Here is a 57671-nt window from a genome sequence, read left to right on the forward strand (position 1 = left end):
GTCATCTTCCTCCGATAACATAAGGCAGTAAGGTTCATCAGGCGATGACTTACGAAACGGCTTACGCCTTTGCAGCTCTGCACTCCAGGTTGCGTCATGCTGCCACCACCTTGCGGCATAATCAGGTGGCCATACAACGTTTTTATGTAACGGCATGTCGGGCTGAGGCAACAAATTCTGAAACAGCGAAAAGTGTTCAAACAACACAAGGCTGCTTAATATCTTTGATGGCAGTAATGACGGCTGAGTTATTCGTGGCAACGCATTGATAGCCAGAAATGATTCTTCAGGCAAAATCTCTTTAAGATCATGGCTATCGAGCCGTAAATCGTCTCGCTCAAAGCCAGGCTGGCAGTATGCAGGTTTCAGCTTGCCAAAACGATCTGTAGATGCTTTTAGTGCCCTGAAATTTTGCGACAAGATCAGTAGGTTGTCGCTGTTTGCTGGTTGCTGGCGGTGCCGTTGAATACGCCCGGCCAACTGGATCAGTGAGCGCATAGAACTGGGCTCGGCAATTGCCCAGTCATAATCATGATCCCTGCCGACCTCAGCGACAGAGGTCGCTAATACTACAAACAGATGATTGCCTTGTGGATATTGCGCGAGTGCGCGGCTGATTTCGGCTTGCTGCCAAAGCGCTGACGAATTGTAGCGCGTCAGTGCTGCATCCAACTTTTGCTCGATAGCAGAGCGCACAGCTAATGGGTACTGGCTGTGGTAAACACAATAATGAATATGGCAATCGACAGGTACTGCCATTTGTAGCAACTGCTTAGCTACAGCTACCATAGGATTAATATTGGCCATACGTACTAGGCCGATTGATACTTTTTGACCTGTAGGTGCCACTTGATGATGCTGACGATGTAACTGACAAATACTCTGCTGGATCAGGCTAGCCAGTTGGCTGATAATCAGATCTGGATTTTTACTGCTGACGGTTACCCCCAGTAAACTGGCTTTACGCAACACAGGCTGAGTTGCCAGCGCCTTAACCCGCTTTTCAACAAATAACGTGTGTTGCTGCATTAACTGCTTTTTATCTGCACACTCTGCTTTTACTGCGGTAAATTCATCAAACCAAGCGCAGATAACCGGCAACTGTGACCGACCATCAGCATTCACTGCATTGAAGTGCTCTCTGCCTGAGCGGTAGGCCTCAAACAAGGCGCACACCAGTACTGGTGGTAAAGTGGCAGATGAAAACAGCACTCTGGCGCCTAGCATTCCGGCCCAGTTCACTAACCTGCACAGCGCGGGTAAATCGGCAGTGTCGAAATCATCGGGTTCATCTAGCACCAAATCAGCCGTTAGCAACCGCAGCATAGGCGCGATTTGCTTACCGCCACGCACACCTTCGGTTGCTGGCATCAAATGATCAATAGTGCTTACCAGTACCGGTGCACTCACCAGTTGATTTAGCTTCGGGCTATTGTTTAACCAGTTTTTTAAGCGGCCATCATACAAGCTGCCTTCATAACTTACGTAAAGGTGCTCTGCGATAGGATCGGCCAGCGACTCACTGCCGGTGGCGCTATTGCTGACGTCCAGCTCAGCTTGTAAAGTTTGCTTACTGATGTCATGCAGTTGTTGCACTGCTGCTGAGCCAATTAATACCGCCAAGTCATCATCAGTCAGATGCAAACGCTCTTTTAGCGCATCACCTGTTTGTAACGTTAGCGTTCTTAGCCCCAGTGCCACACTAAAACGGCATCCCAGCTTTTCGTCGGCTAAACCATACATAATACGGGCATTGGCAAAGGTTTTACCTTTGCCTGTACTGGCCATATTGATACCAAAGAAGCCTTGAGCAACACTTTTTTCCCGCACTGAACAAGCCAAATCATAGGCTTTATCCTGCCAGCGAAACTTATCCAGCTTGGCCCGCTGCTTAAAACCTTTATGCCGGGTAATGGCTGGCAAAGTATTTCTTAACGTCGGTAAACTTCTGGCCAATAAATAGGCATTATGGCTAACACCAATATTGTGCTCATCCAGCTTTTGCTTAAGCGCTTTGGTTTTACGGTCAGAATTAGCAAAAGCCTTGTAGCTTGCATCTTGCCATTTTATCTTAGGCTCTTGTGCCGAATAATAGTGGTCAGCCAGCATCAGTGCCATGCGTGCGGTATGGCTGGTAAAGCGCTGTTCAAACCAATCGCGTTCAAACAACCTGCCGCAATTTAGCGCTCTAGCTGCAATTTCACCGGCTTTTTGCCGCCAGGTTGCGCTGAGCAAAGGTGTGCCATATTCAAAAAACCAGTTTTGCTCACGCCGTTGTTGCTCACAACTTTCAGCACTGTTTACAGAATTCCATAACACATCAAAATCATCTGACAGCCAATCTGCAGCGCTGTTTAAGGACGGCGATGTATTTGAGTTTTTCGGAGAAAACACCGGTAACCGATGATGCGATACGATTAACCAGGCCACTAATCTGGCAACTGGTGCTAAACCGGAAAACGGTTCTAACAGACGTTGTTCCGGCATGTCTTTATGTAGTTTTACCAGAACATGTTGTTCAAACTCAGCCGTAATATTGGCTAATTCAGTAAGCCATTGTTTATCTGTTTTACCGGTAGAAAATGCCTGAAAGAGCCGTAGCGATACCCATTCATGGCGATAAGGCTCATAACCCGGCGCTTTTACTTTGGGATTTATTTTTTGCTGAAACAGAAAATTAGCTTTACCAAAATCATGAAACAAACCGGCAATACCAGCCAATAAAGCGATAACCTCGGCGTTGTGCCAGCTGTTTTCATCCTCACTGCGCAGAATATTGCGCATTGTCATATTGGTGGGGGTGGCTCCATCAACGTTGAATTTACGCTGATTACCCACTACCCAAAGCAGCTCGGTATGATTTTTACTGCGGATCCAATGACAGGCCACAGCGGTATTGCGCCGTGCCGACTTTTTTAACAGCTTGCGCAGTACATCAAGCCCCTGCAAAGTGATTGGCGTTTGCCAGGTTCTGTCACCACGCCGTTCAGCGAACTGATCGATGATCCGACGTGTTTCAATAAGGGCATTTTTCGAGCACTGCGACACCAGCATAATGTTCATAGTTCGCCACCATGCAGTGCAGCGATACCTTTTAGGCTGTCGATGATGAAATCCAGCGCTTCGGCTTGTTGAAAGTTAGTGATACAGCTTTGCCGGAACTCCTGATCGTCATCACCGTTCATCGCACTGATAAAAGCTTGTGGCAGCACCAACGCATCTTTAATCAGATCTGCGGCATCAAATACCAAACCGCCACGGCGGGTTTTACCATGTAGTACCGAAAAGCCATGCGGTAAACCTAAAACCCAGGTAGCAGTTGCTCCCAAGCCATAGGCTAAATAGTTACCGTGATCTAAAAAGCGATTAGCAGGATCAATACCACTGCCCCCTTTGGCACGGGTAAAGCTTTCGTCATGCGCTAAGGTATTACAGGCAATTTTATACAGTAACTTGGTCAATCGAGCTTCGGCCAACATAAGTGGCTGGGTGCCGACAGCTGCATCAACATCTTGTTTAAAGCGTGATAGTGCTGAATCTAATCGGCTTTCATTGATCACAAAGCCATTATCGATAAACGACCTATTTCTAAGCCAGTGCTTCAACGTGAAATCAATTCTGAACTGCTGAATGGCTTTAGCTGCCTGCAACCTTTTGTTGTCGTCAGGCCAAAAATTCAACCATTGTTGCAAATATTCGCAGGGCCGGTACTCACTTTGCGGATTAAACCAAGCCACTTCAACTTCAACATCATTTACGCTGAATAATGGCGTGCCACCACCTCCGCAGAATCCAACTAAAACACCTGCCCGAGCCAATTCCCGCATTGCAGCCTGAGTTACAGAAGTACCTGTTCCCAGTAATAAACATGTCGTATTGGCAATAGGAATATTCCAATACAGCGACTGCTTACCTTCATCCGTTACATATTCAACCCGGCCTCCTTTAACCAGCACACGACAGTGCTGCAGGTAATACATATTCGCCCGTTTGGAATGCAAAATGCTTTTTAAATCTGATGGCGAGAAATCATCCATAATAAAACTCCATTTAATTCATTCCACTTTACGCAAATTTCCCTAATTAGCAACATTTGCTGAATGAAGCATCCTTGCCAGCTTGTCCTTATTACATCCTGTTGGCCACTTCCTGCAACCTTGTCCATTTACTATGTCACTAACCGCGACATGTCATCCCTTGCAACACATCTTAGGGAGTTTCTAAAATCACGCCATACTGTGCAGATGCTCAGTGTATGTTTTTCAGGCAGGTTATTTTTTAAATAACAAAACAGGATGTAAATAAGTACTGAAATAACATAAATTGCACTACAGGTACTTATTAGCATATGAACGATTTAATGACAGGTAATAACAATTTGGCAAACACAACAATTGGCTGGCCCATTCGCTGGGAGCTATTAATGCGTTACCGGCTAATCGAAATTGTCGCGCTTTGGGAAGGCCGGCTGACTACTAACCATTTATGCAACAGCTTTGGTATTGCCCGCCAGCAGGCATCGAAAGATATTAATGGCTATTTACGTGAAATAGCACCGGGCAACCTGGAGTATGACGGTAAATTAAAAGGCTATAAACCCTCTGCTACTTTTACCCCCAAAGTGACTAGCGGCCTGGCCGATGAATACCTGCACGCGCTTGCCAGTACCAAAGACTTTGCTCACACCTTTAGCCAACTCGATTTGGGTTTTGCCCATACCGAAATGCTGACATCGCCACTACGCCAGGTAAACCCGGACATTCTGCGCACACTGGTACAAGCGGCGCGCGATGGCAAAAAAATCGATATGGGCTATGTATCGCTGACATCACCCGATGAAGAAAGCCGCATTATTGCCCCGCACACCCTGGTTTGCACGCCACTGCGCTGGCATGTGCGTGCTTACTGCGAAAAGAACCGCGATTTTCGGGATTTTGTACTGAGCCGTTTTCGCGGCATAAATGGCCTTGAAGGCGATGCCGATATGACCAAAGTGCAAGATACGCGCTGGCACAGCAAAGTGGATATCGTGCTGGTACCTGATTCGCGCTTGTCTGGCTACCAACAGGCCATTATTGCCGAAGATTACAATATGACAGAGGGCAAGCGGGTTATTTCAGTGCGCTCTGCACTGGTGCCCTATGCGGTGCAGGCATTAAACCTGGACCTGGCCAAAATAGAAGCGCGCCCGGAGGCGCAGCAGATTATGGTGGCGAACCTGGAGGAAGTGAAACGGCATGCGTTTTGAGTTTAACCTGTAACTTAAACCTGTAACGTAAGCGTACAGGTTGATTTGCGACCAACGCATTAATGCTTTTCATCGCGTGGCCGACAACTTAAGCTCAGGGTGTGGAATCAGGAGCCTAAATCATGAGTCAGAATAATCAGCATGTCGTTACCGAGCAACAAACCAATGAACTGCGTTATTTACACAAAGTGATGCAGGCCATCGACATTTTAGGCGAGCAGCCAACCCTGCATGTGGTTGCTTATGGCAGAGTGTGGCGTTATGCCGATTTACTTAAAACAGCAGTAAGCTATGCGCATTTAGCCGAAATGCACGGCTATGACACAACGCCGTTTAAGCAATGGTTCAACCGCGATGTAGCGCTGTTTCAACTCCACGGCGTAGAACTGAGAGTAAGTTAACAGCCTGCCTGATTTGTCGGCGTCATTGAAATAGTCGGGCACACTGACGCGTGCCCGCCGTCAGTAATTTGACTATAGTCTGATTGATTTGGTGGGCGACTGGCGCACACCATTTGTTAATAAATCTAAGCAATTATTTTTGCACTGCCGCTAGTACTATAGATAGCACCGCAGCAATAAATTATCACCGTTAAGGCCTGATACACCTGAACTGCTGGGGCAGCCATCTTAGCTTGCCGCTTAGCCAAAAGGTGCGGTTGCCAACACAAACTGCGGGATCAACTGGCTGGCACTGGCCAGTACTGTTTTACTTTTTAAGTCCATTATCCGTACATTTACCTGCGCACCACGGTGGCTATGTTGCACTGTGCCGCTAAGGACATAATCAATTTGCTGATGTGCTGCGACCCGGCCGGCACGGTTACTAAATACCGTATCGCCATCAGCCGTTAGTGTGATGCCGCCGGTCAGTTTATGATCAACCATGGTAACGCCATAACGAGGCATTTGCTGTAAAAAGCGCTCAGCCAGCGCGTTGCCAAGTGGCTGCAAGGTATCACGCGCTGGTGTTAAATCAGCAAAGCCTGCCACCGCTATCCGGTAGTCAGTGAGCGACGTGGTGCTATTCTGATAAAGCTGCATCGCCAGCTGAGCCACATAGTCATCCAGCTGCTTATGACTGGCGTAGAGCCGGTTGCTTGCAGGATAGGTTGCCAGAGCAGAGTCGGGTTCGGCTTGCTGGTTATTGGCGACGGGTTCAGCAATGATATAGGAGGTTGCCAGAGGCGAGTGTTGACTGTGCTGAGGGTTATTTTGGGTAAAAGGTAACATGCTGCAGCCGCTTAGACTTAAAACAGCGGCGCAAATGGCGATTAGGAAGCATTTTTTTAACATGGTAAGCCCGATATACTGAACATCTGTATCAGTATATCGGCGCCAGCGCTAAGTTCTTTAGAACAAACCTGGTTAAATCAGCATTAGTTATTCAGCTACTTAATCCGCATAACCTGCTCGCCCTGACGAGAGATCACGGCCTGGACAATATGCCTTGGGATAAAGGTACGCGCAGCAGAAACCACCCTTTTATTGTCAATTTGAACCAGGCGGGCATTAACCAGCACCCCTTGCTGATGGGTGGTTAAAGTGCCGGTAACCACGTAGCGAATGGCCACTTCGTCTGATAACTCTTCAAAATTGCGGCTAAGGACAAAATCACCGCTTTCTGTCACCCGGATGTAGTCTGTTACTTTGTAATCCAGTACCGGCACACCAAATTTATGTAAATCGTAAATCATCGCTTCGCTTAAATGATTACTGAACACCGTGCCCTGATCCAGCGCAGAATCGACATAACTGAAATCGGTAACCCCCAGCTGGCTGTCACTGTCCAGCTTGTGCTGCAGCGCCATAAGCTCGTGAACTAAATTGCGCACGTAATCATTTACTGTCAGCAGAGGTTGCTGCGCAGCACTATGATAATCATTGCTGGCGGGTGCCGCTGAGCTTTGCATCTGAGCTATCCGCTGCGCTCTGTCAACAGATTGATCATCTGTCTGGCCTTCAACGCGAATGGTCCGCTCAGGTGCTATACAGCCGCTAAGCAGTGCTACTATTGCTGCTACTATCGCTAAAGTGGTTAAGCGCTTCATTTATTATCTCCTGCCGGACTTTGCCGATAAAACATGGCACCGCGCTTATTCACTTGCTGGGTGCTCCACAATACATTTGCCGGAATATAATCAGTAACGGCAGCCAAGACTTGTTTAGATGGAATATGAATAAGACGTGCATTTACAATAATGGCATCTTGTTGCCGCGTATAAGTTCCGGTAAGCAAGGTGTTGGCATTGCCTTTACGGTTTATATCGCTCAGCTGGCGGCTGAGCGCCTGTTCGTAATCGCCAGCCATTACCACTTCGTTGCTTAACCGGTATTCGTATACCGCATAGCCAAACTGGCGACTATGTGCCAGCATGCTTTCGCTTAGTTGGTTAGCAAAGTCTCGTTGCTCACTATTGGCATCCTGCAGGCTAAGTGCCGTTGCCGGCAAAAAGCTGCTGACGGCAATTTGCGGCCGGTTGAGCCACAGCGGACTATCATCTAACTGGGCAAATAATTGCCTGGCTAAGCGCTCTGTATAAAAACCAAATGGTTGCTGGCTCAGCTCGGTTTCCGTTGTTTTAGTTGTAGCCGGAACCACCGGACTAACGCATCCGCTTAGCAGCACAGCCGCTAGCAGGGTCGCCACCACTAACAATAGCCACTTCATATCCACCTCATGTTTACAGCCTGAATGCATTTAACAGTTAAAAGCAAGATCCAGGCCATAAAGTTAATGATGAATATGCCATTAAATCGCCACTGGCGCCTTAATATGCGGATGCGCCTGATAGTTCTCTAACGTAAAATCATCAATAGTAAACCCAAAAATATCGGTAACCTCAGGGTTAAGCCGCATGGTTGGCATGGGATAGGGATCACGACCAAGCTGAGTATTGACCTGCTCTAAATGGTTTGAATATAAATGAGCATCACCAAAGGTATGGATAAAATCGCCAGGCTTAAGACCACAAACCTGCGCCACCATTAATGTTAGCAGGGCATAACTGGCAATATTAAACGGCACGCCCAGGAAAATATCCGCGCTACGTTGATATAACTGGCAGGATAAACGGCCATCATTAACGTAAAACTGAAATAAGGTATGGCACGGTGGTAATGCCTGCTTGCCCATGGCTGCATTTTGTTTTGGGGAGTATTGGGTGTCGGGCAACACTGCCGGGTTCCAGGCACTGACAATTAACCTGCGCGAGTCGGGCGTGCGTTTAATATCACTGATAACCTGACTTATCTGATCAATGACCTGACCTTCATGGCTGGTCCAGCTTCGCCACTGCGCGCCATACACCGGGCCAAGTTCACCGCTTTCAGTAGCCCACTCGTTCCAGATGGATACCCCATTGTCCTGCAGATAACCAATATTGGTCTCACCTTTTAAAAACCACAGTAACTCATGAATAATTGAGCGCAAATGACATTTTTTGGTGGTAATTAACGGAAAGCCCTGCTGTAAATCAAAGCGCATCTGGTAGCCAAACACACTGATGGTACCCGTTCCGGTGCGGTCCGTTTTTTTATGGCCGTGCTCCAGCACATGACGCATTAAATCAAGGTATTGTTTCATTTGCTTCCCCGCGCTGTGGTTGCTGGCCGGCAATTCACGTAAATGATCAGGCCAAGGCCTGCTGCTATCATTGGCAGACACAACCATTGGCCCATGGTTAAACCTGCGTCTGCCAGGTGACGAAGATGAGCATCAGGCTCACGGAAAAACTCCACGAAAAACCGGAATACCCCATAACCAAGCAAGAACACGCCACCAAGGGTGCCAGTTGCCGGTTTTAAGCGCCGCACCAGCATGATAATAATAAATAGCAGAATACCTTCTAATGCCACGTGATACAGCTGAGAGGGATGACGTGGCATGGCGCCGGCGTTTGGGAAGACCATCGCCCAGGGCACATCAGTGGTTCGGCCCCACAACTCAGCGTTAATAAAATTCCCCAACCGGCCAGCCGCCAGACCAAGAGGGATTAGTGGCGCCACAAAATCCCCCAGTTCCAGATAAGATTTGTGATAGCGTCTGGCAAACCAGGCCATTGCCAGCAGCACTCCCAGCAGGCCACCGTGAAATGACATGCCCCCTTCCCAGGTTTTAAACAGATATAAAGGTTCTGCCAGCAGTTGTTCAAAATTATAAAAAAATACATAGCCAAAGCGGCCACCGACAATAACACCGAGGAAGCCATAGAAAAGGAGATCGCTGACTTGTTCTTTGGTCCAGCCTGAACCCGGTTTCGCTGCGGCACGGCTGGCTAACCAGTAGGCCAGACCAAACGCGACGGCATACATTACGCCGTACCAGTGAATATTTAATGGCCCATAGCCAAATAGCGGGCCAATTGACACCAGCACCGGGTCTATATCAGGAAAATTAAGGTAGGAGCTTGTCATTATTATCCTTTAAAAACATCATTATAAACCTGTTCACCACCAGATATGGCAGGCTAGCTAAATACCATTCTGGCCGCGACTATCATCAAAAAAACGCCGAACACCCGCTTAATGGTTAATACGGGTAAACGCTGTGTCATGGCAGCACCGAGCGTCGCCGTAAAAATGGAGGTTGAGACAATGCCAATTAGTGCCGGCAGGTAAATATAGCCAATAAAGCCATCAGTTAACCGGTAGTGCTGCCAGCCGGCGATAACATACCCCAGGGTGCCCATTACAGCAATAGCAATACCGCTTGCTGCGGCGCAACCAATAGCCCGGCGCATATCGACGGAAAAATAATTCAATACCGGTACCACTAACGCCCCGCCACCGATCCCAAGTAAACCTGATATGGCACCAAGCACGGCGGCAATCGCCCCCAGCACAGGCTTTGCCGGCAGCGCAGCACGGCCGATGACACTGCGGGATCCCAGCATTCGTAGTGCCAGCAGAAAAACGGCAACGCCAAATATTATTCTCAAGGTTGCACCATCGATATGGTGTGCGACCAGGCCAATCATACCTGCGCCAATGCCCGCGCCCAACATCACGGCACCCGCCAGCGCCCAGCTGACATTACTGCGTTTATGATGAGCGCGAATGGAGGAACCCGAAGTGATAATAATAGAGGCTAAGGAAGTGGCGACAGCCACTACCATTACATTGTCGATACCAACAACACCCAGCACCGGCAGCAATACTACCAGCACCGGCACAATAACCAGTCCGCCACCGATTCCTAATAATCCGGCCAGAAACCCGGCCAGACAACCTATAAGTGCAGAGATCAGAATAACTGTTAACAAAGGACGTCTCGATATTACTGCTGCTATGCCAGCCAGCGACTGGCATAGTAAATTAACTCAATTAAGTTAGGCACGTAACTGGCTAAGCAACTGCTTGTGTTCCAGAAACCGCTGCACCTGTTGCTTAACTTGCTTTGGTGACTGGCACGCCAGTACTTCAGGTAAAAACGCTTCCAACTCTGCCATATTAACCCGGCGTAACAACCATTTAATTTTTGCAAGGTTGCTGTTATTCATACTAAACCGGCTATAGCCCATTGCGGCTAACACCAGCACCCCGGCGGGTTCACCACCGAGCTCACCACAAATGCTGATTGGAAACTGCAGTTGCCGGGCCTGAGTTGCTAACAGATTGAGCGCGCGTAACACGGAAGGATGCAACGCGTCATACAAGTTAGCTACCCGGGCATTATTTCTGTCTACAGCCAGCAGGTATTGGGTAAGATCGTTAGTTCCGACTGAGCAAAAATCTACCCGTGCCGCCAATTCCGGCAGCTGATACATAATAGATGGCACTTCAATCATTACCCCTATTTTCGGTTTTGGCAGGGCAATATTCAGCTCATCGCTGACTTCAAAACTCGCTTGTCTGATCAGGCGGATAGCTTCGTCAACCTCAGCCAGATCAGATATCATCGGCAATAAAATATGTAAATTATCCAGTTCAATATTGGCTTTTAACATTGCCCTGATTTGCACCAGAAAAATTTCAGGATGATCCAAAGTCAGTCGGATGCCACGCCACCCCAGAAATGGGTTCTCCTCAACGATGCTAAAGTACGGTAGTGCTTTGTCGCCACCAACGTCAAGCGTACGCATCACTACCGATTTTCCGGCGTAACCATTGAGAACTTTACGGTATAGGTCTACCTGTTCCAGCTCGGTTGGGAAGCGATTTCGCATGATGAATGGAAACTCAGTACGGTACAGGCCTACCCCGTCGGTATATTCGGCGTTGCTGGTTTCCAGCTCAATAGCCAGGCCGCAATTGACCATTAATTTAAACGGCTTGCCACAGGCTGACTGGGAAGGCAGAGCGACTTCCTGCTGATAGCGGGCACTGAGCTCAGCATCTTCGTTGATAAGGCGCCGGTATTCGATGCAAATGGCTTCGACCGGCGACAACAGAATATGCCCTTCGTAACCATCCACGATCACTTGTTGGTTTTGCCAGTGCAATAAAGGGAGTTCATTAACGCCCATTACAGCCGGTATGCCGAGGGCTCTGGCCATAATGGCCGCATGTGAGTTAACTGAACCTCGCAGACTGACAATAGCCACCAGTTGTTCCCGTGGCACTTCTGCCAGCATGGTTGCCGTTACATTGTCGGCCACCAACACAACGCGTTGGGGTAATTTTACTTTGCGCTGCTCAGAATCCAGTAAGTTATTCAGTACCCGTTGCCCTAAATCGCGGATATCCGTGCCGCGCTCTCGTAAATAGGGGTCGTCCATATCATCAAACTGGCGGGCGAACTTTTCAACAACCCGTTTTAGCGCACTCTTGGCACACCAGCCCTCGGCAATTTGCTGTTCAATTTCCTTGCCCAGACTGGCGGCATCAAGCAACTGATGATAAACATCAAAAATTGCCAGCGCATCAGCGGGAATATGGCCTGCCATTCGCTCCGCCAAGCGATTAAATTCCGCTTTGGTTATTTTTACTGCCCGATAAAATAACGCCAGTTCTTTTTCAGGTTCATCAGATTTTTTCAGAGATATCGCGTCAAAATCACTGGAAGGCTGTAATACATAAGCTTCACCAATAGCCATGCCAGGTGCGCCAGGCAACCCTGCTAGCTGACCTGACTGCGCCATACTGGATGGCCGTTGACTGGCCGCATCACGCATCTCTGCATTGGCCAGCACCGATGCCAGCTGAGCGCCCAGCGTAACCAGGAAAGACTCTTCGTCTTCACTGAACACCCGCTCAGCAGACTGCTGAATGGTCAGCACCCCCAGAACTTTGCGGTGATGAATTATTGGGCAGCCGAGAAAGGCAGAAAAGTGCTCTTCGCTAACTTCAGGCGTTACTCTGAACCGCGGATGCAACTGGGCTTGCGCCAGATTTATTGGCTCTTCCCGTTGCCCTACCCAGCCAATTAGTCCTTCCGAGAAACCAATAGCAACTTTACCTACGGCGTCCTGATTCAGGCCGTCAGTTGCCATCAGCATAAAATGTTGTTGCTGGTAATCTGCCAGATAGACCGAACAACACTCGGTGGCCAGGGCGATTTTAATGCTTGATACCAGGCCAGCCAAAGCATTGTCTAGAGCTGGCTCCTGGGCCACATCCTGAACAATCCGCCGTAACTGGCTTAGCATAAGAACCTCATTGTACTGTCGGTTTTAGCAAATTTAATATTTCTGTTTAGTATTTTTTCTTAACATCTTTGCGGGTAAACGGCAAAGCAACCGGGGCAAACTCACGCATGACTTTACGATACACTTCTCGTTTAAAAGCCACGACCTGACGCACCGGATACCAATAACTGACCCAGCGCCAGTTATCGAACTCAGGATGCGTTGTTACAGCCAGATTTACATCTTCTTCCCGACAGGTCAAACGCAACAAAAACCATTTTTGCTTTTGCCCGATACACACAGGGTTACTGTCTTTACGAATTAATCTTTTTGGAAGTTTATAGCGCAACCAGTGTTTGGTAACACTGATTATTTCTACATCCTCAGGCCGAAGCCCAACTTCCTCGTGCAATTCGCGAAACATGGCTTGTTCTGGCGTTTCGCCATCATCAATACCACCCTGTGGGTATTGCCAGGAATGCTGGCCGTATCTTTTCGCCCAAAACACCTGTCCCTGGGTGTTACAAATCACTATGCCGACATTGGCCCGAAAACCTTCGGCATCGATCACACAAACCTCTAGCGAGTCTATTTCTGCTATAACAAAGATTCTTTCACAAAGTAGCGGTTACAGCAAACGGAATTTCATAAGCGATAGCTGGATAATTTCAGCAAAGTTATCCACATTTACACTTTGCCATAGCCGCCCTATGTGAACTTCTTCACAGACTCTGTGGATAAAACTGTTGTTAAGGTGCGCAAGACTATGGGATAACGCTAGAACATGATAAAACCCAAGCCAAAAATACGACGCTTAACTGAATATATACAACAAGTTATAAGATACTCTTGTCAACTACGCGATTTTTCAGCATGTGCATAAGTTAGTTTGCTGCGTTTTTAAGCAGCATCAGCGACAAAAAGGTGCTAGGGTAAGCCGTGATTGCAACCGCATCTTACGGCGAACAACTTTTGGAACACACCCCGTTAAAAACCGCTGAACAATTACTAGCGCGCAGCCAGACCATTGCTGGCCTGACCCTTGGCCAGTTGGCTGAACAGCTAAAGGTAAATATACCTGCCGATTTAAGGCGGGATAAAGGCTGGGTTGGTCAGTTAATTGAATTGGCGTTAGGGGCAGAAGCAGGCTCCAAAGCATTACCCGATTTCCCGGCACTTGGTATTGAATTAAAAACTCTTCCTATCGATCAACATGGTAAACCACTGGAAAGCACGTATGTCTGCGTGGCACCACTAACCGGCATTACCAGCCAAAGCTGGCCGCAATCATGGATTTGCCAGAAACTCCAGCATGTACTTTGGGTACCCATTTTGGCCGAACGCCAAATTCCGCTGGCAGAAAGGATTATCGGGACCGCCTTTTTGTGGCAACCTTCCGCGGAAGAAAAACAGGCACTGCAACAGGACTGGGAGGAATTGATGGAACTCATTACTCTGGGCGGTATTGATAACATCCGCGGTGCCCATGGCAAGGTGTTACAATTAAGGCCCAAGGCAGCCGACAGTAAAGCATTAACCGCAGCGATTGGCGCCACGGGTGAACCTATTCAGACGCTGCCCCGCGGTTTTTATCTGAAAGCCAGTTTTACCACAGCCATTTTATGTCGTCACTTCAATATGGCAGCTCCGACGCAACACTGTTAATCCTGGTATCGCGTGACGATTTGCTGGTACAAGCCATTTTGTTTAATTGCTGCCAGGCCGCGATTAAACTCTGCCACTAATTCCTCTTCGACAGAGGCCTTGCTAAACATCACATAAACATCATTATTGCCCAAAGTAATCTGATGCGGTTTAATCAGCTCATCCAACCCTTTTCGTCGCAAAATCGAGGCGGCGACAAAGCTGTCTTCCAGAAAACCGTCAATTTCTTCATCCAGCAACCGGGCCATGTTCATTTCACTGATAATAGCGCCAACAAACTGAGGCCGGAACTTAGCAGACGCATATAATTCGGCAATTTCATCACCGTAGTAGTACTCATTAACAATGCCAAGTTTGTGTCCGGCGTTAATAAATTCCTCAATGTTATTTACATCCAGGTCAATATCATCAGCCCGCACATACAGCGAAAATTGCTCTTGCCGGTATGGCTCAGAGAAATAGGCAAAGCGTTGCCTGTCTTCGGTAATTGAAGCGCCCAGCACAAAATCTATCTCGCCGTCTCTAAGCAACCCCAGCAATTCAACCCAACTGCCCTGGACAATATTTAATTCACACTGCATTTCTGCGGCAATCGCCCGGACAAGCTCAACATCGAGTCCGGTAACCGTATCGCCTACGGTCATATATTGATAGGGCTCCCATGCATCAAAGCCCATGGTTAACTCGCATTGCGGTGGCACCGCCGACATTCGTTGCGCTAAAGGTTCTGCAGGCACGGCTAACTCAGGTTCGGATACCGGTTTGCAGGAAATAATGGTTAACAGCAAAGTTAAAGAAAATATAAGCTTGATAAACTTCATAAATCACCTCAGGGTGTTATGACTTTATTCAAGCTTAGTGCAAGTTGATATTTTTGCTCGTCGGGACAGTAACTTATTCCGGAGTTTTTTTAGAGAAGCGCGTTTGCAACTTTGATACTGAACATCACACCCTCACCATTATTTTCCATTGCATTGTGCGTTTAAAGTCTGATAGCCGCCAGAAGCAAGCCTACGATCCAAACGATAAAGGCGACAGTCAGTACCAGAATACCAAGCAGCACAACGACGAATAATATATTTTGCACTACTGATTTTCGGTAAACTTGGTTAGGTCGCTGCAGATAATCTTCCAGCAAAGCGACATTGCGCCTATTTGATTTCCAGATGAAATCAAACAAATCGCCGACGATTGGAATAGCGCCAATTACCGTATCAATGATCATATTGATAATCATTTTTCCCAATATCATGCGCGGTACCCCTAATTGATGGGCTTTATAGATAATAGCGCTGGATAACAGGCCGCTGATAAAGTCACCTATTCCTGGTATTAAGCCAATTATCCCATCCAGACCAATTTTATAGCCACCGGGTAGCGGAATGCTCTCGTCCAACAACCAGCCCAGACGCTGCGCAAAACGACTTGTTGTTTTCATTAGTCGGTATCCTGTTTCATTGGTATCGCTATTTGTAACCCTGGCTGGTAAAGCTGATAGTTTAAGGCTTATTGAGGTTTAATCAGCTCGCCATTCAAAGCGATAGTTAATAGTCTAATTAAAGACAATTAAAGACAATTAAAGCTTAACAGTCTTCATACATAACTTCAGAGTGATATAACTTTATTAAAGCATAGTGCCATGTGGGTTTTTCACCGAAGTTATAACTTATTTTGGTGCTTTTCCAATGGGGCTCGCTGGCACCTTTGGCGGCATTTTCAGCAGCACCTGCCAGGCGCTCTGTTGACGCTCTTTGCAGCGCAGCGCCTGCCACATCCGCCGCCATTCATAGAAGGTAATCGTTAACGGGTTAGTTGAGTTAAAATCGTCAGTGATGCCGTACCGACAGGGCTCGCTGGCTTGCTCAGCAACGAAGGTGCCAAACAACTTGTCCCAGATAATGAGTACCCCGGCAAAATTACGGTCGATATACAAAGGATTACAGGCGTGATGTACCCGGTGATGCGATGGCGTATTGAAAATATGCTCTATCAGGCCAAGTTTGCCAATGGCCTGGGTATGCACGAAAAACTGAAACGCTAAATTAAGTGCCACCACGGCAAACACCAGCAATGGCTCGTAGCCGATTAGTATCATTGGCAGCCAGAATACCCACATACCCGAGATCGGATACGTAAGACTTTGCCTAAACGCTGTACTGAAATTCATAAAGCGAGAACTGTGATGCGCCACATGCGATGCCCATAACCAGCGAACATGGTGCGAGCCACGATGAAACCAGTAATACAGAAAGTCTTGCAGAATGAATGCCAGCAGCAGGTTGAGCGTGCTCAACTCAATCGTAAACAGGCTAAACTGATGCAACCAGTAGAAAAATGGCATAAGTAGCAACAATGCCAGCATATCTGAGCCCTGATGCAGCAGCGCCAGCATGGCATTTGCCATGGTATCACGCCAGCTATACCAGTTTTGCTGGCGTAACACTGCGAAACGCCACTCCAGCGCCACACAGATTAAAAACACCGGGCTTAGCAGTAATAAAATTAGTTCAACTGGCGGCATAAGCTTTCATTGCGTAACCTGGTTAGCGCACCGGTAATTCAAATTTATCAAACATCAGGTCTATTTCTTCCTGATTGCGCAGTAAATTTGCCCGCTCGACCACGTCTTTAGTCAGATGCGGGGCAAACCGGTGGATAAAGTCATACATATAGGTTCGTAAAAAGGCGCCTTTTCTAAAACCAATCTTGGTAGTTGATGCCTCAAACAGGTGTCTGGCATCCAGGGCAACCAGATCTTTATCTAACTGCGGGTCGATGGCCATCGACGCAATAACTCCGACGCCTAAGCCTAACCTGACATAGGTTTTCAGCACATCAGCATCGGTGGCTGTAAATACAATACGAGGCTCTAATCCTTTTGCTGCAAAAGCACGATCGAGTTCTGAGCGGCCGGTAAAGCCGAAGACATAAGTGACGATAGGATGCTGGGCAACATCTTCTACCGCGATTTTGCGGCCAAGCTGAGCCAATGGATGATCCTGCCTGACGATTACGCTGCGGTTCCAGTGATAGCAAGGCAACATCACTAAATCGCCATACAAATGCAGGGCTTCAGTGGCAATAGCAAAATCAGCTTCACCTCGTGACGCTGCCTCAGAGATTTGTTGTGGCGAGCCCTGATGCATATGCAACGACACCTTAGGGTATTTTTGCATAAAGCCGCTTATTACCGGTGGCAACGCATAGCGGGCCTGAGTATGAGTTGTGGCAATATTTAACTTGCCCTGATCCGGTAAGGTATGTTCTTTAGCAACTGCTTTAATACTTTCGACTTTCGCCAAAATTTGCTGAGCTATTTCAATGACATCCCTGCCTGCTGGAGTAACGTGAGTTAAATGCTTGCCGCTGCGTCCAAACACCTGAATACCCAATTCATCCTCGAGCATTCTTACCTGTTTACTGATACCTGGCTGCGAGGTATAAAGGCTTTCTGCCGTTGCCGACACATTTAAGTTATGGTTAAGCACTTCAACAATGTAACGCAATTGCTGTAATTTCATCTGGCCCAGGTCCGGTAAAGAATGATCACCGTTCAATATACCTGTCTTGTCAGATATTCCAACTAATATTTATAAATGGCAATGCTATAACTTTTAGTAGCAAAGAAAATTAACAATTTACTGACAGCCTTTATCGTCAAACCCCGGAGCCGTTATGGATAGCACTTTAGAAATTGACTTTGCCACCGTGTTGGCGTGCAGTGTTCATGATATGAAGAACTCGCTTTGGATGGTTATTCAGTCAGCAGAACTGATCCAGGCAGAAGGTAACAAGTTGTCTGATAACGCCCGCGAAGAACTGGCGAGGCTTAATTATGAAGCAAACCGGCTCAATTCCAATTTATTACAGCTACTCTCGTTATATCGTCTGGACCGACAGCAACTTCCGGTACAAATCGACCAGCATTACCTTAGCGAGCTGTTTGAAGAACTGCTGTTGAAAAACCAGTATTTTGCAACTCAGCAGAGTATTGAGGTTGTCATTCGTGTTGACGACAACTTAAACTGGTTTTTTGACCGTGATCTGGTTCTGAATGTCCTCAATGATGCTATCGCCAATGCGTTGCGCTACAGCAACCGGCGAATTATGTTAAGTGCTGAGATGACAAAAGGTATGCTTTTGATAGAAGTGGCGGATGACGGGCCTGGCTTTCCTGATTTTATGCTGGATAATGCCAACCCTGCTATGCATAAGCTTGATTTACGACATGGTCATACCGGGCTTGGAATTTTTTTTGCTAAATTAATTGCCCGGGCGCACCACAATAAAAACCAGCGCGGCCAGGTGACGTTGCAAAATAATGGTGGGTTATCGGGTGGAAGTTTCAGTTTAACGTTGCCCTGATATGCACAAACCTGTTCATTATCATCAAATCAGATTACTATAATTTATAAACGCGTATCCGTTATGAGGTCTGCATGCTGTTACCCCTTATCATCTCGCTTATTGTAGCTTTGGTGATTATTGCTGTTGTCGTTAACGTAGTACAACAACACAAAGCTAAGATAGCCAGCCTGAAACGGGCTGAGTTTACCAAGTTACGCCATATGCTTGATGATACTGAAGATATGCTAATTAATGCGGCTAATGTGCCACTGACCCCAGCCCTTTCCAATATGCTGTTAAAACGCAGCGCTTTTGCACTGCGGGCTATGGTAGAGCTGGATCCTGGTACCCGCGAGCTAAAGCAACGCTTGCAGGAAATCGAAAACAGATTGAAAGAACCCGTTGCCGCAGATCAGGCAACGACTGACAACCTGACCCTGCCGGATAACGATCAGCAGCTGATTGGTTTGATCCGCGGTATCAAAAAATTACGCACTACACTTCGCAGTGAACATGCCAGAGGTAACATTGATACCTCTGCCGTGGTCGCTGAAGATAAGCGCTTAGAAATTCTGCAATTACGAATTAATGTCGAAAGTCAGATTAAACGTGGTAAGCAAGCGCGCAGTAACAACATGCTTGGCTCAGCCCGCCAATATTTTGAAAAAGCCCTTACCTCGTTAAATGGCAGTGCTCATCCCGATGAATATGTGATAAATCGTAAAGCCGAAGTAACGCAGACTCTGGAAGACATTGCTACTGAACTAAAAGCAGGCAATCTGAGAGATCGGGAAAAGAAAGAAGAAAAAGAAAACAAAGATATCGACGAGTTGTTCGCGCCAAAACGTAAATGGTAGGCACCAAATAGTAAGCAATAAAAATGGCACCTCGAGGTGCCATTTTTTATTGCAGATTAATGACTATTTGGTTGCTGGTTTATCCTTGGTTGATACGACCCACTTTCCGTTTTCATACCAGGCAGCCCAACCTGTGGCTTTACCCTCTTTTTCGGTCATAACGTATTGTTGCTTGGTTTTACGGCTCCAGCGCACAATACTGGGGTTGCCCTCTTTATCTTTAAGCGGGGCATCTGCCAGATAGTAAAACTTCTCAGAGATCCGATCCCGGTACGTTTTCAGCTCGCTGACCAATGGTGCTCTGGTTTCCCTGGACTTGGGAAACGTTGAAGCAGCGAGAAACACGCCGGCAGCACCGTCACGTAACACAAAATGAGCGTCAGATTTCTCGCATTTCAATTCCGGTAAGTGAACCGGATCTTCTTTAGGTGGTGCCGCTTCGCCACTGCGCAACAATTTACGGGTGTTTTTGCATTCACTGTTCGTGCAGCCAAAATATTTACCAAAACGACCCGACTTCAGCTGCATATCGCTGCCACATTTATCGCATTCTATCAGCGGGCCCTCGTAACCTTTTATTTTAAAGTTACCTGTTTCCAGCTCATAGCCATCGCATTCGGGATTATTACCACACACATGCAACTTACGTTGCTCGTCAATCAGGTAGCTGTCCATGGCGGTGCCGCATTTGGCGCAGCGCTTTTTCTGACGCAGCGCTTCGGTTTCCAGCTCATCTTCATCCGTGACTTTCACTGCTTCATCACCTGGCAGCAAGTTCATGGTGGTAGTACAGCGCTCTTTAGGTGGCAGGTTATACCCAGAACACCCCAGGAACACGCCGGTGGAAGCCGTACGGATCCCCATTTTCCGGCCACAGCTGGGACAGTCAATATCGGTTAACACGAACTGATTGGCACGCATGCCACCCTGCTCATGATCCTGCTCTGCTGTTTTTAATTTATCAGAGAAACCACTATAAAAATTGTCCAGCTCTTTGCGCCACTGTCGCTGCCCTTTGGCGATGTCGTCCAGGGTTAACTCCATGGTGGCGGTAAAATCGTAGTTCATTAAATCGTCGAAATTTTCTACCAGACGATCGGTGACTATTTCGCCCATTTTCTCGGCATAAAACCGTTTATTTTCTACCCGGACATAACCTCTGTCCTGAATGGTGGAGATAATAGCGGCATAAGTAGAAGGCCGGCCAATACCCCGTTTCTCTAACTCTTTAACCAGACTGGCTTCACTGAATCGGGCGGCCGGTTTGGTAAAGTGCTGGGCACTTTGTAACTGCTGTAATTGCAATTGCTGACCCGGTTTAACATCGGGCAACTCGCTGTCTTCTTCACCTTTACGTTTCACCGCAGGTTGCACTCTGGTCCAGCCATCAAACCGTAATACTCTGCCTTTGGCTTTTAATTCAAAATCTGCGGCGGCTACCGTAATGTTAGTCACGTCATACTGTGCCGGCGGCATTTGACAAGCAACAAACTGGCGCCAGATCAGCTCATACAATTTACGGGCGTCGGCTTCCATATCGGCAAGATCACTGGCTAATACTGCCACATTTGAAGGGCGAACGGCTTCGTGTGCTTCCTGAGCATTGGCCTTGCTGCCATAACTTATTGGCTCAGCGGTCAAATAATCTTTACCAAATTTATTGCTAATATAGTCACGACACGCCCCTACCGCTTCAGAGCTCAGATTGGTCGAATCGGTACGCATATAAGTAATATGGCCAGCTTCGTACAGCCGCTGCGCCAGCATCATGGTTTTCTTTACGCCATAACCCAAACGGGTACTCGCTGCCTGTTGCAGAGTTGAAGTAATAAACGGCGCCTGGGGCTTACTGCTGCTAGGCTTGTCTTCACGCTCTTTAATTTCAAAAGTAGCGTCTTGTAACCGTTTTACCGCAGCATCCGCTTGTTGCTTATTGACAGGCTTAAATGCCTTACCATTTTCCCTGACAACATCCAGCAGCAAAGGCTTACTGGCAGCAGTTAACGTGTCGGCGGCAAGTGTCCAGTATTCTTCCGGTACAAACGCCTTTATCTCCCGCTCACGTTCGACGACTAAACGCACTGCAACGGATTGCACCCGGCCCGCCGATAAGCCACGTGCCACTTTTTTCCATAGCAGAGGAGACACCATAAACCCCACCACCCGATCTAAAAACCGGCGAGCTTGCTGGGCATTAACCTGGTCAACATTAACTTTTCCTGGCTCAACAAAGGCGTTGGTAATGGCAGACTTAGTAATTTCGTTAAACACAACCCGCTTAAACTTCTCCGGTTGGCCGCCAATAATTTCCTGCAAGTGCCAGGCTATTGCTTCTCCCTCCCGGTCCAAATCCGTTGCCAGATAAACCGTATCAGCCTTTTCAGCAAGCGCTTTAAGTTCTTTTACGACCTTTTCTTTACCGGGCAAAATTTCATAGCGGGCCTGCCAGCCATGAGCCGGATCTATCCCCATCCGATCAACCAGAGCTTTATACTCTTTTTGCTCTTTACTCAGGCTCTTATCGGTAGTTCGGCTTTTATCTTTGCTACTGCTGGTAGGCAGATCGCGGATGTGGCCTACACTCGATTTAACGACGTAGTCGTTTCCTAAGTATTTATTAATTGTCTTTGCTTTTGCCGGTGATTCGACTATTACCAGTGATTTCGCCATCTTAAAACCTGAATTCCCAAACTGAAGCCGCCTTTTGGCCGCCCTTTTTTAACATATATCCGCAAACCGCAGTTGTGACAAGTGAATAAACTCATTATTATGCAATCCGGGTCATTTTACAGACCCAGCGGCTATTTGATAGCCAACTCCTCAATGAAGCATAAAAAAACATAAGCGGCCGCAATAACAATAAAAACAGTGCCCCTTCCAACAGAAGGATATAAAGCAAAAATGAAGTACTTTGAAGCAAATTTCGATGGTCTGGTAGGACCAACCCATAACTATGCCGGCTTGTCAGTCGGTAATGTTGCCTCTTTATCTAACGCTAACAACACTTCCAGCCCAAAACAAGCCGCCAAGCAAGGTTTGCAGAAAATGAAGGCTCTGCATGACTTAGGTTTAGTGCAAGGCGTACTGGCTCCGCAAGAACGCCCCGACGTCTACACTTTACGCCGACTCGGTTTTACCGGTTCAGACAGTGACATCATTGCTGCAGCGGCAAAACAAGCACCTGCCGTTTTTCGGGCGGTGTGTTCTGCGTCAAGCATGTGGACTGCCAATGCCGCGACGATTTCGCCCAGCGCTGATACTGCCGATAATAAAGTACATTTTACCCCGGCAAACTTAACCAATAAGTTCCACCGCTCCCTGGAGCCTCAGACTACCGGCAGAATATTACAAGCGATGTTTGCCGATCCGAAACACTTTGCCCATCACCAGCATCTGCCCGATAACGACCATTTCGGCGACGAGGGTGCGGCGAATCATACCAGATTATGCAGCAGCTACAGCAAAAAAGGTGTGGAGATGTTTGTGTTTGGTCGTTATGCGTTCGATAACGCTAAGGCTGCACCTAAACGCTTTCCGGCCCGCCATACACTCGAAGCCTGTGAGGCCGTCGCACGCTTACATGGGTTAAGTAATGACAATGTAGTCTATGTGCAACAAAACCCCGAGGTGATTGATCAGGGCGTATTTCATAACGACGTTATCGCCGTAGGTAATCAGAATGTACTGTTTTATCACCAACAAGCGTTTGTGGATACGCAAACTAAACTGGATGAGCTCAAGCGCAAGTTTGGCAATGACAGTGAGCTGTTCCTGATAGAAGTTAATGACAACGAAGTGTCGGTGCAGGACGCCATCAATACCTATTTGTTTAATACTCAGGTAGTTACTTTGGCCAGTGGCGAAATGGCGATAATTGCTCCCACTGAATGCCAGGACAACCCGGCTGTCAGCCGTTACCTGGCTGAATTGACTGGTCGTGGCACGCCGATTAAGCATGTGCATTATTATGACGTTAAACAAAGCATGCGCAATGGTGGTGGCCCCGCCTGTTTACGCTTGCGGGTTGCTTTAAGTGAGCAGGAACGTCAGGCGGTGAATCCAAACGTACTAATGAACGACAAGCTTTTCGCCACACTGAACAGTTGGGTTGATAAGCATTACCGCGACCAGATTTCTGAAGCTGATTTAGCTGACCCAACGCTGCTGACGGAGTCAAGAGCTGCCCTGGATGAACTGACCCAGATTTTGAACTTAGGTTCGGTTTACACTTTCCAGCGTTAAGTTTAAAAAATATAAAAAAGGGAGCTGAATCAGCTCCCTTTTTTTGTGCTTAACAATTAATCTGCTATCGCACAACTTCCAGCTGAACCTAATGGGTTAGCTGGTGGCCTGGATGTTTCAGTTGTAAGATCCTCAGAAGCAACTGGCAAACCATAACTTCTGGATGCGACATTTTCTGTTCCTGCAGCAAAACCGCTTACCTGCAATCTAACATCGATCCATGCGCCATAGTCTTGTGGATAAGTTATGATAAATGTCGCTATCCCGCTCTCATCGGCAGTTACTGTCTGGGGCGCAGCCGCAACGTTTCCTGGAGTTAACTGACCGTCACCATTCGTATCTTCTCCAGTACCTGGAATAACGGCTCCATCTGAATCAAAAAGCGGGTCAAGTATGCCATTTAGATTTGCATCTTCATTGTCACAATTTGCTGTAACATTAGTCACCCATTGTTTAAAAGCTGCTGGTGCTGGTGGGCTCTCAACCCAAAAACCCTTACGGTAGCCTGTTGGAACAATGGCAACATTTAAAGCTTGATTAGAAACAGGGTTACCAGAGCTGTCTGTAACTATAATTGAAAATTCTTTTGAATAAGTACTGTCAGATGGCTTTTTAATCACGTTGCCAGTACCAAAACGGAAGAAGAGTGTCCGCTCACCAACTGCGATATCTGTTTCGTCAAAAATCCCATTATTTGCAGCTAGAGAAGCACGTATCACTAAGTTTTCACTGTCAACACCTGCGCCTGTGGCGGCATCTGCGGTGAACACGGTAGACGCGATCCCTTGAGAGTTTGTTTGTGCAGTACCCGTGCTGATTACACCACCAGCAGAGTTATCCAAAGAAAAAACAACCATTTCGTTTTTAACAGGATTATTTTTATTATCCCGCACAATTGCTCGAATGGCGCTAGATTCACCAGAACCTACTTGAGCCGGGAATGCCTGAGTTTCAATTTTTGTTGGATTATTCGCAACGAACTCGACCACTTTGTTAGAGCTCACCTGATAATCATCTTCATCTCCACCTAGCGCGCTAATTGTCGCAAGTCCGGCAAACTCAGAACGGATAAAAGCACTCGCCTTACCTTCAACGTCAGTTGAGTCAGTATATGTCACACCACTTGCCAAATTATCTGCTGTATCAGCGATAGCACCACGGGTAGTGTTAAAGACAACGGGTGAAACAGCCGGCGGCACGCCGTTAACTTTCCACTCCACTATCACTTCTTGAGCACTACTAACAGGAACTTCCTGTATCGGATCGCCTGGTAAATTTCCGTCGGTATTAACCATCGCTAAAAACGAAAACTCATCAGCACTGATGTTAATAGTGGCACTGCTTGTTACACCCAATGCAGTAACCGTCAGAGTATCGGTGCCACTGTTGGTAGCAGTATAGGTAAGGCTGGCTTTACCAGCGCTACCGACTGTAACAGGGCTAGTATCACTGAGCGTGTTTCCCAATGCCGAGACCACTTCGATTTCAGTGCCCTGAATGCCGATATCGTTTGCGTCGGTAAGGAACAAATCAATAGCTGAGGTATCAGCTAATACTACAGAGATTGGTGCTGCAATTTCAATATTTGTGCCGACAACCGCAACAATTAATTGAGATGTTTGCTGTTGTACCCGTGCAGTAACCAATACATCACGGTTACTTTTATTGGTTTGCGATGTCAAGGTTGCTTTGGCTACGCCATTTGCGCCGGTCACACTATCAATCTGCACTAACTCACCGGAATCAGAAGAAAACGTGACTGGCACATCAGCCAACACGACATTATTCGAATCACGAACCAGTGCCGTTAATTCAACTTTGCTCGACGCACCGGTGCCCAATTGCAATGTATCGGCGATAAGTGCTACTGAGCCAATAGTAATATCAACCTGCTCACCACCGTCTCCTGCAGAATTAAATACCGCACTGGCAGAAACTTCACCAAAGGTTGCCGTTACCTGACCTGCCCCGGAACGATTGCCCACGTTCAGTGGAATCGTTGCTACACCATCAGCGTTGGTTGACGCTGAGCCGGCATCATTACCCAGTGTGGCAAGCCCTTCACCAGACACTTCAAAACTGATCAGTCGATTGGCGACATTGCCATCGTTGGTTGCACTTAAAGTTGCGGTAACCACCAAAGGCGTGTCTTGCGATAAGTTATTTGACTCGGTACCAGCTGCATTGGTCAGGGTAACAGCAAGTGTAAACACCGGAGTGTTGCCACCTGAACCACCACCTGTCCCGCCACCGCTGTTGTCCAAGGTACCGCCGCCGCCGCAGGCGGCCAGCGATGTAATCATTAATGCAACAAGTAGTTGCCGGATGTTTCGCATGAAAACTCTCCCTAGCTGTTTTTATATATAGTTTTTGTTAATTGCATCTTAAACCATTAATTATCACTACGTCACAGCAATTTTTAAAAAAATTTTTATCAAGCCTGCCCAATAGCCCTGCAAACTGATAGTCTTGTGCACATTCAACACTGATATATAACTAAAACAATGAGCAATAATAAAAAGATGGGATTAACTGCCCGTATCGTTATTGGCATGATTGCCGGTATCTTAGTCGGTTTCTTTTTTAAAGCTATTTTAGCCGGACAGGAAGAGCGGGTCCTGACTTTGTTTGGTATGGCATTGCCACTTAAAGCCTTTTTTGTAGACGGCGTCTTCCATGCTGGCGGTGAAATTTTTATAGCCAGTTTAAAAATGCTTGTTGTACCGTTAGTTTTTGTTTCACTGGTTTGCGGTACCTGTTCTTTATCGGATACTTCTACATTGGGACGACTCGGTGGTAAAACGATTGGCTTGTATCTTATCACCACCGCGATTGCCATTAGTCTGGCCATGACAGCGGCATTAGTGGTTGGTCCTGGTAAAGGTGTAGAGCGCCAATCTGATGCCAATTTTGACGTATCAGAAGCCCCCTCGCTTGCGCAGGTATTTATCGATATTTTTCCCAGTAACCCTATTGAATCAATGGCTCAGGGCAATATGCTGCAAGTAATTGTCTTCGCGGTATTATTTGGCTTAGCCATGGCGCTTAGCGGCAAGCCTGGTGAAAGGCTGGCTGCCGTGTTTAATGACCTGAGTGAAGTGATAATGAAACTGGTCACCATTCTGATGAACCTGGCCCCTTATGGTGTGTTCTTCCTGATGGCAAAGTTATTTACCACCCTGGGTTTTGAAACAATTAAAAGTCTGGCAATGTATTTTGGGGTAGTGCTGACGGTACTTATTATCCACGGCTTGCTCAGTTACAGTATTATTTTGAAACTATTAACCGGCTTAAATCCGTTTATCTTTCTGCGTAAGATGCGCGATGCAGCATTGTTTGGCTTTAGTACCTCCAGCAGTAATGCGACCATGCCGGTTACGATGGAAACCGTGACAAAGAAACTGGGCGTTAAAAATAGCATCGCCTCTTTTACTGTGCCATTGGGTGCCACCATTAATATGGATGGCACGGCGATAATGCAGGGTGTGGCTACGGTATTTATTGCCCAGGTTTATCTGGTTGATCTGACTATTGCAGATTATCTGATGGTTATTCTGACTGCGACACTGGCCTCTATCGGCACTGCAGGTGTCCCTGGGGTTGGCTTGATTATGCTGGCGATGGTATTACAGCAAGTTGGCCTGCCGGTGGAAGGTATTGCCTTAATCATTGGGGTCGACAGGCTGTTAGATATGACCCGCACCGCCGTAAATGTCACGGGTGATGCCATGGTTTCTTGTATCGTTGGTAAAAGTGAAAAGCAATTTGATCAGGCGACATTTGATGATATCAATGCTGGTATGAAAGACGAGAAAGTTGATTTCCATCATTTACGTCAGTAACACGTGGCAGAGTAAAAAAACAGGCCTGGACAGGCCTGTTTTTTTATCCGAAAGATACTTAGCGCAGCCAACTCTGTTGCATCAGTTTCTGCCACCAGAGCGACAGCACGTTTGCTGAACCCATACCCACTTTCTCAGCCAGGCCTTTTTTCAGCTGATACGTTACCTTAAACAGCCGATGAGTTGATAATTTAGTCATCAGATAATCGTCACTGGTTTGGATCAGGTCAACTAATTGTAAGTCCAGGGCCTGATAGCCAAACCAATGTTCGCCCGTTGCAACCCGCGAGACATCGAGCTGTGGTCGATGCTGCTGTACAAAGCTTTTAAACAAGCCATGGGTTTGTTCAAGCTCCTGCTGAAATTTCTGTCTGCCTTTATCGGTATTTTCACCGAACAAGGTCACCGTCCGCTTAAACTCACCTGCCGTAAACTGTTCAAAATCAACGTGATTTTTCTGCAACAATTTGTGAAAGTTTGGCAGTTGAGCAATTACCCCGATTGACCCTAATATCGCAAAAGGTGCGGCAATAATTTTATTACCGATGCACGCCATCATATAACCACCACTTGCAGCAACTTTATCTACCGCCACAGTTAGAGAGATATTCTGCTGACGTAGCCGGTCAAGTTGCGAGGCTGCCAGTCCATAACCATGTACTACTCCACCCCCGCTTTCCAGACGCAAGATAACTTCATCATTTGGCTTAGCGATAGCGAGCACGGCGGTAACCTCTTCCCTTAATGACTCCGTCTCCCTCGCATCCATGGATCCGTTGAACTCAAGCACAAATAAACACGGTAACTCTCCGGGCTGTTGTTTCAGTTGCTTTTGCTGCGCTTTCTGCCATTGCTTAAATGCTTTTTTATCCAATAACCGCTGTTGTAATTCTGCCGTTTGCAGCCGGTAATGTTTACTTAAATCAGTAAACTCCAACTGGCCCTTTTTGATTTTCGGTTTATGGCTGGCATTCACCACAATGCCCACAATTAGCCCTATCGCAAAAACAATAGTGGCCGCTTTCGCCAAAAACATGCCATATTCCATTAAAAATGCCAAAGTGTCGCTCCTGTCTGATCGTGTTACTTTATTCTATCCGGATTAATAAAAAGAAAAAGCCCGGCGCAGTAAGCAGCCGGGCTTTGTTAAGCTTTTTGGGTTAGTTTCCGCTTGCTAACACAGCAGGATTAGATACTACCAGGCTCTGTCCTTTGCTTAAGAAAAAGGTCACGCTCTGACGCTGCATTTCCTGCGTTGCCGCCAGGCTGGCTGCAGGGCTCAGAATTGAACCATGATCACCTTCAGTGAAGCGGGCAATAGCATTGATTCCATTAAGTGCTACATTACCAGCACTGGCAGGCACTGAATCCGCGCCTAACAAGCGGGCCAGTGGCTCAGTGCCAGCTAGAGGCATTTTACCAGCGGCTAATGCTGCAAGTGGATTAAAGTCACCATTGGGTATTACCTGATCTGGCAGGTTACCGTCACTATTACCCACTACTTCAATCATATATACCGGCGTTTCACTATTAACCAGGCGTTCCGCATAGTTATTCGGGTCACCGGCGTCTGTTACTGTTTGGGCAGCAAAAGCGAACTGGCTTAATGCAGCCGATACGCGCGCTTGCTGTGCGGCATTAGCTGGATCGGCTAACGTCGTCAGATAAGCATTAACTACCGGCGCTGCACATGCAGGGTACGTAGCAGCAGTTTCAGCTGCAGGTACGCCACACTCAGTATTGCTTGCGACATATGTAACAAAATGCTCGGTCGTTGCACCACCGGCGCCTAACATAACGCTGGCTTTAATCAGTGGGCCGAATGCCGCAGAATCAAGCAGGAAGTTTGCTACCGCACCACCCGGCATTGCCAGCGTTGCTGTTTCAACACTGTACAGCGCATCCAGCTGCGCACTACCGGTACTGGTATTTGCCAGTGCTACCATAGAAGTCCCGGTTATACCACCTAGCGAATGACCTAAAAACTGAACCTGACTGCTATCTAAATCAACACCCTGCGCAAAATTGAGTGCTAAACGTAACGCTAGCATGTCTGCAATACTCTGGCGCAAGTTATCCCGGGTTACCAGTAAATTGCTCAGGTTCATGTATACCGTCGCGTTTCCGCTACTGGCATTTAACTGACCAAAGCCCCGGTCACCATGTAACGGATGGTCAATGGCCACTGTCGCAAAACCTTGCGACGCCAGTGTACCGGTAATTGCCAGCATATCTGAACGCTTTGAGGTAATGCCGTGTTGCAGGATGACAACGGGCCAGCCGGCAGCAGGCTTGGTAATCACATTTTCATCCGGCACCGTCATCTGTACATCAACGGTCTGGTAACCGTTAATTTTAGGAATGGTGTTAAATTTAGTTAAATGCCGTGCAGAATCAACGCCTAAATCACGTAACGCGCCACCACTGAATGCCTGACAAGCGCCATCGTTTTCAGAAACTGGCGTCGCTGGTTTCATCTCAGGTGGTAATGCCGCAATAATGGCACCACTGTCACAACGAGCCATCCAGCGGGTGTTCAGGGGTGCAGTTGGATTAGCTTCGCTGGGCATACCTAAATAATAAGGTAAGTTGATTGTTCCCGTATAGTACCGGGTGATAGCAAACGCCGGATCGCCAGCAAAATTAGGATTAAGTTGCGATACGGTTAAACCAGTATTATTGACAACCAATGGTGACGGGCCATAACCGGTTGGCGTAGGCGAGGCCATTAACTGTTTTAAGGTAGAAAGCACGGCACCAACAGATTGCGTAGTGATAGCCGCAGTGTAAATAATGTTGTCTTTATTAAGGCCCTCATCCCTGACAAGAGCATTTTCAAAACTGTTAATTACGCCCTGTAAAGCACGTTGAGAATCAGTAGCAAGCGGTAAAGTTGCTATGTCCTGCTTTACTAATTCATAAGTTGTCGACGGCTTAACAGACTCACCATTACTATCCTGTAACACATTGGTCAGAGCCAACAAGTAGGTTGTGGTATTTTCCAACGGTTTTAACGGAATAACCGCAACACTGTTACCACGCGCGGCAGTAATGAAATCCTGACCAAATACCAGCTCTTCAACTATCTGACAGGCCGCACCACGTGGCACCTCCTGACAAGCCGCTTCCGGCGACATCGGGTCACCCATTAAGGCTTTAAATAATCTGACTGCACCAGGGGTCTGCGCCGAATCTGCATTTAAGGTAGTTCCTGCCTGGAAACTGAGATCAATCGCGAAAGGGTTCTGAGTTGACCAGCCATCAAGCGCACCTAAGGCTACCTGCGGATTGGTATAATCCGGGTTAGCACCGCTATCGAAAGTTAACGTACCATCGGTGGTGCCCTGAAATAGTAAGTCATTTGGTACTGATACCTTACTTGCGGTTGGGTCAAATATAACTCTTGATGCTGGTAAAACCGTTCCTCCCGGCTGCGCCGCTTCTTGTTTTAAATCTTCTAACGAATCACCACAACCAGCCAGGCCGATCGCTGCCGCAACAGCGATACTAATAGCAAGCTTTTTCATAATCTCTCCCCGTCCTAAACGCTTTATTTTTTTATTACAAAGCAAAACCTTGCTTTGATTATTACGAATTCTTTTCGTTTTAAGTGGCTGTTCTTACCGAACAGCTACGACCAGTTAAAGTTAACTCAAAGTCTGACAGATCGCTAGCGCAAAAATACAGTTGGTGGCAAGAAAGATGCAAAATAATTATTTTACGCGTATGCTTGCGCCGTTTTTTAACATTGACAGGTTAAATTTTATGGATAACTACACTACCCCAGCTGACGCACTGCATAGTAAAGTTATTTTAGTTACCGGCGCTGGCGATGGAATTGGTCGCTGCGCCGCTCTGACTTATGCCAAGTACGGTGCATCGGTTATCTTACTCGGTCGAACGGTTAAAAAGCTCGAAGCAGTATACGATGAAATTATCGCCGCTGGTGGTCCTGAGCCAGCCATTGTGCCGCTCGATTTAAAAGGAGCAACAGCCAGCCATTATAAAGACATGGCAACGACCATTGAGCGTGAATTCGGAAAACTTGATGGTGTGCTGCACAATGCAGGATTGCTTGGTGTGCTAAGTCCGTTTGAACACATTAATCTGGCCAGCTGGCAGGACATTATGCAAATTAATGTTACCAGCGCAATGTTGATGACCCAGGCGTTAATGCCGGTATTAAAAAAAGCACCGGCGGCTTCTGTGGTGTTCACTTCATCAGGCGTTGGCCGAACCGGTCGGGCATATTGGGGGCCTTATGCAGTATCAAAATTTGCGACCGAAGGTTTAATGCAGGTTATGGCCGATGAATATGCTGACAGCTCTATTCGGATAAATTGTATTAACCCAGGTGCGACCCGCACTGCCATGCGCGCTAAAGCCTACCCTGGAGAAGATCCGCTGCGTTTAAAAACGCCCGAACAGCTGATGTGGGTATATTTATATTTAATGTCTGATGCCAGTAAAGCTGAGAACGGCAAATCACTGGATGCACAACCGAAATAATTAAAAAAACAGCTGCAACCAAAAAAACCGGCGTTAATGCCGGTTTTTTTTACTTCTTACCAACCTGTTATTGTCGATAATAACAATAAGCTTCTATCTGCCTAGCGTTTCTCTAATATCTCGCCGCCGTTTGCCACTGCCCATTCATTCCATATACTAACTTTGCTATTAAAATTATCAACGGCCTGAGCTGTCGCATCGGCAATAAGCTTATCGATATCTTTGGCAAACTTTTTATCGACATTGGCCAGCGGTACCACCTGAATACCACGTTGCTGCAAGCCTTTTTTCATGGTGTGGGTGCGTAATAGGTGCAGTTGACCATTTTCAACATAGAAGAACTGACTGTCTTTATTTATCGTTTTAAATTTCGGTTTTACTGGCCTTTTTGAACTGCTGCTTTCACCACTGTCTGCGACTACAACATCACTGCTCTGTTTGTAACCAAGCTGTTCCATTGTGTAACCCTGAGCTTTAGCCATGCCCTCAAGTTGCGCAATTAACTCAACCTCTTGCTGGCGTTCTGCCAGCACCCCATTCAGGGTTTCAATAACCTCGGTAAGTTTAACCAAGTTTAACTCTTTGGCAGCCTTTCTTAACTCTTTCTTGTCTAACAATAAAGACATAATTCGCTCCTTTATATAAAATTTAATAAAGAATAAGCAATTTAGACGATTAAATAAAGCCGCCAGAGCATTTAATCTCAAGATATAAAAAGAAAAAATTGATGTTATTCAGGCTCTGTTAAGAAAAGCGTTAACTCAGCTGTTTTTTGCTGCATCAATTTAATATCACCCTGAGTTTCAACATTTAATCTGACCACGTTTTCAGTATTAGAAACGCGAAGATTGAAGCGCCAATCAGCGAATTTCATACTTAACCCATCGATATCATCGACTTCAACGGCCAATGGTGCATAGTGTTCCGCTAAATTAGCAATAACCTGCAGAGGATCCGCAATATTAAAATTTAATTCGCCGGAAGAAGGATAGTCAGCAATCATCTGCTGTACCAATTGTGACAACTTTTTACCTGATAATGATAATAACTCTGCCACAAGTAACCAAGGGATCATACCACTGTCACAATATGAAAATTCACGGAAATAATGATGTGCACTCATTTCCCCACCATAAACTGCATCTTCTTCACGCATTCTTTCTTTTATAAAGGCATGGCCTGTTTTACTGCATATTGCTCTACCATTATATTGCTGACATATCGCTTCAGTATTCCAGTATAAACGGGGGTCATGGATAATTTTGGCGCCGGGTTCTTTTTTCAGAAAAGCAGCAGCCAGCAACCCCACTATATAATAACCTTCAATAAAATGACCTTGCTCATCAAATAAAAAACAACGATCAAAATCTCCGTCCCAGGCGATACCAAAATCAGCCTGATGATGGCGAACGGCATCCGAAGTTGCCTGACGATTCTCAATCAACAAAGGGTTGGGAATACCATTAGGAAAGCTGCCATCAGGCTGATGATGCACTTTTATAAAATGTATTGGGATGCCATGTTCAATAAAAGCCTGCTCAATGGCGTCCACGACATGACCTGCAGCGCCATTACCCGAATTTACCACCAGCTTTAGTGGTTGAATATTAGTGGGGGTGATATAGCTGAGTAAATGCTCAATATAGGGTTTCAGAATACTGCTTTTCTGATAGGTTGCCTTGCCAAACTGCCATTTTTGGTTAGTGAAAACCGTTTCACTTTGCAGTTTTAACCTTGCGAACGCTGCCGGCTCGAATAATTCAGCTTGCAACCGTGCGGTTTCATCACGAATGGCGACAAGCCCGCTGTCACCACTTATCGGCCGGGACTGAGCCCTGACTAATTTCATGCCATTATAGTCGATAGGGTTATGGCTGGCGGTCACTTCGATGGCGCCATCAATAGCCAGATGTTGTGCCGCGAAATAAATTTCTTCAGTCCCGGTCATACCTAAATCAAGCACTTCAACACCTTCCGTCAGCAATCCCAGGGTCAGTGCTAATTTCAGTGACTCTGAGCTATGACGGATGTCACCACCGACGGCGACAGTACCAGGTTTAATGACTCTGGCATAAGCACGACCAATGCTGTAGGCAATTTGTTCATTTAGCTCCTCACCAAGTTTGCCCCGAATATCATACGCTTTAAAGCAGGATAACGCGTTCATATTACTCCCGGCCATACTTATCGGCAAACCGCACGATATCGTCTTCCCCGAGGTAACTCCCTGACTGAACTTCAATTAATTCCAGAGGAATTTTGCCCGGGTTTTCCAGTGAATGAACCACCCCAATCGGTATAAACGTCGACTCATTCTCGGTTACCATAAATTCTTCATCACCGTTTCTGACCAAAGCGGTACCACTTACTACTACCCAGTGCTCTGCCCGGTGATGATGTTTTTGGACCGACAATTTTGCCCCTGGCTTTACCGTTATATGTTTTACCTGATAGCGTTTTCCCTGATCAACTGAATCATATTTGCCCCAGGGCCGGAACACTTCGCGATGCAAATCCACTTCGCTGCGCCCATAACTTTGTAGTCGTTGCACAATACTTTTGACTTGCTGAATGTTATTTTTATCTGCCACTAACACGGCATCTTTGGTCTCCACCACAATCACATTGTCTAAACCAATTACTGCCACCAGTTTCTCTTCGGCATTAATATAGCTGTTACGGGTTGCCTCAAGCATCACATCACCCCGACAGGCGTTGCCCTGGGCGTCTTTTGCCATCACGTCCCACAGCGCATCATAACTGCCGACATCACTCCAGCCGGCGTTCAGTGGCACCATCACCGTATTATCAGATTTCTCCAGCACGGCATAATCCAGTGAGTCGGCCGGGCTTGCACTAAATGCCTTGTTGTCTACTCGAACGAAATCTAAATCCTCACTGGCACTGGTCACCGCCAATCGGCATGCTTTAACAATCTCTGGTGCAAATTTCTCAAGCTCAGCTAATAAGCTACTGGCTTTAAACATAAACATACCGCTATTCCAGCAGTATTCACCTGAGGCCAGATAATGTTCAGCTGTTTTTTTATCAGGCTTTTCTTTAAATTCAGTTACCTGGTAGGTATTTGGTATTTGATCAATATTTTGCTGACTACGCCTGATATAGCCATAGCCCGTATGCGCAGATACCGGAACTATGCCAAAGGTGACCAATTTACCAGCTTCTGCTGCCAGCTTTGCTTCAACTACCGCCTGCTGAAAGGCAGGAATATCCTGGATCACATGGTCGGCTGCCAGCACGAGCAATACCGGGTCTTGCTTATTGTCCTGTAACTGCATCGCCTGTATGGCAGCTATCGCGATAGCCGGGGCAGTATTGCGGCCAACCGGTTCCAGCATGATGCAAGCGTCACTGATATTAAGCTCGCGTAATTGTTCGGCTACCATAAAGCGGTGATCTTCATTGCATACCACTAACGGCGGTGACAACTCATCAAGGCCCTTCAGCCGCAGCAAGGTGTTTTGCAGCATACTTTTTTCGTTAACTAATGATAGAAATTGTTTAGGTTTTTTTGCGCGAGACAAAGGCCAGAGCCGGGTACCCGACCCGCCAGATAAAATTACCGGGATCATTGCAACTCCTTGCGATACTTTCCATAAGAAAAAATGACTGACATGGCTTAGTATAGTCAGCTTTTTCGGCAAACGTCACCCCGAATATTACCATTAATATCAGTAACAACCTTAACTATCGGAACTAATTTGGGGTGGTCGGTGCTCTTAAATAAGGTAGAATCAGCTATCTTAACGCGACTTTTTTGCAGGATTCAGTGTTATGCCAAAATTTAAAGATTTATTTATTAACAATAAAAACTGGGCGGATCGGATTGAGCGTGAGCAACCGGGATTCTTTAAACAATTATCGGAACAACAGGCACCAGAGTATCTATGGATTGGCTGTTCAGACAGTCGGGTTCCTGCCAATGAAATTGTCGGGTTGTTGCCTGGTGAACTGTTTGTTCATCGCAATGTAGCAAATTTAGTGCTGCATTCCGATATGAACTGCTTATCGGTGCTGCAGTACGCTATAGATATCCTTAAAGTTAAACACATTCTGGTTGTGGGACATTATGGTTGTGGTGGGGTTAAAGCGGCCATGTTAAAGCAACGGGTTGGCTTTGTTGATAACTGGTTACGCAACGTAAAAGACGTTTATGCTATGCACCGCGAAGAAGTAGACAGTTTTGCCGATGATAATGAGCGGCTAAACCGGTTAATTGAGCTTAATGTTATGGAGCAGGTCCGTAATTTATGCCATACCAGCTTTGTGCAGGAAGCCTGGGAGCGGGGACAGCCCCTCGCTATCCATGGTTGGGTTTACAGCTTACGCAACGGCAGAGTTAAAGACTTGCGAGTCAGTCATTCGTGTGCCGACAAGATTGATGACATCTATACGATGGACCCCATTGAAGACTGACATCGATGCCGTGAGCCTGTTATTTAAAAATAATTTCCTGTGGTGCAACCGGCTGATATACCGCACTGTGCCCTGGAACCCATTGCTCGTTCTGTAAATAGGTCGAGCGAACTTCCAGACTACCGTCAGGCATAATTTTGCTGTGCGATTTAACCTGAGTAATGCCGTTCTGATTGTTTTCAACATTTTCCAGCGCGGTAATTTCCCCACTTTGCGGATTAAACTGCATCGTGCCGTAGGTATAAAAACCGGCAGTGGTAAAGTAATAGTACGCCAGGCTATTTTTAGCTTCGTCCCAGAAAATAAAAGATTCGCCGCCATACTCACCATGATTGATTGAGTGGACGGTTTTTATCGCCTGACCATTTAATGCTCTGAACCAGTGAGAACGGTCTATAACCGCTTTGCTACTGCCTGGCTCGGCAAGGTTACCCTGCCAATATTGCCCCAGATAGGGTCTGAATACTTCCAGTTTTGGATGTAATGCTGCCGTTTCTGCCGCCGAAATAGCTGCGCCAAACAGCATACTGCAAAATAACAGCAATATTTTCATAACCATTTTCCTTAGTGACATCTTGTTACTATTTACTGAAGTATTGAAGATAATATGCTGAAAGTAAACGCCAGTTACAACACTACTGTTTTATTACCATGCACCAGAACCCGATTTTCTACCACCATTTGTAAGGCACTGCTTAAGGCCGCTTTTTCAACATCGCGGCCCGCTTTGGCCATATCGCCGGCACTGAAATTATGATCGACGGTGCGCACCATTTGTTCAATAATCGGTCCTTCGTCTAACTGTTCATTAACAAAATGCGCTGTGGCACCAATAATTTTCACCCCGCGCTCAAAAGCCTGCTGGTAAGGGTTAGCACCAATAAATGCCGGTAAAAAGCTATGATGAATATTAATGATTCTGTTGCGATACTGCGCGACAAAATCCGCTGTTAAAATTCGCATAAACTTGGCGAGCACCAAATATTCCGGTTGATAGGGCGCTATGGTTGCCAGAAGCCGTCGTTCATGCTCGGCGCGGCCAAGCCCCTGATGGCTGATATAATGAAAAGGGATAGCGAATTTATCAGCCAGGCTACTTAGCTCTGGATAATTACCGACAATTGCGGCGATATCTAACGCCAGTGAGCCATCAAATACCTTGATTAAAATATCGCCCAGACAGTGCGCTTCTTTGGTTACGAGTATCACTACTTTTTTAGCACCATCACTTAGCAAGCTCCGGCGACTTCCGGCTGGCAACGCTCGATCCAGGTCGAACAGTAAAATGCTGTCATTAAATACCCCTTCTAATACCGTTCGCATATAAAACTGGCCTGTTACAGGGTCAACATATTCAGTGTTACGAATAATATTAAGCTGATGCTTGTAACAGATATTGGTAATTTGAGCGATCAGCCCTTTTGAATCCGGGCATTCTGTTAACAGGGTTTTTCGTTCCATCATTTACTCTTTAATTAACATTGGCTGGGTTATTCTTACGCAATAACCATCTAGCGTCAAAGATATTCAGACGTCTCTGTTATAGCTTGTTGTTTAGCTTATGCAATTGCATAATGCGCGATTGATCAAGCTGGCTGCGTACAAATAACAATGAGCTCTTTTCAGTTTCAGGTAATAGGCACTGTAGAGTCGCCTTATAAACAAAAGTTTGCGATCCCCCGTCAACCCGGTTTAATTGCTGAAGCACGAGGTAAGCTTGTGCTGGTGCCACCCTATGCAGAAGACGACATCGTGCGCGGAATTGAAGCATTCAGTCACTTGTGGCTGGTTTTTGTATTTCATGAAACCGCCAGCAAGGGTTGGTCGCCGTTAGTCAGGCCCCCGCGGCTGGGCGGCAATACCCGAAAAGGCGTTTTTGCCACCAGAGCTACATTCCGACCTAATCCAATTGGCCTTTCTGTCGTAAAACTAGAGAGGGTTTATCGGCATAAAAGTAATCTGGTACTGGAACTTAGCGGTATAGATTTACTGGATGGCACGCCCATTTTAGACATTAAACCGTATTTACCCTATGCTGATGCCCTGCCAGAAGCTGGCGGTGGTTTTGCTGACAGTGCGCCACAAACATCGATGGCAGTGAGTTTTAGTCAGCAAGCCAGCACATTTTGTCAGGCTCAGACACTGTATCCGGAGTTAGCAGTACTCATCGAAAAAGTATTAAAACAGGATCCGCGGCCATCTTATAAAAAACAACGCGATGCGGAACAACATTACGGTATGACGTTGTACCACTTTAATATTAAATGGACTGTCAATGGAGACCACAACCATGTTACTGAAATCGCTCAGCTGCCTTAGTTTGCTGATGGCTACAGCCAGTAGCATCGCGATACCCGACCTACCTGAGCCGGTAAGCAACAATAGTGCTGCCAGCACCACGGTGCGGGGTAAAACTTACATCGTCAGTGCGTTAGGCATTGGCCCGGGCAAACAAAGCAATGATCTGCATAACAAAGTATGGATGCATACGTTGGGTGAATTTGGCTGGTCTGAACTGCCAACGGTGCCAAGTCAGCAACGGCTGACCGGCAGAGCGGGTGCCAGTATGGTGGCGCTGAATAATAATTTTTTCCTGTTCGGTGGTTTTACCCTCAACCCAGATGGCAGCAAGCAAACCGCTGCCGACAGTTACCGGCTTGACCCGGTTACCCAACGTTATACCCGAATTAATGATATGCCGGTTCCGGTGGATGATGCCGTAGCTTTGCCGTATCAGAACCGCTATATCTACCTGGCGAGCGGCTGGAGTGATCACGGTAATGTCAACCTGATGCAACTGTTTGATAATTTTACTCAGCGCTGGTCTCAGGCTACTCCTTATCCGGGTAAGCCAGTGTCAGGCTTAGCGGGCGGTATTGTCGGCAATACTCTGCTGCTGTGCGATGGTGTTGCTGTAGAATACCCTGCCGCCAAACCCCGCACTTTTGTAATGGAACCCGCTTGCTGGCAGGGTATTATCGACACAAAACCCAATGAGATAGCGTGGCAGCAAATACCCCATCCTACCGGCAATCCACGATTCAGAATGGCCGCCACTGGCACTGAATTGAATGGCGAGCAGGTTATTGTCTTTGTTGGCGGCAGTCAGACCCCTTACATTTTCAATGCGATAAACTTTCAGGGGCGCCCGGTGACCCCTAGCAGTGAGGTATGGGTATATTCGGTTACCCGGCAACAGTGGCGAACTGCAGCACAAAGCAGTGCTATCATGGATAGCCGCACCTTACTGGATATTGAGGGCACACTTTATACCCTGGGCGGCATGATCGCAGACCAGCAAGTCACAAATAAGCCAATAAAACATCAGATTCAACTTCTGCCTGACTAAATGACTTGCTAGAATGATGGCAATTTTTTGACTACTTTTTTGAGAGCAGCATGCGCACCAGCCAGTATTTGTTATCTACGGTAAAGGAAACCCCCTCCGACGCCGAAATTATCAGTCATAAACTGATGTTAAGAGCGGGCATGGTCCGTCGACTTGGAACCGGTATGTTCAGCTATCTGCCAACGGGTGTCCGGGTGTTGCGAAAGGTTGAACAGATCGTCCGCCAGGAAATGAACAAAGCCGGTGCAATAGAGGTATTGCTGCCGATGGTGCAACCAGCTGAATTATGGCAGGAGTCTGGTCGGTGGCACACCATGGATGCCGAGCTGTTGCGATTTAAAGACCGTCACCAACGCGATTATGTGTTAGGACCAACCCATGAAGAAGTTATTACAGATTTAGTTCGTCGGGAAATTACCAGCTACAAACAGTTACCGCTGAATTTGTATCAGATCCAAACTAAATTCCGGGACGAACGCCGGCCGCGTTTTGGTGTGATGCGGGCCCGCGAATTTATGATGAAAGATGCCTATTCGTTTCACCTTGGCCAGGACAGCTTACAGCAAACCTACGATGCTATGTATCGGGCATATTGTAATATTTTTAACCGCCTGGGCCTGGATTACCGGCCGGTGCAAGCTGACAGCGGCGCAATTGGTGGTAGCGTGTCACATGAATTTCATGTGTTAGCTGAATCAGGTGAAGATGCCATCGCCTTTTCCGACAGCAGCGACTATGCCGCAAATATTGAAATGGCTGAAGCATTGGCACCAGAAGGTAGCAAAGCTGCGGCTGACCAGGCATTATCTGAAATCGCTACCCCTGCAGCAGGTACCGTAGCCGAAGTTGCTGCATTACTAAATATTGCACCGGAAACTGTTGCTAAAACATTGTTTGTGCTTGCAGATGCGGGTGACGATGGCAAACAGCAACTTATTGCGTTAGTGCTGCGTGGCGATCATCAACTAAACGAGCTTAAAGCCGAGAAGTTGGCAGGTGTTGCCAGCCCACTGCAATTTGCAACCGATGAGCAAATCCGGGCACTTTGCGGTGCAGGTCCGGGATCAGTCGGGCCGGTAGGGCTAAAAGTCAGGATTGTGGCTGATCGTAGTGCCGCCCACCTTGCTGACTTTGTCGCTGGCGCCAACAAAGATGGCTTTCACCTAACCGGCGTTAACTGGGCCCGTGATATCGCTGAGTATGAGATTGCCGATATTCGTAATATTGTAACTGGTGATCCCAGCCCTTGCGGTTTTGGTAAGCTCATTATTAAACGTGGTATTGAAGTTGGCCATATATTTCAGCTGGGCGAAAAATACTCAAAGGCATTAAAAGCCGGCGTGCTGAACGAAGAAGGCAAACATCAAACCATGACGATGGGATGTTATGGTGTCGGAGTGTCCCGGATTGTTGCTGCTGCAATTGAGCAGAACCATGACGACAACGGCATTATCTGGCCAGATGCTATCGCGCCGTTTCAGGTTGCCCTGATCCCAATGAATATGCACAAATCGGTTCGTATCGCAGAAGTGACTGAACAGCTTTATCAGCAACTCACCGCCGCTGGTATTGAGGTGTTGTTTGATGATCGCCGTGAACGCCCTGGAGTGATGTTTGCTGACATGGAGCTCGTCGGCATACCTCATACTATTGTTATCGGTGAGCGTAATCTTGATAACCAGCAGGTTGAATATAAAAACCGCCGCACTGGTGAAAAAGTGCTGCTTGATATTGCTGATGTCATCACTGAAATTCAGCAGAAAATCACCTGCTGATACTGCTATGCCGATACCAGACTGTGTTTAACTATCAAAGTAAACGCAGTCTGGCTTTCCATCTCCCCCTTTTTTATCCAGCCCTCTTTGCACCGTTGCTCCATGCCATTTAAATTAGAAAACACTTAATTTTAATTGCTGATTTATTAAAAACCCTTTAGAATAAAATGAAGTTATAAGCTTATTCTTTTTTGCTATATGGGGGGCGACATGCTGGTCTTATTTGGAGCGCTGCTTATTGGTTTAAGCCTTGGCCTGTTTGGCTCGGGCGGCTCTATTCTGACAGTACCAGTGCTGCTATACCTCATTGGCATGCCGGCAGAGCTGGCCATTGCCTCTTCGTTACTTATTGTTGCTGGCATCAGCTTATTTGGCTCGGTGCACAATGGCATGAAAAGACTGATTAGCTGGCGCCATGTACTGTGGTTTGGAGTACCGGGGATGGCCGGTACTTATGGTGGTGCCTGGTTGGGGACGCTTATCGACAGTCGCTGGCAACTATTAGTATTTTCGTTACTGATGCTTGTTGCTGCAGTATTTATGTGGCGCAGCAAGTTAACAGATACCAACCATCAGCATAGTTTTAACAAAGCCAAAGTCATCGCCGATGGTTTAGTTGTTGGTGTTATTACCGGTTTTGTTGGTGTTGGTGGCGGCTTTTTAATCGTACCAGCGTTAGTTCTGATGGGCGGATTACCCATTGCTATCAGCGTTGCCACCAGCTTATTTATTATTGCCATGAAATCTTTTGTTGGCTTTGCCAAATATTTTATGGTGTTCAGCGCCAAAGGACTACAGTTTGACTGGTCAGTTATTGTGTTAATGATAATTGCCGGTATTGCAGGTAGCTACGTCGGCGGATGGATTGGCCGCCGACTTCCCAAGGAGAAACTGCAACGTGGTTTTGCCATATTTTTAGCGGTGATGGCAGTATTCGTTATTTTCCAATCAGTGATTTAATTATGGTTACTAATAGGACAGGAGCATTTTATGAAAACGTCACAGCAACTGATTAGCGAGGCAAAGAGCAATATTAAAGAAATTACTATTGCGGAACTGCTGACTTATTTACAGCATAAACCCGAGCCGCGACTGATAGATGTGCGGGAACCGGCAGAATTTAACGAGGGACACATTGCCGGTGCTGTTAATTTTCCACGAGGGGTATTAGAAATGCAACTGGCCAGTCACCCTGCTGTTGCCGCCAATGGTTGTGCTGCCGACGTGGCGTTAACCCAGTTAGCCAGCGAACCCTTATACCTGATTTGCCGTTCTGGCGGCCGCTCTGCTCTGGCTGCAGAATCGTTACAGCGCATGGGCTTCACTGAGGTTTATTCAGTAGCTGGTGGCATGCAAGGTTGGCATGACGCTAAGCTGGCACTACAAAACAATTAAATAAATTAGAGGAGCAGCATGGATAATTTCACACCCGTTTCAGCATTGGTTGGTGGCGGCCTGATTGGCTTTGGCGCTCTGTTGTTACTGGCAACCCTCGGCCGGATTGCCGGTATCTCCGGCATTGCCAGCCTGGCTATATTTCAACGAGAAGGTCGCAGCTGGCGACTGGCTTTTGTTGTCGGGTTACTACTTGGCCCGCTACTGGTTGGTTTTGCAGTAAGTGACTTTAGCTACAGCACACCCGATCTTAACAGTAAAACCCTGTTTGCCGGCTTACTGGTGGGCCTTGGCACAGCCTGGGGCAGCGGATGTACGTCTGGCCACGGCATTTGTGGTATTGGACGCTTTGCCCCGCGATCGATTGTTGCAACCATAATTTTTATGGCCAGCGGCGTTGTTGTTGCCAGTTTCTTTTAACAAGTGAGGTTTTTATGCAACTGTTTTTTGCGTTGCTCAGTGGTTTGTTGATTTCTGCCGGTATCGCCATTTCGAAAATGATTGACCCGGCAAAAGTGTTAGGTTTTCTGGATATCACCGGCAACTGGGATCCCAGCCTGGCTTTAGTAATGGTCGCAGCGTTGGTCGTGTACACTCTGGGTTTCAGGCTACTGTTGAAAAGAGGCTCGCCACTACTTCGGGCTGACTTTTCGCTGCCTGCAAAACAGCAACTGGAGCCATCGTTACTGCTTGGAGCCGCTGTATTTGGTGTCGGCTGGGGGCTGGCTGGCTATTGCCCGGGGCCCGCGATTGCAGCTTTACCTGCTGCGAGCAGCGGTACCGCTGGATTTGTCATTATGATGATTCTGGGTTGGTTTATCGCTGGTAAAGTACCAATTAGGAATCGTCAGCAAAAATCATGATATACCTCTGATTGTTCGTGTCCTGTTAAATTCATTGCTATAGTAGACAACACACTAAACGAGATGAATATAACAGGCGGGTTAATCTGCCTAAACCCAGAGTTGGTTGATGTGGATACAACCCTTGAAAATATTCTGCTCCATGTATCATTAAGCCCGGTACTGGATAGTGGTGACTGTCAGGCTGCCGAGCTTCTATTATTACAAGCCTGTTTAAATGGTTTAGCAATAGCCCGGGTAAGCTTGTGGTGTTTTGATGACGAACGCAATGTCATTACCCGAGAGCAACTACTGGACGGGGATTTACCATTAAGCACTGAAAAGGCTACTTTCCATCGTCGCGACCTACCGGCTTACTTCAGTGCGCTTGATCATCAGCGGGTGATCCGCGTTATCGATGCCTGCAACCATCCCGCTACTGCAGAGTTTACCGAAAGCTATCTTATACCGGCTGACATTGTGTCGATGTTGGATGTCCCTATCCGCTTTGCTGGCGAAATGATCGGCATTATTTGTTGTGAACAAAAACACAAAATAAAAAGATGGACGGATGACGAAACGCATTTTGTAGCAGCCCTGGCCGATTTATATGGCAGGGCATTGACTGCCAGTCAGAAAAAACAATATCAGCAACAACTGGAACAGTTAAATCAGCAGCTCGAACGCCGGGTGGTTGAACGCACTGAACAACTGGAAAGGCATATTGCTGAGTTGCAGCAAACTCAGGCCCAATTGGTTGAATCTGAAAAAATGGCTTCTTTAGGTGCATTAGTCGCGGGTGTAGCGCATGAAGTGAACACGCCGCTGGGAATAGCTATTACTGCGAATTCTCACTGCATTGAACTTACTGATAGATTACATAAACTGCTGACAAGCAACAGCTTAAGTCGAAGTAAACTGGAAACGACCATCAAGGCGTTACATGACAGTCATGGGGTGATAGAACGGACACTAAACCGCTCTGCTGAACTGGTGATAAATTTTAAAAAACCGCAGTCGATCAATCAAGCTATGATATTCAAACTATTAACCTGGCAGAGTATATACATACGCTGGTATCAACCCTGAAACCCTACACCAAAGCCTACAATGTTAGTCATGTAATTCAATGTGACCACCCCGTGCGTATCACAACCTATCCCGGCGCCATTGCTCAGGTTGTTACCAACCTGGTAATTAACGCCTGTATTCATGCTTTTGAACAACGCCACAGTGGCAACCAGATCGTTTTTTCAATCGATAAAAACCTGAAAAATGGTGTTGAACTGACGGTGCGTGACAGTGGCAAGGGCATTGAAAAAGCTGAGCAAAAACGTATCTTTGAGCCTTTTTATACCACGAAAAGAAGTAACGGCGGCAGTGGTTTGGGATTGGCTATTGTGTATAATTTAGTGGCAAGTACCTTGGGAGGAGCTATTAGCGTAGATTCTACAGTGGGTGTCGGAACCAGTTTCCGGTTAACTTTACCTGCTGTCTGCCCCGCGGCGAGACCACAAAAATAAGCAGCGAAGCAAACCGATATGTACAAGCGACACAAGCATAGACTGCTAGTTGGCTGCGCAGACGATTACTGACAATTGAAATGGCGGAGCGGACGGGACTCGAACCCGCGACCCCCGGCGTGACAGGCCGGTATTCTAACCGACTGAACTACCGCTCCGCGCTGAAGTGAGCTTGCGCTCTGATGGTAACTAACTGAAATGGCGGAGCGGACGGGACTCGAACCCGCGACCCCCGGCGTGACAGGCCGGTATTCTAACCGACTGAACTACCGCTCCGGAATCAGAAAGCGTTTTGCTGCTATGGCGGAGCGGACGGGACTCGAACCCGCGACCCCCGGCGTGACAGGCCGGTATTCTAACCGACTGAACTACCGCTCCGAAGAAGCAACAAAATTGGCGGAGCGGACGGGACTCGAACCCGCGACCCCCGGCGTGACAGGCCGGTATTCTAACCGACTGAACTACCGCTCCGCGCTAATTACACCAGACAATTTCATTTGGGTATCGTCTGGTGCGGCGGGAATGATACGGATAAGGCCAAAGCCCGTCAACTCCTTTTTCGTTGCTTTTGGCTATTCCTTAATCATCCGGTAGGGAAAGATCCAGAATATCATCCAGATCGTTGTTTTTTTGTGCTTTTGTCGGCGAAGTTACTATTTTGCTGCTGTTGCCCGCTGCTTTAGCTGGCTTAGGCTGCTTCGTTGTATTGGCTGACGGCTTACGCCAGAATAACAACGTCGCAGGCTTTTTACCGCTCATAATGAACCAGATAACCAGGCTACCGGCAATGATAATAAATAAATTAATGCCAATGACCATAGCCCAGGGAAACTCAGGTACGGGCTCAATATCTTCTACCTGATGTTCAGCAATCAGGTGTTCGGGCAACTGCTCCAGCTCAGGGGCTGCGAAGGTTTGTTGATTTACTACAAAGCTCAGTTCCGGCATCGTTAACATAAACTCCCGGCCACTTTGCCAGTTACCAAATACCGCGGTTTCCAGAATGTAACTACCAAACCCCTTATTCACTACTTCCAATGCCGCATCCGGATTATCTTGCGCGTTCAGGGCAAACGGGTCAATACTGCCATCAGGATAACGGATCCGACCCTGGATCAATAAGCTGTCTGCGACCACTCCTGGCTCAGTCAGTTGAAAAATAACCTGATGATTTTCGATATCCGTTGCCCCTAGCACGACCTTGGGATTTATTGGTGCGGGTTTTAAAATAACAGGCTCTTGCTCCAGTTCGCGGGTATACAGTTCTGTGCGAACAATGTATTTCGGAGTCCACTGCCCTGCAACAAAATCCAGTTTAAATTCGCCGGTAAATATGCCATCGCGTGAGCGCTCATCAAAGCCCCGGCCATCGTCACGAAACGTTGCTACCTGAATAATACCGCGACCAAAATTGTCATATTCAGCGTTGTTAGTACTGATAAAAATAACTTCCAAGGTTAGCACTTCCCTGAATTCCCGGGCATTAATTGCTGCGCCGCCATGTCGAATCCGCGCGGTCACTTTCACCGTTTCTCCCACCATTAAATTATCGGGTAACGGATCAACTTCCAGCTTAATATCGGTAAGCACCATTACACGGCTTTCAGGCAAGATCCGGCCAATGGCCTGCCATGGGCCTGGCATCGGATTGTCAATTTCAATTAAGTCGTAGGTAGCGGCATCATGCCAGCGCACCTTATTTTCTTGTGCAGTATTAAAATGTAATTTGCTGCCATCCGGTCTGACCAATACCACGGACGCGCTGCCCGGGCGACGAAACATCAGCAAGGTTATAGTTTCTACTTCACTATCAATCCGAAAACGATTTTCAAAAAAAGGGATCTGGTTTTTGGTAGGTAAATCGTCGAGCAGGGCGAAACCTTCTGGTTCCGTACTTACGGCTTCGGCGTTTGCCTGCGCTTGTGTCAGCGGCGGTTCGGCTTGCACGGCTAAATCCTGGCGAGCAGGTGTCAGGGTGGGCCAAAGCAATACCAGCACCAGCAAACACCACCATTGTCCCTTTAGTTGCGCCACAAGCAACTTCCTCCTTTCTTCTGAACTAAATCAAGCCGCGTTTCATGTGCTTGCAGTTCATCGGCAGATGCTTTAATCACCTTTAACTTACTGTTACGAATAATAACTGACTGACCGCTATCACCCTGCTCTGCCTGATCTTGCTCTGCTGCCAGATTTAAGCTGACCTGGCCACCCGTCATCAGCAGGTATACATCGGCCAGGATCTCGGCATCGAGCAAAGCGCCATGTAAGGTTCGATGGCTGTTGTTGATATCGTAACGCCGGCACAGTGCATCCAGGTTGTTTTTCTGGCCGGGATGCAGCTCCCGCGCCAGTTTCAGGGTGTCGAGTACGGCACAGTATTCATTTACCGGAGGCAATGCTGGACGCAACCGGGCAAATTCATGATCAATAAAACCTACGTCAAACGCTGCATTGTGAATAACCAGTTCAGCACCTTGAATATAATCAAAAAAACTTTTCGCTATCTCCCGAAATTTTGGCTCATCCGCTAAACGCTGGTTAGTAATACCATGCACCGCAATCGCTTCAGCTTCAATTTCCCGCTCCGGGTTAATATAAACATGATAGTTGTTACCAGTAAAACGACGGTTTACCAGCTCTACACAACCAATTTCAATAATACGGTGCCCTTCCCGTGGGTTAATACCTGTGGTTTCGGTATCCAGAATAATTTGTCGCTTTGTCATAACAGATTTCGCTTTTTACTGCATTTAAGTTAGATTATACGCCGTTTTGCTTTGAGGAAAGGCTTTATGCAGAAAAGTGTTGCGATCTATACCGATGGTTCTTGTCTGGGTAACCCGGGACCAGGCGGTTACGGCGCTATTTTGGTGTACAACGAGCATCGCAAAGAACTCAGCGGCGGCTTTCGTCTGACCACTAATAACCGGATGGAATTGCTGGCCGCAATTACTGCACTGGAAAGCTTAAAATCTCCGTGCCAGGTTGATCTGACCACCGATAGCCAATATGTACGGTTGGGTATTATGCAATGGCTGGCTGGATGGAAACGCAATAACTGGAAAACCAGCCAAAAGCAGCCGGTTAAAAATCAGGATTTATGGCAACGTTTAGATGCTGCCGCGGTAAAACATAAGGTAGAGTGGCACTGGGTTAAAGGCCACGCCGGCCACCCGGAAAACGAGCGTTGCGATGTACTTGCCCGTTCAGCGGCTGAAGCGAAACCTAACACTGTTGATGAAGCTTTTGAGCAGAGCCAAAAGTAGTTAGTGACATACTTGCTATTTAACCAGAAACAACTGGCCCAGATTAGTCAACTGCGGCTAGTGCAAGTTCAACTGCTTTAGCTACAACACTCGCTTTGGCCCATCACAGCAACTCGTTCGCGCTTGCGCACTCACTCAGACACTCTGTGATGTCCAAATCGAGGTTCTAGCCGCAGCTGCGCCTCTGGTCAAGCCTTTATTCGCCAGATTTAGTTGTCTTTTCAGTACCGCTATTTGTTGCCAGCATCTTCTCCAGCTCAGCAATAAAGTCTTTATCATCCGGCGCGGTGCGGCTGCCAAAGTGCTTTACCGTTTGTTCATCGGCGCTGACCAGATACTTATTAAAGTTCCATGATGGGGTTTCACCGGTTTTCGAAATTAACGCTTTGAATACCGGGTTAGCGTCGTCACCCTTTACTTTAGTAGTGGTAAACATGGGGAATTTAACGCCGTAAGTCAGGTAACAGACTTCAGCCGTTTTTTCGGCATCATCATATTCTTGCTTAAAGCTGTCAGATGGAAAACCCAACACCACCAGGCCTTTGTCCTGATACTTCTGATACAACGCTTCCAGCCCTTCAAACTGCTTGGTAAAGCCACATTTGCTGGCAGTGTTGACCACTAACACGGTTTTACCCTGATACTGCTGACATAAATCGACCGTCTCCCGGGTATTAAGTTGTTGCATAGCATGGCTTAAAATTTCACCACACTGATTTGCCATTACTGGTAGGGCTGTTAACGAACCGGCCAACGCCGCAGCACTTATCCATTTTTTCATTTTACCTCTCCCGTTACATGATTAGTATTAAGCTAAACTACTACGTAAGTTTAGCTTAAACCGATCTCCCTACCTGCGACAGCATTTGTTTAAAAACGATATGTCAGCTTTAAGCGCAATGTTCTGGGCTCTAACGGATGCGAATGCCGGTCTTCCAGGCCTGCAGCAGGTTCACCCTGCAAGCGCGAGCTGTAAAAGTAGTCAATGTCGTTATCGTTGCTATCAAGCAAATTTAATACATCAACGCCAAACTGCCACTGCTGCCAGGCGAATTGGTAACCAGCGTTGAGCACGGTTGTTGCGGCAGAACGTTGCACATTAAAAATCTCCAGCGTCCGTTTACCAAAATGGCGTAACCGTAAACTGGCTTGCCAGGGACGATCGGCTTTGTAGATCAGTCCCATGCTGGCAACCAGTGGCAGTGAACCATCAACATAATTGCCTGCTCCCTCTTCAGTACCGGTAAAACGAGAACGGGTTACTGCCAGCTCCGCATCCAGGCTCCAGTTGCTGCCAAGCCAGTAATACGCTGCCAATTCCACGCCATAACGTTTGCTGCCACGATTGGGCTCATTGGTACCGGCATCGCCGACGTACAGCAGTTCTGAATCAAGCTCAAGATACCAGATTGCCATTGACGCATTAAAAGCGGTGTAATCGAAGAAACGTAAGCCAAGTTCAGCACCATCAGCTTTAACCAGCAAATCGACCGGCTCTACCGTTGCTAGCGTCAGAGGATCAGCCAGCGTAGTTGCGCCCCGGGCATCATTCGAATGAAACCCCTGGCCGGCATTAAAGTAAGCCTGCCAGTTTGGCGCAAACTGATAACTAATACCTGCTTTGAGGGTCACAATATCATCTGATGCCTCGCCGGAATTGGCCGCAGTTAGCGCACTGTCAACTGACGCATCCATATAGTCGTAACGCACGCCAAAATGGGCGGTCCAATCAGCATTTAGCTGAATATCTGACTGGCTGAATACCCCGACAGAGCCTTGCTGTACCTTATCGCTGCGCACGGTACTTAACCGCTGGCGGGAGCGGGTGTTATACAAGCCTACTTCGCCAATATCGTCATAACGCAACTGCACACCAACAACATGCTCGACTGCAAACTGGCCAACCCGGTGGTGCCAGTGATGGCTTAATTTACCGCCGACAACCTGGCGCTTATCAACTTGTTCAAACTGATCACCATTGACCGGATCGGTTAAAAAATAGGTAAAGTTAGACCACAAATCCAATTCAGAATCAATCAGATAAGCACTCGCCTGCCAGGCATCGCTATACCAGTTTGCTGACACGCTGTAACGGCTGCTCTGGCCTCCGACAGTGGTATCAAGTGAACCCAGCCTGTCGATCTGACCATTTGCCACCGCGCGTGCAGGTATCTGGTCGGCCGCATTCCAGCTATTATCATAGGCCATGGCAGTTACTGATAACTGGCCACTGCTCAGTGGCTGGCTGTAGCGCGCCATACCGTTTAATTTCTTAACATCTTCATTAATATCAGTCCAGTGGCCATCATAGTGCTGCAACTCGCCCGCCAACAGTAAATTACCGTTGCCCTGCTTACTGCTGCCCTTTGCCATCAATCGCCGGTAATTGTCCTGGCCAATAGCCATCGAAATATCAGTTGAGGTACGATTTTGAATACTGAACCGGGCAGAACCCGCAGCGGAAAAGTCACCATCATTCGCCTGATAAGTACCTTTTTGATACTCAATCTGGCTAATCAACTCAGGTATAATAAAACTTAGGTCACTATAGCCCTGGCCGTGGCCATGGCTTCGCATATTTATTGGCATACCGTCGACACTGGTGCTGAAATCAGTACCATGGTCCAGATTAAACCCTCGTAAAAAATACTGGTTTGCTTTGCCACTGCCGCTATGCTGGGTAACCACCATACCGGGAATAAACTCCAGCACTTCACCCGTGCGCAGCAATGGTCTGTCACTTATCTCTGCGTTGCCAATTATGCCTTCAGACGCCGAGCTAGCCTGGCCTAGCAAGTCAGTTTGCCGGCCTTTAATGGTAATTTGTTCCATCATATGGGCGGATAGCGGATCTGCTGCCAGCCGCGCTGATACGCTGCTTAATGCAATAGCACTGAACAGCAGACAATATCGAGAGTTCTTCATAAGTAATCCGGCATAGTGTAAGTCAATTAACTGGATATGTGTCAGCGTCTGCTGTCAGCACCTGATTAGATGCCGTTGCGGGCACTTGCCAGGACAACAGCAGTTTATGGCTGGGTTCACTGGCAAATAATGCCCGGTATGTCAGTTGCCAATTGCTACTACTGTTACAACTCACTGTGATGGGCAATACCACATAAAGATCGCGCTTAATTTGCTGCAATTGCCAGTCGGCGGCTACAGCGGGGGTGATTTTGCAAGGCGTACCCGCACTTTTAAACGCAACCTGCTCGGTTAAATAGCGATTAAGGACAGGTGCACTGTCCATAACCTGCTGCCAGGAGACCTGATGGCTATTTTCAGCGGAGATTAACCGGGCTTGCGCCAGATCATGCAGCGCAACTTTCCAGAGCAGGATAGGCTGATCATTGCTGAGTTTGACATCCATATAGGCTGTACTGAACTTATGCGCCAGGGCTGCTGGAGCCACTGAAGCAACGGCGATAAAACAGCAGACCAGTTTAAAATTACGGTTCATAACGTTTTCCTTTTCTGCTGGCGTAGTGCCGCCTTACTTTGCTGGAGCAACATTAAATCGTCAGGTTCTTTGGCAGATAAATAGTTAAGTTCCGCCCAATGCAATGCTGCTTCAGCGTCAGGGTTCACTTTTAAGTAATAATGGGCAATATCTGCTGCATGATCAGTATCACCACGTGCTAGCCTGAGTTTTACGCTTTGCGCCAGCTCAGTGCTGATAATCGTACCTTTATTGAGGTTTTGTTCAGCTGCCGCCAGTCGCACCAGCAAACTATCAGCCAATGCCAGCTGCTGATGTTTCGGCATTAGCTGCTGATAGACCAGCTCATCGTCTGCCAGAGCCAGGCTTAAATCCGCCCACTTCAGCCATAAGCTGGTAGGAGCCTGAGCCAACACGGGATTCAGCCAGTCTCTGGCCTGTGCCAATTGCCCGGTTTGTTCGGCTTGTTCAGCCAGAATACCGCGCAGCCATAACTCGATCGTTATCGGAAGACTCTGCTGGCGTTGATACAGGGTCTGTAAGGCAGTATAGCTTTGTTGCCAATTGCCTTTACGCCCGGCCACTTCATAGCTACACACGGAAAATAAAAATAAGTCTTGCTGCCACAATCTGGCACAGGCGTCCTGAGCTGCCTGATGTTGTGCAGTTGCCAGATAAATACGTGCTGCCATCAGGCTGGCGGTTAAATGATGGGGTTGCAGCTTAAAAACCTGTTCCAGCCGGGCTAAAGCCGCGTCAAACTGATGCTGTTGTTGCTTAAGGTCAGCAGCGAGCAGCTGGTATTCAATGTTAGCGTGGTTAGCGACACTTACTTTACTAAGCCAGTACTCAGCTTCATGAAACCAGCTGTCGTAACCTGGCTGACGCGCACCTTGTAAATACAACGCCGTTAGCGTCAACAAATCGTTATCTGCTGGTTGTTTGCTAACCCGTTGCATTATTGCCGCCATCTCTTCAGTTAATGGCAGTGCGGATCCAATGACCAGCGTCTCGCTTGCGGCCGGTTTATAACTATCGGCATAGGACGCAGAAATAAGTGCAAAAAAAAGTAATAATATAAAGTATTTCATCGACTTGACCTGATAGAAAACGGGGCGACATTCGCCCCGTTTTAGTTACGACTAAAGGCCCTGTAGCAGATCGGTATAATCTGCTTCAGCCATGGCATCAGCAGTAAACTCCCGACCATTCACCGATAATGGTGTATCAGTTGCATCTTGATTAAACGCCTCGCGGCTATAATTTAAAAAGGATACCACTGCCACCTGAACATCAATAGAAACCGTCGCCTCTACCACATTTTCACCGTCAGTAATTGCCACAGCAAAGCTGTCATTGCCGGTAAATTCACTGCCGGGGGTATAAACAAACTGCCCATCGCTTTGCACATTGACCATACCGCTTTCCGCAGCCATGACCAGGGTATAGCGTAGCCGGTCATTTTCCGGGTCCGAAGCCTGTAATTTATCACTGATCGCCTCATCGGTTTCAGTGACAAAGCTGGTACTAATCAACTGAGGTGCTTCATTTGGCTTATCGCTACTGTTGCAGGCCGCAAGCCCGGCAATAGTTACCAGCAGCAGCGCCGTTTTTAATGCTAAGTTGTTCATCACAACCTCCTTAGTTAGGTGAGCCTGCCAGCGGCGTTAGTAAATAAGGGAACTCGCTGTTCAGCATAGAAGCATTTATCGGTGCACCATCGGTGAATGACACATCCCCCACTGGCGCATCTTCCGGCATACAATATCCCAGATTAGTTGGCGTACCGTTTACAGGAATATCATGACAAAGCGCACCCATCACTACCCGTAACGCAATATCAACCACGTCATCACCGGGACGACGACCATTTGGAAAGCCAGCTAAATCGTTACCTGCCACGCCAAAAGCAGACTGCATAGCGGCAGGCTTTGCCGGAATAGCCGTATTTAAACGCAACATTTCAGACGGCGTTACGGTAGCTAATTGATTAACGCCCTCTACCCCGGTTAAAAATGCATTAACTAAATCCAAACGCGGAAAGTTAGTTGGTGCTAAATCTTGAATGTCGGTTCCCAGCGTGGCATTTACTGCATCTTTAAAAAGAATGTTCAGTAACGCGGGCAAACTTGGATGCGTCACATAGTCGGCGAACTGACCATCGTCAGCAGGTTTGCTGCTATTAAATTTATCTTTATCAGCCAAACCAATAACCAACTCATTGACCAGCGGGTTACTTAACCTGGATACCTGGACCAGGGCTCCACCATTAACATCGGGTTTAGCAAAGGTGGCATTGGGGTTTAAAATCCGCGCCTGCGGCAAGCTGGCGGTAGTCCAGGCACCTACTACGCCATTGCCACTGCCGGTAATACATGCAGTAGGTACTTCAATTGCCAACGAGGTTACGTTTTTGTCTACCAGATCATCATTGCTATTGCTTTGGGTAATGCCACCCGGGAATCCGCCACCATCGCCAGCACCTGGCGCGCTATCACCCTCTACCGGAACGTAATTCACTAAGTCGAATGTTTCACCCAGATTTACAACGAACGGATCTTTACGCTGGCCGACAAATATCCGGCTCATCGCATCGCAACCTGGCATCGCAACATCGTAGACATATTGGTCAGCATAAGCCTGGTAAGCGGCACTGCTGGTAAAAGTTTTATTACCTACATGGTCATAAGGTTTAGTAAATTGCATAGCGCCGTCGGCAGGCATCAAGTTGCTAACGTCGGCCCCATTGACCAGTTCAACACTGTAGTTTTCGATAAAATTAAGCGCGGCACTGCTGTCACTGCTGATCGCGCCGACGTTTTTCAGTGGTACTCCCACCATTCGCTGATTGTCATCTGGACCTATGGCCAGTTGCACACCTTTGCCTTCATTTACCAGACTTTGGCTAAAGCGAAAATTAAAGCTTAAGTCAGGCATGGCATCGCCGTCGTTGTCGATATGGATGCTGTATACGGCAGCTGGGTCTAATGCGAAGTAGTTAGGGCCACCGTACGCATCCTGCAATGGAATATAGTTAGCAATCAGCGTGACATAGCCTTCCCGGCCGGTTTCGTAACTGTTAAAAACGTAGAAGTCTGTGGCGTCTACCGTTGGTGAACGCGTAATACTCGGTGCTTCACGATGACTTGATGCCTGCACTTCAGTAACGAAAATTGCGGCACTTAAGGCTGATGTAACCGCTAAAAATAAGATTGAACGTTGCATAACATGGATCCTTTTTGATTTAAGTTGCCACCAAGTAACGACTGACTTGCGCTACTGGATGCAGCTAAATAAAAAATAAAAAATAAAAAAACCGCCGCAGCGGTTTTTTATAAAGAACAGGCGTGCCAGGTTTATATGGTGATAATTTCTGCGGTAAATAACACCGGCCCGGTAGGCTGGCCGGTAGGTGAGCCGCCTAACGGTTCGAAACTTACCGCCAGGGCGGCAATATCAATCCCCTGAGCAGCAACAGGCCACTGCACTACGCTTTCGCCTTGCTGTGGTAACAAACCAAGCGATATCGGTGGCTGGCCATCGGCAGGCAACATCCACAACTGATAGTCATTGTCAGCAGCGGCCGTAACGGCTTTAGTTGCTTTTAAAACCAGCTGCTGCTCTTGCTTAGACACTAACCATAATGCTTTTGCTTCAGCGGTCTGAATAATGGCCACTTCGGTTTGTACCGGCGCTGTCAGCATAGGTTGTAACAATACTACTGCCAGTAGCAAACTAGCGGCTGTTGCCAGGCTAAGCCAGAACGGGCGAACACTACGACTTACCGCAGGCTCAGGTGCTAACCACCCTAAGCGGCGCTGAATTTTTTGCCAGATCTCACTTCTCGGTGCAGTAGCCGGTAACGAGGCAGCCAGAGGATTTAGGTGCTGCTCCCAGCGCCACACCGCAGTGCGTACCAGGCTGTCCGATGCTATCAGTCGCTGAAATCGCAATCTGGCGCGGCCATGCATGCCACCCAATACGTAATTTACCGCCAGGGCATCCAGTCTTTGTTGTTGTTGATAATTCATCCTTCAAGACACCTCTTCAATTGGGTTAAACCACGGCGGATCCAACTTTTGACGGTTCCCAATGGTGAGCCGGTATGCTCGGTAATTTCATGATGGCTCAGGCCATTTAAATAAGCCAACTGGATCGATTGGCGTTGCTCGGGTACCAATGCCTCCATACAATCGTCTAACTTAACCTTTTCCCTGGTTAAGCCCAGCACCTCCCCCGGCTTTATGTCTGCCACCAAATCCTCCGTAACATCAAGATGCTCTGCTTTAATCCGGCGCGATTTCAGCAGATCCAGCGCCCGATAGCGGGTTATACTAATCATCCAGGTCATCACGGTGCCTTTTTCCGCATGATAATCTGCTGCGTTGTGCCAGATCCGGACAAACGCATCCTGTAAAACATCTTCCGCCCAATCATGGCGACGCAGCAGATGCAGGGATACTGAAAATAATTTACCAGAACTGGCCTGATACAATTTCTCAAATGCCGACCGATTGCCATTTGCAGTGGCGTACAACCATTCCAGCAGCTGTTGTTGCGATGTTTCCATATCTGATCCTTTGTTATTTTTTTACAAGCTACGACTCGAGTCGCCAATCAGATGCACCCACACATCTATTTTTACAATCCAACATTATTTTTCAAAAACAGTAATAAAAGCCAAACCGTGCGCTATCATCCGCTTCCATTTTTGCTCAGGCCCATTATGCTTAGCACACTATCAATAAATCACCCTGTTAATTAACTGAGTATCCGATGCGAATTTGTTTTCTAATGTATCCTTGGGAAAAAGTAATGCCCGACGGTGACAGCACCATCAGGATGATCCATGAGGCGGTAAGTCGTGGCCACAGTGTCGCAATCACTCATGCCAACAACCTGACGGTGCGCGACAGTATTGCTCAGGCATTTTGCAAAGTGGTGGTAAAAGGTCAGAAAATTTCCAGCAATATTGCCAGCTTTTATCAGAAGGTAGAATTTAACCAGCAGAAATTACCCCTGGCTGCCTTTGACGCTATTTTTATCCGGCTAAACCCGCCATTGGACCCCATTGTACTGAACTTTCTGGACTCAGTGCGTGAAGACACTTTTATAATGAATGATTTGGATGGCATTCGCATAGCTAATAACAAAATGTATACCGCATCCTTGCATGACCCGGCCAATGAGTTTATTCCCATCACCCACGTTTCTAAAAATAAAGATTACCTGGCCCGGGTATTAGCGGAATCGGCCAATGACAAAATGATTTTAAAGCCACTTAATGGTTACGGTGGCAAAGGTGTCATTGTCATGGAGAAGTCGGCCGTACAAAGTGCCCGCTCCCTGCTGGATTTTTATATTGGTG

General features: G+C 47.3%; 53 protein-coding genes and 4 tRNA genes (2 of these 57 cut by a window edge). 20 read left to right on the top strand and 37 right to left on the bottom strand.

Annotated features, from left to right (window positions below; all coding sequences use genetic code 11):
• Positions 1–3063, bottom strand: the 5' portion of a protein-coding gene (cas3f, locus tag B2Q61_RS16095) for a type I-F CRISPR-associated helicase Cas3f (RefSeq protein WP_290617632.1). It extends 270 nt beyond the left edge of the window; only the first 3063 of its 3333 coding nucleotides appear in the window; its start codon is at positions 3061–3063; its stop codon lies beyond the left edge, outside the window.
• A complete protein-coding gene (gene cas1f, locus B2Q61_RS16100; protein ID WP_290617634.1) occupies positions 3060–4037 on the bottom strand; it encodes a type I-F CRISPR-associated endonuclease Cas1f in 978 nt (325 codons plus the stop codon). Before cas1f ends, cas3f begins: the two co-directional genes overlap by 4 nt.
• 341 nt (positions 4038–4378) lie before the next feature.
• Here cas1f and B2Q61_RS16105 point away from each other — a divergent pair, with 341 nt between their 5' ends.
• Together B2Q61_RS16105 and B2Q61_RS16110 are read left to right on the top strand one after the other, a co-directional pair.
• Positions 4379–5248 (top strand): helix-turn-helix transcriptional regulator, encoded by an 870-nt coding sequence (locus tag B2Q61_RS16105; protein WP_290617636.1) that lies wholly within the window; start codon positions 4379–4381, stop codon positions 5246–5248.
• Between the two features lie 122 nt (positions 5249–5370).
• Positions 5371–5649: a hypothetical protein gene (locus B2Q61_RS16110; RefSeq protein WP_290617638.1), complete on the top strand. Its 279-nt coding sequence runs from the start codon at positions 5371–5373 to the stop codon at positions 5647–5649.
• A gap of 240 nt (positions 5650–5889) precedes the next feature.
• Here the strand turns inward: B2Q61_RS16110 and B2Q61_RS16115 are convergent, their stop codons facing one another.
• From B2Q61_RS16115 to rppH, 8 genes are all read right to left on the bottom strand, one after another.
• Positions 5890–6480 (bottom strand): FlgO family outer membrane protein, encoded by a 591-nt coding sequence (locus B2Q61_RS16115; protein WP_290617640.1) that lies wholly within the window; start codon positions 6478–6480, stop codon positions 5890–5892.
• Between the two features lie 158 nt (positions 6481–6638).
• Positions 6639–7298, bottom strand: a complete 660-nt coding sequence (locus tag B2Q61_RS16120; protein WP_290617642.1) for a FlgO family outer membrane protein — start codon at positions 7296–7298, stop codon at positions 6639–6641.
• On the bottom strand, positions 7295–7918 hold the full coding sequence (locus B2Q61_RS16125; RefSeq protein WP_290617644.1) for a FlgO family outer membrane protein: 624 nt from the start codon (positions 7916–7918) through the stop codon (positions 7295–7297). The genes B2Q61_RS16120 and B2Q61_RS16125 overlap by 4 nt, the downstream gene beginning before the upstream one ends.
• A gap of 81 nt (positions 7919–7999) precedes the next feature.
• Complete coding sequence (locus B2Q61_RS16130; RefSeq protein ID WP_290617646.1) at positions 8000–8833, bottom strand: thymidylate synthase; 834 nt, start codon at positions 8831–8833, stop codon at positions 8000–8002.
• A complete protein-coding gene (gene lgt, locus B2Q61_RS16135) occupies positions 8830–9663 on the bottom strand; it encodes a prolipoprotein diacylglyceryl transferase (RefSeq protein WP_290617647.1) in 834 nt (277 codons plus the stop codon). Before lgt ends, B2Q61_RS16130 begins: the two co-directional genes overlap by 4 nt.
• 53 nt (positions 9664–9716) lie before the next feature.
• Positions 9717–10511, bottom strand: coding sequence for a sulfite exporter TauE/SafE family protein (locus B2Q61_RS16140; protein WP_290617648.1), 795 nt, complete (start codon positions 10509–10511; stop codon positions 9717–9719).
• Between the two features lie 66 nt (positions 10512–10577).
• Positions 10578–12836: a phosphoenolpyruvate--protein phosphotransferase gene (gene ptsP / locus B2Q61_RS16145; protein ID WP_290617649.1), complete on the bottom strand. Its 2259-nt coding sequence runs from the start codon at positions 12834–12836 to the stop codon at positions 10578–10580.
• A gap of 46 nt (positions 12837–12882) precedes the next feature.
• Positions 12883–13386, bottom strand: coding sequence for an RNA pyrophosphohydrolase (gene rppH / locus B2Q61_RS16150; protein WP_290614620.1), 504 nt, complete (start codon positions 13384–13386; stop codon positions 12883–12885).
• A 368-nt stretch (positions 13387–13754) separates the two neighbouring features.
• Between rppH and mutH the strand changes: the two genes are divergently transcribed.
• Positions 13755–14480, top strand: coding sequence for a DNA mismatch repair endonuclease MutH (mutH, locus tag B2Q61_RS16155; protein ID WP_349678765.1), 726 nt, complete (start codon positions 13755–13757; stop codon positions 14478–14480).
• Here mutH and B2Q61_RS16160 read toward each other — a convergent pair.
• The 4 genes from B2Q61_RS16160 to cysB all read right to left on the bottom strand — a co-directional run bounded on the left by B2Q61_RS16160 (position 14477) and on the right by cysB (position 18001).
• A complete protein-coding gene (locus tag B2Q61_RS16160) occupies positions 14477–15301 on the bottom strand; it encodes a substrate-binding periplasmic protein (RefSeq protein ID WP_290617650.1) in 825 nt (274 codons plus the stop codon). The two genes, mutH and B2Q61_RS16160, sit on opposite strands and share 4 nt — an antisense overlap.
• A 161-nt stretch (positions 15302–15462) precedes the next feature.
• Positions 15463–15918: a DUF4112 domain-containing protein gene (locus B2Q61_RS16165; RefSeq protein ID WP_290617652.1), complete on the bottom strand. Its 456-nt coding sequence runs from the start codon at positions 15916–15918 to the stop codon at positions 15463–15465.
• 228 nt (positions 15919–16146) lie between these two features.
• Positions 16147–17001 (bottom strand): sterol desaturase family protein, encoded by an 855-nt coding sequence (locus B2Q61_RS16170; protein WP_290617654.1) that lies wholly within the window; start codon positions 16999–17001, stop codon positions 16147–16149.
• A 22-nt stretch (positions 17002–17023) separates the two neighbouring features.
• Positions 17024–18001 carry an HTH-type transcriptional regulator CysB gene (cysB, locus tag B2Q61_RS16175; RefSeq protein WP_290617656.1) on the bottom strand — a complete coding sequence of 326 codons (978 nt, stop codon included), beginning with the start codon at positions 17999–18001 and terminating at the stop codon, positions 17024–17026.
• Between the two features lie 154 nt (positions 18002–18155).
• Here cysB and B2Q61_RS16180 point away from each other — a divergent pair, with 154 nt between their 5' ends.
• A complete protein-coding gene (locus B2Q61_RS16180; RefSeq protein ID WP_290617658.1) occupies positions 18156–18845 on the top strand; it encodes a sensor histidine kinase in 690 nt (229 codons plus the stop codon).
• A gap of 74 nt (positions 18846–18919) precedes the next feature.
• On the top strand, positions 18920–19684 hold the full coding sequence (locus tag B2Q61_RS16185; RefSeq protein WP_290617660.1) for a hypothetical protein: 765 nt from the start codon (positions 18920–18922) through the stop codon (positions 19682–19684).
• 63 nt (positions 19685–19747) lie between these two features.
• On the opposite strand, the gene topA is transcribed toward B2Q61_RS16185, so the two are convergent.
• Entirely contained in the window at positions 19748–22354 is a 2607-nt protein-coding gene (topA, locus tag B2Q61_RS16190; protein ID WP_290617662.1) for a type I DNA topoisomerase, read from the bottom strand.
• Between the two features lie 231 nt (positions 22355–22585).
• On the opposite strand from topA, the gene astB reads away from it, so the two are divergent.
• The gene (astB, locus tag B2Q61_RS16195) at positions 22586–23926 is read left to right on the top strand and encodes an N-succinylarginine dihydrolase (protein WP_290617664.1); all 1341 of its coding nucleotides are present in this window, start codon (positions 22586–22588) and stop codon (positions 23924–23926) included.
• Positions 23927–23982: 56 nt separating this feature from the next.
• Here the strand turns inward: astB and B2Q61_RS16200 are convergent, their stop codons facing one another.
• On the bottom strand, positions 23983–26262 hold the full coding sequence (locus B2Q61_RS16200; RefSeq protein ID WP_290617666.1) for an Ig-like domain-containing protein: 2280 nt from the start codon (positions 26260–26262) through the stop codon (positions 23983–23985).
• A 168-nt stretch (positions 26263–26430) separates the two neighbouring features.
• Here B2Q61_RS16200 and B2Q61_RS16205 point away from each other — a divergent pair, with 168 nt between their 5' ends.
• The gene (locus B2Q61_RS16205; protein ID WP_290617668.1) at positions 26431–27768 is read left to right on the top strand and encodes a dicarboxylate/amino acid:cation symporter; all 1338 of its coding nucleotides are present in this window, start codon (positions 26431–26433) and stop codon (positions 27766–27768) included.
• Positions 27769–27826: 58 nt separating this feature from the next.
• Here the strand turns inward: B2Q61_RS16205 and sohB are convergent, their stop codons facing one another.
• Entirely contained in the window at positions 27827–28828 is a 1002-nt protein-coding gene (gene sohB, locus B2Q61_RS16210) for a protease SohB (RefSeq protein WP_290617670.1), read from the bottom strand.
• Between the two features lie 100 nt (positions 28829–28928).
• The gene (locus B2Q61_RS16215; protein WP_290617672.1) at positions 28929–31295 is read right to left on the bottom strand and encodes a VolA/Pla-1 family phospholipase; all 2367 of its coding nucleotides are present in this window, start codon (positions 31293–31295) and stop codon (positions 28929–28931) included.
• Positions 31296–31533: 238 nt separating this feature from the next.
• On the opposite strand from B2Q61_RS16215, the gene B2Q61_RS16220 reads away from it, so the two are divergent.
• The gene (locus B2Q61_RS16220; protein WP_290617674.1) at positions 31534–32277 is read left to right on the top strand and encodes a YciK family oxidoreductase; all 744 of its coding nucleotides are present in this window, start codon (positions 31534–31536) and stop codon (positions 32275–32277) included.
• Positions 32278–32378: 101 nt separating this feature from the next.
• Here the strand turns inward: B2Q61_RS16220 and B2Q61_RS16225 are convergent, their stop codons facing one another.
• The 3 genes from B2Q61_RS16225 to B2Q61_RS16235 all read right to left on the bottom strand — a co-directional run bounded on the left by B2Q61_RS16225 (position 32379) and on the right by B2Q61_RS16235 (position 35870).
• The gene (locus B2Q61_RS16225; RefSeq protein WP_290617676.1) at positions 32379–32903 is read right to left on the bottom strand and encodes an H-NS histone family protein; all 525 of its coding nucleotides are present in this window, start codon (positions 32901–32903) and stop codon (positions 32379–32381) included.
• A gap of 104 nt (positions 32904–33007) precedes the next feature.
• Positions 33008–34444 (bottom strand): phosphomannomutase CpsG, encoded by a 1437-nt coding sequence (locus B2Q61_RS16230; RefSeq protein ID WP_290617678.1) that lies wholly within the window; start codon positions 34442–34444, stop codon positions 33008–33010.
• Position 34445: 1 nt separating this feature from the next.
• Positions 34446–35870 carry a mannose-1-phosphate guanylyltransferase/mannose-6-phosphate isomerase gene (locus B2Q61_RS16235; RefSeq protein ID WP_290617680.1) on the bottom strand — a complete coding sequence of 475 codons (1425 nt, stop codon included), beginning with the start codon at positions 35868–35870 and terminating at the stop codon, positions 34446–34448.
• A 202-nt stretch (positions 35871–36072) separates the two neighbouring features.
• On the opposite strand from B2Q61_RS16235, the gene can reads away from it, so the two are divergent.
• Positions 36073–36714 carry a carbonate dehydratase gene (gene can, locus B2Q61_RS16240; RefSeq protein WP_290617682.1) on the top strand — a complete coding sequence of 214 codons (642 nt, stop codon included), beginning with the start codon at positions 36073–36075 and terminating at the stop codon, positions 36712–36714.
• 19 nt (positions 36715–36733) lie between these two features.
• Here the strand turns inward: can and B2Q61_RS16245 are convergent, their stop codons facing one another.
• Positions 36734–37267 (bottom strand): hypothetical protein, encoded by a 534-nt coding sequence (locus tag B2Q61_RS16245; RefSeq protein WP_290617684.1) that lies wholly within the window; start codon positions 37265–37267, stop codon positions 36734–36736.
• A gap of 74 nt (positions 37268–37341) precedes the next feature.
• The gene (purU, locus tag B2Q61_RS16250) at positions 37342–38178 is read right to left on the bottom strand and encodes a formyltetrahydrofolate deformylase (protein WP_290617686.1); all 837 of its coding nucleotides are present in this window, start codon (positions 38176–38178) and stop codon (positions 37342–37344) included.
• Between the two features lie 147 nt (positions 38179–38325).
• Between purU and tsaA the strand changes: the two genes are divergently transcribed.
• The 9 genes from tsaA (at position 38326) to B2Q61_RS16295 (ending at position 45598) form a co-directional block, all read left to right on the top strand.
• A complete protein-coding gene (gene tsaA, locus B2Q61_RS16255; protein WP_290617688.1) occupies positions 38326–39033 on the top strand; it encodes a tRNA (N6-threonylcarbamoyladenosine(37)-N6)-methyltransferase TrmO in 708 nt (235 codons plus the stop codon).
• Positions 39005–40063: a Kelch repeat-containing protein gene (locus tag B2Q61_RS16260; protein ID WP_290617690.1), complete on the top strand. Its 1059-nt coding sequence runs from the start codon at positions 39005–39007 to the stop codon at positions 40061–40063. The genes tsaA and B2Q61_RS16260 overlap by 29 nt, the downstream gene beginning before the upstream one ends.
• 50 nt (positions 40064–40113) lie before the next feature.
• Positions 40114–41838 carry a proline--tRNA ligase gene (locus tag B2Q61_RS16265; RefSeq protein WP_290617692.1) on the top strand — a complete coding sequence of 575 codons (1725 nt, stop codon included), beginning with the start codon at positions 40114–40116 and terminating at the stop codon, positions 41836–41838.
• 210 nt (positions 41839–42048) lie between these two features.
• Positions 42049–42798 carry a sulfite exporter TauE/SafE family protein gene (locus B2Q61_RS16270; protein ID WP_290617694.1) on the top strand — a complete coding sequence of 250 codons (750 nt, stop codon included), beginning with the start codon at positions 42049–42051 and terminating at the stop codon, positions 42796–42798.
• 30 nt (positions 42799–42828) lie between these two features.
• Positions 42829–43233 (top strand): rhodanese-like domain-containing protein, encoded by a 405-nt coding sequence (locus B2Q61_RS16275; protein WP_290617696.1) that lies wholly within the window; start codon positions 42829–42831, stop codon positions 43231–43233.
• 18 nt (positions 43234–43251) lie between these two features.
• Positions 43252–43653, top strand: coding sequence for a YeeE/YedE family protein (locus B2Q61_RS16280; protein WP_290617697.1), 402 nt, complete (start codon positions 43252–43254; stop codon positions 43651–43653).
• 14 nt (positions 43654–43667) lie between these two features.
• Positions 43668–44096, top strand: coding sequence for a DUF6691 family protein (locus B2Q61_RS16285; RefSeq protein WP_290617699.1), 429 nt, complete (start codon positions 43668–43670; stop codon positions 44094–44096).
• A 111-nt stretch (positions 44097–44207) separates the two neighbouring features.
• Complete coding sequence (locus B2Q61_RS16290) at positions 44208–45164, top strand: GAF domain-containing protein (RefSeq protein ID WP_290617701.1); 957 nt, start codon at positions 44208–44210, stop codon at positions 45162–45164.
• A gap of 53 nt (positions 45165–45217) precedes the next feature.
• Positions 45218–45598 carry a sensor histidine kinase gene (locus tag B2Q61_RS16295; RefSeq protein WP_290617704.1) on the top strand — a complete coding sequence of 127 codons (381 nt, stop codon included), beginning with the start codon at positions 45218–45220 and terminating at the stop codon, positions 45596–45598.
• Between the two features lie 81 nt (positions 45599–45679).
• Here B2Q61_RS16295 and B2Q61_RS16300 read toward each other — a convergent pair.
• The 6 genes from B2Q61_RS16300 to dnaQ form a co-directional block, all read right to left on the bottom strand.
• Positions 45680–45756: transfer RNA gene (locus tag B2Q61_RS16300), tRNA-Asp, on the bottom strand.
• Positions 45757–45797: 41 nt separating this feature from the next.
• Positions 45798–45874, bottom strand: a tRNA-Asp gene (locus B2Q61_RS16305).
• A 25-nt stretch (positions 45875–45899) separates the two neighbouring features.
• Positions 45900–45976: transfer RNA gene (locus B2Q61_RS16310), tRNA-Asp, on the bottom strand.
• Between the two features lie 16 nt (positions 45977–45992).
• A tRNA-Asp gene (locus B2Q61_RS16315) sits at positions 45993–46069 on the bottom strand.
• 108 nt (positions 46070–46177) lie between these two features.
• Positions 46178–47632 carry a TIGR03503 family protein gene (locus tag B2Q61_RS16320; protein WP_290617706.1) on the bottom strand — a complete coding sequence of 485 codons (1455 nt, stop codon included), beginning with the start codon at positions 47630–47632 and terminating at the stop codon, positions 46178–46180.
• Entirely contained in the window at positions 47620–48324 is a 705-nt protein-coding gene (dnaQ, locus tag B2Q61_RS16325; protein WP_290617708.1) for a DNA polymerase III subunit epsilon, read from the bottom strand. The genes B2Q61_RS16320 and dnaQ overlap by 13 nt, the downstream gene beginning before the upstream one ends.
• 66 nt (positions 48325–48390) lie before the next feature.
• Between dnaQ and rnhA the strand changes: the two genes are divergently transcribed.
• Positions 48391–48864 carry a ribonuclease HI gene (gene rnhA, locus B2Q61_RS16330; protein ID WP_290617709.1) on the top strand — a complete coding sequence of 158 codons (474 nt, stop codon included), beginning with the start codon at positions 48391–48393 and terminating at the stop codon, positions 48862–48864.
• 196 nt (positions 48865–49060) lie between these two features.
• Here the strand turns inward: rnhA and B2Q61_RS16335 are convergent, their stop codons facing one another.
• From B2Q61_RS16335 to B2Q61_RS16370, 8 genes are all read right to left on the bottom strand, one after another.
• The gene (locus tag B2Q61_RS16335; protein ID WP_290617710.1) at positions 49061–49645 is read right to left on the bottom strand and encodes a glutathione peroxidase; all 585 of its coding nucleotides are present in this window, start codon (positions 49643–49645) and stop codon (positions 49061–49063) included.
• Positions 49646–49734: 89 nt separating this feature from the next.
• The gene (locus B2Q61_RS16340; protein WP_290617711.1) at positions 49735–51789 is read right to left on the bottom strand and encodes a TonB-dependent receptor; all 2055 of its coding nucleotides are present in this window, start codon (positions 51787–51789) and stop codon (positions 49735–49737) included.
• A gap of 22 nt (positions 51790–51811) precedes the next feature.
• The gene (locus tag B2Q61_RS16345) at positions 51812–52324 is read right to left on the bottom strand and encodes a hypothetical protein (protein ID WP_290617713.1); all 513 of its coding nucleotides are present in this window, start codon (positions 52322–52324) and stop codon (positions 51812–51814) included.
• Complete coding sequence (locus B2Q61_RS16350) at positions 52321–53394, bottom strand: tetratricopeptide repeat protein (RefSeq protein ID WP_290617715.1); 1074 nt, start codon at positions 53392–53394, stop codon at positions 52321–52323. The genes B2Q61_RS16345 and B2Q61_RS16350 overlap by 4 nt, the downstream gene beginning before the upstream one ends.
• Before the next feature lie 51 nt (positions 53395–53445).
• Complete coding sequence (locus tag B2Q61_RS16355; protein WP_290617717.1) at positions 53446–53934, bottom strand: Ig-like domain-containing protein; 489 nt, start codon at positions 53932–53934, stop codon at positions 53446–53448.
• Positions 53935–53944: 10 nt separating this feature from the next.
• The gene (locus tag B2Q61_RS16360; RefSeq protein ID WP_290617718.1) at positions 53945–55528 is read right to left on the bottom strand and encodes a DUF4331 domain-containing protein; all 1584 of its coding nucleotides are present in this window, start codon (positions 55526–55528) and stop codon (positions 53945–53947) included.
• A 131-nt stretch (positions 55529–55659) separates the two neighbouring features.
• The gene (locus B2Q61_RS16365) at positions 55660–56334 is read right to left on the bottom strand and encodes an anti-sigma factor (protein WP_290617720.1); all 675 of its coding nucleotides are present in this window, start codon (positions 56332–56334) and stop codon (positions 55660–55662) included.
• The gene (locus B2Q61_RS16370; RefSeq protein WP_290617722.1) at positions 56331–56873 is read right to left on the bottom strand and encodes a sigma-70 family RNA polymerase sigma factor; all 543 of its coding nucleotides are present in this window, start codon (positions 56871–56873) and stop codon (positions 56331–56333) included. Before B2Q61_RS16370 ends, B2Q61_RS16365 begins: the two co-directional genes overlap by 4 nt.
• Before the next feature lie 206 nt (positions 56874–57079).
• On the opposite strand from B2Q61_RS16370, the gene B2Q61_RS16375 reads away from it, so the two are divergent.
• Positions 57080–57671, top strand: partial view of a glutathione synthetase gene (locus B2Q61_RS16375; protein WP_290617724.1) — the 5' portion only. 458 nt of this gene lie beyond the right edge of the window; the window shows 592 of its 1050 coding nt (coding positions 1–592); its start codon is at positions 57080–57082; its stop codon lies beyond the right edge, outside the window.

It is taken from the genome of Arsukibacterium sp. UBA5043 (assembly GCA_002415085.1).
Classification (GTDB): Bacteria; Pseudomonadota; Gammaproteobacteria; order Enterobacterales; family Alteromonadaceae; genus Alishewanella.

What these genes read in the sequence shown, in the direction of transcription:
- cas1f (WP_290617634.1), bottom strand. Translation starts at nt 4,037, where the DNA reads ATGGATGATTTCTCGCCATCAGATTTAAAAAGCATTTTGCATTCCAAA.
- B2Q61_RS16110 (WP_290617638.1), top strand. Translation starts at nt 5,371, where the DNA reads ATGAGTCAGAATAATCAGCATGTCGTTACCGAGCAACAAACCAATGAA.
- B2Q61_RS16115 (WP_290617640.1), bottom strand. Translation starts at nt 6,480, where the DNA reads ATGTTACCTTTTACCCAAAATAACCCTCAGCACAGTCAACACTCGCCT.
- B2Q61_RS16120 (WP_290617642.1), bottom strand. Translation starts at nt 7,298, where the DNA reads ATGAAGCGCTTAACCACTTTAGCGATAGTAGCAGCAATAGTAGCACTG.
- B2Q61_RS16125 (WP_290617644.1), bottom strand. Translation starts at nt 7,918, where the DNA reads ATGAAGTGGCTATTGTTAGTGGTGGCGACCCTGCTAGCGGCTGTGCTG.
- B2Q61_RS16130 (WP_290617646.1), bottom strand. Translation starts at nt 8,833, where the DNA reads ATGAAACAATACCTTGATTTAATGCGTCATGTGCTGGAGCACGGCCAT.
- lgt (WP_290617647.1), bottom strand. Translation starts at nt 9,663, where the DNA reads ATGACAAGCTCCTACCTTAATTTTCCTGATATAGACCCGGTGCTGGTG.
- ptsP (WP_290617649.1), bottom strand. Translation starts at nt 12,836, where the DNA reads ATGCTAAGCCAGTTACGGCGGATTGTTCAGGATGTGGCCCAGGAGCCA.
- B2Q61_RS16160 (WP_290617650.1), bottom strand. Translation starts at nt 15,301, where the DNA reads ATGAAGTTTATCAAGCTTATATTTTCTTTAACTTTGCTGTTAACCATT.
- B2Q61_RS16165 (WP_290617652.1), bottom strand. Translation starts at nt 15,918, where the DNA reads ATGAAAACAACAAGTCGTTTTGCGCAGCGTCTGGGCTGGTTGTTGGAC.
- B2Q61_RS16170 (WP_290617654.1), bottom strand. Translation starts at nt 17,001, where the DNA reads ATGCCGCCAGTTGAACTAATTTTATTACTGCTAAGCCCGGTGTTTTTA.
- cysB (WP_290617656.1), bottom strand. Translation starts at nt 18,001, where the DNA reads ATGAAATTACAGCAATTGCGTTACATTGTTGAAGTGCTTAACCATAAC.
- B2Q61_RS16180 (WP_290617658.1), top strand. Translation starts at nt 18,156, where the DNA reads ATGGATAGCACTTTAGAAATTGACTTTGCCACCGTGTTGGCGTGCAGT.
- B2Q61_RS16185 (WP_290617660.1), top strand. Translation starts at nt 18,920, where the DNA reads ATGCTGTTACCCCTTATCATCTCGCTTATTGTAGCTTTGGTGATTATT.
- topA (WP_290617662.1), bottom strand. Translation starts at nt 22,354, where the DNA reads ATGGCGAAATCACTGGTAATAGTCGAATCACCGGCAAAAGCAAAGACA.
- astB (WP_290617664.1), top strand. Translation starts at nt 22,586, where the DNA reads ATGAAGTACTTTGAAGCAAATTTCGATGGTCTGGTAGGACCAACCCAT.
- B2Q61_RS16200 (WP_290617666.1), bottom strand. Translation starts at nt 26,262, where the DNA reads ATGCGAAACATCCGGCAACTACTTGTTGCATTAATGATTACATCGCTG.
- B2Q61_RS16205 (WP_290617668.1), top strand. Translation starts at nt 26,431, where the DNA reads ATGAGCAATAATAAAAAGATGGGATTAACTGCCCGTATCGTTATTGGC.
- B2Q61_RS16215 (WP_290617672.1), bottom strand. Translation starts at nt 31,295, where the DNA reads ATGAAAAAGCTTGCTATTAGTATCGCTGTTGCGGCAGCGATCGGCCTG.
- B2Q61_RS16220 (WP_290617674.1), top strand. Translation starts at nt 31,534, where the DNA reads ATGGATAACTACACTACCCCAGCTGACGCACTGCATAGTAAAGTTATT.
- B2Q61_RS16225 (WP_290617676.1), bottom strand. Translation starts at nt 32,903, where the DNA reads ATGTCTTTATTGTTAGACAAGAAAGAGTTAAGAAAGGCTGCCAAAGAG.
- B2Q61_RS16230 (WP_290617678.1), bottom strand. Translation starts at nt 34,444, where the DNA reads ATGAACGCGTTATCCTGCTTTAAAGCGTATGATATTCGGGGCAAACTT.
- B2Q61_RS16235 (WP_290617680.1), bottom strand. Translation starts at nt 35,870, where the DNA reads ATGATCCCGGTAATTTTATCTGGCGGGTCGGGTACCCGGCTCTGGCCT.
- can (WP_290617682.1), top strand. Translation starts at nt 36,073, where the DNA reads ATGCCAAAATTTAAAGATTTATTTATTAACAATAAAAACTGGGCGGAT.
- B2Q61_RS16245 (WP_290617684.1), bottom strand. Translation starts at nt 37,267, where the DNA reads ATGAAAATATTGCTGTTATTTTGCAGTATGCTGTTTGGCGCAGCTATT.
- purU (WP_290617686.1), bottom strand. Translation starts at nt 38,178, where the DNA reads ATGATGGAACGAAAAACCCTGTTAACAGAATGCCCGGATTCAAAAGGG.
- tsaA (WP_290617688.1), top strand. Translation starts at nt 38,326, where the DNA reads ATGAGCTCTTTTCAGTTTCAGGTAATAGGCACTGTAGAGTCGCCTTAT.
- B2Q61_RS16260 (WP_290617690.1), top strand. Translation starts at nt 39,005, where the DNA reads ATGTTACTGAAATCGCTCAGCTGCCTTAGTTTGCTGATGGCTACAGCC.
- B2Q61_RS16265 (WP_290617692.1), top strand. Translation starts at nt 40,114, where the DNA reads ATGCGCACCAGCCAGTATTTGTTATCTACGGTAAAGGAAACCCCCTCC.
- B2Q61_RS16270 (WP_290617694.1), top strand. Translation starts at nt 42,049, where the DNA reads ATGCTGGTCTTATTTGGAGCGCTGCTTATTGGTTTAAGCCTTGGCCTG.
- B2Q61_RS16275 (WP_290617696.1), top strand. Translation starts at nt 42,829, where the DNA reads ATGAAAACGTCACAGCAACTGATTAGCGAGGCAAAGAGCAATATTAAA.
- B2Q61_RS16280 (WP_290617697.1), top strand. Translation starts at nt 43,252, where the DNA reads ATGGATAATTTCACACCCGTTTCAGCATTGGTTGGTGGCGGCCTGATT.
- B2Q61_RS16285 (WP_290617699.1), top strand. Translation starts at nt 43,668, where the DNA reads ATGCAACTGTTTTTTGCGTTGCTCAGTGGTTTGTTGATTTCTGCCGGT.
- dnaQ (WP_290617708.1), bottom strand. Translation starts at nt 48,324, where the DNA reads ATGACAAAGCGACAAATTATTCTGGATACCGAAACCACAGGTATTAAC.
- rnhA (WP_290617709.1), top strand. Translation starts at nt 48,391, where the DNA reads ATGCAGAAAAGTGTTGCGATCTATACCGATGGTTCTTGTCTGGGTAAC.
- B2Q61_RS16335 (WP_290617710.1), bottom strand. Translation starts at nt 49,645, where the DNA reads ATGAAAAAATGGATAAGTGCTGCGGCGTTGGCCGGTTCGTTAACAGCC.
- B2Q61_RS16340 (WP_290617711.1), bottom strand. Translation starts at nt 51,789, where the DNA reads ATGAAGAACTCTCGATATTGTCTGCTGTTCAGTGCTATTGCATTAAGC.
- B2Q61_RS16345 (WP_290617713.1), bottom strand. Translation starts at nt 52,324, where the DNA reads ATGAACCGTAATTTTAAACTGGTCTGCTGTTTTATCGCCGTTGCTTCA.
- B2Q61_RS16350 (WP_290617715.1), bottom strand. Translation starts at nt 53,394, where the DNA reads ATGAAATACTTTATATTATTACTTTTTTTTGCACTTATTTCTGCGTCC.
- B2Q61_RS16355 (WP_290617717.1), bottom strand. Translation starts at nt 53,934, where the DNA reads ATGAACAACTTAGCATTAAAAACGGCGCTGCTGCTGGTAACTATTGCC.
- B2Q61_RS16360 (WP_290617718.1), bottom strand. Translation starts at nt 55,528, where the DNA reads ATGCAACGTTCAATCTTATTTTTAGCGGTTACATCAGCCTTAAGTGCC.
- B2Q61_RS16365 (WP_290617720.1), bottom strand. Translation starts at nt 56,334, where the DNA reads ATGAATTATCAACAACAACAAAGACTGGATGCCCTGGCGGTAAATTAC.
- B2Q61_RS16370 (WP_290617722.1), bottom strand. Translation starts at nt 56,873, where the DNA reads ATGGAAACATCGCAACAACAGCTGCTGGAATGGTTGTACGCCACTGCA.